Below are 54,532 nucleotides of genomic sequence, written 5' to 3'. Positions count from 1 at the left end.
CGGCGCCGGGCTGGCCGCCGCGCGATGAGCCCCAGCAGCAGCAACAGCCGCAGGCCCCGCAGGGTCAGGGCAATGCGTGGGGTCAGCCGGAGCAGCCGCGGTACGCGGGCGATGGGTTCCAGCCGTGGGGCGAGCCGACCGCGCCGCCGCAGCAGCAGCCTGCGCCCGGCGCCGATCCGGAGAACAACGACTGGGAAGGGCCGAACGGCCGCCGCTGACGGCGGGCCAACTACGCTCGACCGTCGGATGCCGGATTATCACCGGCGTCGACATGTGGAGGTGCGGAGAAGTTGTCGGCCAACAAGAAGGTCGCTGAACCAGTAGGGAACGGGTCGATCGCCGACGGCGAGCTCGGCTCGACGAGCCCGAAGGACCTGACGGCGCTGGCGACCGGTCGCCCGTTCGACCAGGACCGAGCCGAGCGCGCGATCAGGGAACTGCTGCTCGCGGTCGGCGAGGACCCGGACCGTCCAGGTCTGCAGGACACCCCCGCCCGGGTGGCCCGCGCGTACCGGGAGATGTTCGCCGGGCTCTACACAGAGCCCGACGAGGTGCTGGCGACGACCTTCGACGAGGGTCATCAGGAACTCGTGCTGGTCCGCGACATCCCGATGTACTCCACCTGCGAGCACCACCTGGTGTCGTTCCACGGCGTCGCGCACGTCGGGTACATCCCCGGCACGCACGGCCGGGTGACCGGTCTGTCCAAGCTGGCCCGCGTCGTCGACCTCTACGCCAAGCGCCCCCAGGTGCAGGAGCGGCTGACCAGCCAGATCGCCGACGCGGTGATGCGCAGGCTGGAACCGCGCGGCGCGATCGTGGTGATCGAGGCCGAGCATCTGTGCATGGCGATGCGCGGCATCCGCAAGCCCGGCGCGAGCACCACCACCTCGGCGGTGCGCGGCCTGTTGCAGACCAATGCCGCCTCGCGAGCCGAGGCGCTGGACCTGATCCTGCGCAAATGAGCGAGCCCCTCGTGACCACGCGCAATGGCCGCTCGTGTGTGGTCATGGGTGTGGTGAACGTGACCGGGGATTCGTTCTCCGACGGTGGTCGCTATCTCGACCCCGAGCTGGCGATCGCGCACGGTATCGCGCTCTATTCGGCGGGCGCCGACATCGTCGATGTGGGCGGTGAGTCGACCAGGCCGGGTGCGGACCGGGTGGATCCGGCCACCGAGGCGGCCCGGGTCGCACCGGTGATCCGCGGACTGGTCGACGCCGGCGTGCCGACCAGTGTCGACACCATGCGCGCCGAGGTCGCCGAGGCGGCGCTGGCGGCCGGGGTCTCGGTGATCAACGATGTCTCCGGTGGCCGCGCCGACCCGAACATGGTGAAGGTCGTCGCGGAGTCCGGTGTGCCGTGGATCCTCATGCACTGGCGGGCGGGCGCCGACTATCGGCACACCGGCCCGGCCGACCATTACGACGACGTCGTCGCCGAGGTGCGCGCGGAACTCGCCGCGCAGGTCGACCTGGCCGTCGCCGCCGGTGTCGCCCCGGAACGGCTGATTCTCGATCCCGGCCTCGGCTTCGCCAAGAACGCCGAGCACAACTGGGAACTGCTCGGCGCGCTGCCGGAACTGGTCGCTGGTGGACTGCCGATCCTGATCGGCGCCTCCCGTAAACGTTTCCTCGGCGCATTGCTGGCCGACGAGTCCGGCCCGCGTCCGCCGGACGGCAGGGAGACAGCCACCGCGGCGGTCTCCGCCATCGCCGCCAGCCAAGGTGCGTGGGGTGTCCGGGTGCACGACGTGCGTGCCTCGCTGGACGCGATCGCCGTTGTCGACGCGTGGCGGCACGCCGCCGCCGCCCGAGGAGTCACCCGATGAGCTTGCCGCTGCTGCCCACGCCCGCAGACAGGCCCGCGACCTCGCGGATCGAACTGCGCGGGCTGCGCGTGTTCGGCAGGCACGGCGTGTTCGACTTCGAGCGCCGGGACGGCCAGGAGTTCGTCGTCGACCTGACGGTGTGGGTCGATTTCGCCGCGGCCGCCGCCTCCGACGACCTGGCCGACACCGTCGACTACGGTGCGCTCGCCGAGCGCGCGGTGCGCATCGTGGCCGGTCCGCCGCGCGATCTGATCGAGACGGTGGTCTGCGAGATCGCCGACGACGTGATGACCGACCCGCGGATCGAAGCGGTCGAGGCGGTCGTGCACAAGCCGTCGGCGCCGATCCCGCACACCTTCGCCGATGTCCGCGTGGTGGCCACCCGCTACCGCACGGTGGAACCGGGGCCGCACTGATGACCCGCGCGGTCCTGTCGATCGGCTCGAACCTGGGCGACCGGTTCGCGCATCTGCGCAGCGTGGTCGACGCGCTGGGGGAGCGGCTGCTCGCGGTCTCACCGGTCTACACGACTGCCCCGTGGGGCGGTGTCGACCAGGACGACTACCTCAATGCCGTTGTCGTAGCCGAGGATCCGGCCTTCGACGACTACGCCTGGCTGCGCTTCGGTCAGGAGCTGGAGCAGGCGGCGGGCCGGGTCCGCGAGGTGCGGTGGGGTGCGCGCACCCTCGACGTGGACGTGGTGACGTGCACCGACGCCACCGGCACCGCCGTTGCCCGCGATAGCGATCCCGCGCTGATCCTGCCCCATCCCCAGGCGCACAACCGGGCCTTCGTCCTGGTCCCGTGGCTCGACGTCGAACCGTCGGCGCGACTGCGGGTCGACGGCGCCGAGGTGCCGATCGCGGAGTTGCTCGCCGGTCTCGACCCGGCCGAGCGCACCGGAGTGGTGCGCACCGACCTCGTGTTGCGGGACGAGAGCGCGCGCCCGTGCTGAAGCCGACCCGGGTGCTCGATCTCGCGCTGAACGTGGTGGTCGCCGCGGCGATCGCCTGGGTCGCCACCCGCTTCGCGTATTCGACCTTCCCGCCGATCTCGGTGGCGGCGGGCGCTTCGCTGCTGCCGGTCGCCGCGATCGAGGCGGCGCTCGGCTATGTCATCAAGGCCAAGATCGCCGACGAGAAGATCGGCGACGGCCCGAAGGAACTGCATCCGATCAATGTGGCGCGCGCGGTCGCCCTGGCGAAGGCCTCGCTGCAGGTCGGTTCGCTGGCGGCCGGTGTGTGGCTGGGATTCCTGCTGTGGGTATTCCCACAGCGCGGCACCGTGACGGCGGCCGCGGCGGATTCGCCGGGCGCCGTGGTCGGCCTGCTGGCGGGTTCCGCCCTGGTTGCTGCGGCTTTGTGGCTGGAGTACTGCTGCCGCGCGCCGGAGGAACCGCCGGAAGAACCCGCTACCACCTAGCAATTTGCGAATGGAATCACCGCGAAGTTTGGTGGGCCGACCAGCATATTCCGGCTACCCTGGCCCACATGGTTTCACCCTCCCGTAGCACTCCGCCCCGTCGACGGCGGGACGACGCGGGAAAGCTCTTCATCGGCGTCCTCATCCTGCTCGGTCTGACGGCCAGTGTTTTCCTGATCTTCAGCGAGAACGTCCAATATGTTCGAGTCGGCCTGGTAGCAGCCCTGTGGGCGGCCGTGATCGGCGCGCTCGCGGCCACCCGATATCGCAAGGACGCCGCGGTCGACAAGGCCAAGGTTCGCGATCTGCAGACGGTGTACGAGTTGCAGCTCGAGCGTGAGATCAACGCGCGGCGCGAGTACGAGATGGGCATCGAGGCACGGGTGCGCGCCGAAGTCGGCGCCGATGCCTCGGAGATCGCCGCCCTGCGTGCCGAACTCACCCTGCTGCGCCAGAACCTGCAGGTCCTGTTCGACGGCGCGCTCCCCGAGGAGCAGCTGGCCCTGCAGGCCGACGCGGTCCGGATCGACGCGCTGCCCGCCGCCGGATTCGACGCGTTCGACGACGCCGATCACGATTTCGCCGATAGCCCGGTGGATGCCAACGCCGCCTGGTTCGGCCCCTGGCAGCAACCCCCCAGCGCGCTGAAACCGGTCTTCATGCAACCGGTCTCGGCCAATTTCGCCGACCCCTACGACGACCCGGTCACCGCCGAAACGTCCGCGGTCCAGCTCGACGACTACGCCGAAACCCAGCAGGCCGAAGCCGCCGCCGCGCAACCCGCCGAGCCGGCCCCGGCCAACGGGAAGACCCCGCCGCCCCGCCTGTCGGCCCCGAACACCAGGAAGATCGACGACCTGGGCGCGACGGTCACCCCCGCCACCGACGGCGCACCCGCCTCCACCGGCGGCGCGCCTGTCCAGACCGTCACACCGGAGCCCGTCGGCAACGGCACCGCCGAGTCATCCGCTGACGTCACCCCAGAACCCGTGCCCACCGGCACCGCCACTCCGGCCGAGCCCACCACCGGCCCGACCGTCGGCACCAGCTCCCGCCGCCGTCGCCGCGCCGAGGAGGAGGGCTCGCCCCGCCTGTCGGTAGCCGACATCATGGCCAACCTCCAGTCGGAGTCCGGCTCGCGCAACTGATCGGTCCGACCGGATCGTGACGGTGATCACTGATTTGGCGAAGAACATCGGTAACTCGCCGGGTACGAACGACGGCGACCCCGTCCCCGTACCGGTGGCCGCCGACGCCACCCGGCCCCGCACTCGAATCTGGCCGAAGTCCCGGGGAGGCGGAACAGAGTCGTAGATCACGCGATGGGGCCGTGGCGGTTCGCGCGCACTGCCCGATATCCTCGATCGGTAACGTCCGGTACCCGCACTGCGGGACTGGAACGCAAATCGAGAGGACAATGTTGACCTCGAGAAGTGTCAATTCCGATGGCGCGAACGTGGGTGTCGACCCTGCGCCCGCACGACTGACGGTGGGAATCGTCTCGGCGGGACGGGTGGGTTCAGCCCTCGGTATCGCGCTCGAGCGAGCCGGTCACGTGGTGTTCGGTGTCGCCGCGATCTCCGATGCCTCGGTGCACCGGGCGCGCACGCGGCTGCCCGATTCGCAGATCCTGCCGGTGGAGCAGATCGCCCAGCGCAGTGAGCTGTTGCTGCTCGCGGTCCCCGATGCCGAGCTGGCCGGCCTGGTCCGTGGCCTGGCGAGCGCCGGTGTCGTTCGTCCCGGCACGATCGTGGTGCACACCTCCGGCGCCAACGGCGTCGGCGTGCTCGCGCCGCTGACCGAGCAGGGCGCGCTCGGCCTGGCCATCCACCCCGCGATGACCTTCACCGGTCACGACGAGGACATCGACCGTCTCGCCAATGCCTGCTTCGGCGTCACCGCCGCCGACGAGGTCGGGTACGCGATCGGTCAGGCGCTGGTGATCGAGATGGGCGGCGAACCGGTCCGGGTGTCCGAGGACCAGCGCACGCTGTATCACGCTGCCCTCGCCCACGGCGCGAATCACCTGGTCACCGTCATCGTCGACGCGGTCACCGCGCTGCGTGCCGCCATGGCGGGGCCCGGCCTGCTCGGTCAGCCGGTGGTCGACGACCAGCCGAACGGCCTGCCCGAACGTCTGCTCGCCCCGCTCGTCTCGGCCGCGCTCGACAACGCCCTGCGCCGCGGCGGCGCCGCGCTGACCGGCCCGGTGGCCCGCGGTGACGTCGACGCGGTCGCCGCGCATCTGACCGCACTGGAGTCGCTGGACCAGCGACTGGCCGCGGCCTACCGCGCGATGTCGCTGCGCACCGCCGAACTCGCCCAGACCAATCCGGCCCTGCTGGACCTGCTCGCCAAGGAAGGCCACTGATGGAACCCAGAGAAGTGCACCACCACCAGGGCGGCCCGCGGGCGACCGGCGCATACAAGCCCGGTGTGCTGACCGTCCACCACGATCCCGAGGTACTCGACACGGTGACCAAGGCGCTGCGCGGCGCCGGTCGCACGGTCGGTTTCGTGCCGACGATGGGCGCGCTGCACGAGGGCCATCTGCAGCTGATCCGCCAGGCCAGGCTGACCAACCAGGTCGTGGTCGTCTCGATCTTCGTCAACCCGCTGCAGTTCGGCGCAGGCGAGGACCTCGACGCCTACCCGCGCACCCTGGACGCCGATCTCGAACTGCTCCGGCACGAGGGCGTCGACCTGGTGTTCGCGCCGACCGTCTCCGACATGTACCCCGACGGCCCGCGCACCACCGTGCTGCCCGGCCCGCTCGGCGCCGAGCTCGAGGGCGGCAGCAGGCCGACGCATTTCGCCGGCATGCTCACCGTCGTCGTGAAGCTGCTCAATATCGCGCACGCCTCCGAGGCGTACTTCGGTGAGAAGGACTACCAGCAGCTCACGCTGATCCGGCAGATGGTCCGCGACCTGAACATGGACGTGAAGATCGTCGCCTATCCGACCGTCCGCGAGCCCGACGGTCTGGCTCTGTCCTCGCGCAACCGCTATCTCGACGCCGCCCAGCGGGAATCGGCGCTCGGCCTGTCGGCCGCGCTGGCCGCGGGCAGGCACGCCGCCGGTCTCGGCCCCGAGGCCGTCGTGCAGGCGGCGCGCGACGTGCTCGACGCGGTCGACGGCGTCGAGGTCGACTACCTCGAACTGCGTGACAGCAACCTGGGCCCCGCACCCACCGCAGGCAATGCCCGGCTCCTCGTCGCGGCCAAGGTCGGCGATACCCGCCTGATCGACAATGCCCCGATTGTCCTCGGCGCCCAGCTCGACGGGCACCCCGACGCGAACTCCCTGCCTGCCTCGCAGGCGCACTGAGAAAGGCGACGACGATGTTGCGCACCATGATGAAGTCGAAGATCCACCGTGCCACGGTGACCCATGCCGACCTGCACTATGTGGGTTCGGTGACCGTCGACCAGGATCTGCTCGACGCCGCCGATCTGCTCGAGGGCGAGCAGGTCTGCATCGTCGACATCGACAACGGCGCCCGCCTCGAGACCTACGTGATCGCGGGTGAGCGCGGTTCGGGCGTGATCGGGATCAACGGCGCCGCAGCCCATCTCGTGCACCCCGGTGACCTGGTCATTCTCATCGCCTACGGCCAGATGGACGAGCAGGAACTGCGCGACTACGACCCCAAGGTGGTCTTCGTCGACGACCGCAACCGCCCCGTGGAGCTCGGTTCGGATCCGGCGCACGCGCCCGAGGGTTCCGGCCTGACCTCCCCGCGCTCCCTGTCGTTCGCCTGAGCGCGGCGGGGGGACTGCGATGCTGCTGACGATCGACGTCCGCAACACCGGAATCGAACTCGGCTTGTTCTCCGGTAGCGGCGAGCACGCGAAACTGGTGCGGCACTGGCGCATCCACACCAATCCGCTGCTCACCGCCGACGAGTTCGCCATGCAGGTGCGTGGCCTGGTCGGCGACGAGATCGACCAGGTGGTCGGCGTCTCGGCGCTGTCGACGGTGCCGCCGGTGCTGCGCGAGCTGCGCACGATGCTCGCGCGCTACTGGGCGCACGTGCCGCACGTGCTGGTGGAACCCGGTGTGCGGACCGGTATCCCGCTGCTCGTGGACAACCCGAAGGAAGTCGGCGCCGACCGCATCGTCAACTGTCTGGCCGCGTTCCGTCACTTCGGCGGTCCCGCGATCGTGGTCGATTTCGGCACCGCGATCTGCGTCGACCTGGTCTCGGCCAAGGGTGAGTTCCTCGGCGGCGTGATCGCGCCCGGCGTGGAGATCTCCACCGAGGCGCTGGTCGAACGCAGCGCGCTGCGCCGCGTGGAGCTCACCCGCCCGCGGTCGGTGCTGGGCAAGAACAGCATGGAGTGCATGCAGTCCGGGGCGGTGTTCGGTTTCGCGGGCCTGGTCGACGGGCTGATCGATCGCCTTCGCGACGAGTTCGACGCGTTCTCCGGCACCGATGTCACCGTCGTCGCCACGGGTGCGGGCGCGCCGCTGATCGTGCCGGAATCGGAGACCATCGATCAGCACGAGCCGCATCTGACGCTGACCGGCCTGCGCCACGTCTACGAACGCAACAAGAAGTGACTGTGGTGCAGGTCATTTTCGCCGTAGCGCGCGTCAACTGCTAAACTCACGCTCGTGTCCTTCCGTGTGAGCACCCAGGAGTGTTGTCGAGGCTGACCTGCCTCGACCGTTCGAGGCTGACGTTTTCCCCTCGACCGATTCACACCTCCTGGAGATTCGCTCATGCGTTCTTCTGTCCTTTCCCTTTCGTCCGCGCGCGACGGCTATTCGGCGACACCCCCGCTCGACCGGGCGGTGGCTTCGGCATTGCCGACCCGATTGCGGCCCGCTGACCTGCTGCGACTCACCGACGAAGGCGCCGAAGACGTTCTCGCCGGCCGCTACGACCACCTGCTGCCCGCCGACGGCATCTGGCCGGCCGAAGAGCGCTGGGCGGCCCGGCTGGTCGCCGACGACGAGGTCGATGTCTGGCTGATCAGCTGGACGCCCGGAAAGTCCACCGAATTGCACGATCACGCCGGTTCTCTCGGCGCCCTCACCGTGCTCAGCGGCGCGCTCTCGGAATTCCGCTGGAATGGTTCGGAGTTGCGCAGGCGCACGCTCGCCGCGGGCGATCAGGCCTCGTTCCCGATCGGCTGGGTCCACGATGTGGTGCGCGCCCCCGCTGCCGCCGAATCCGTCGGCCCGCTCGATCCCACCCTGAGCGTGCACGCCTATTCCCCGCCGTTGTCGGCGATGTCCTATTACGAGGTGACCGGCCACGGCACCTTGCGGCGAACCAAAACCGTCCTCACCGACCAGCCCGAAGGTGACCTGTGATGAGTCGTTTGACGATTGATCAGATGCTCGAGAACGCCCGCGCCGACCTACGCAGGCTCTACGTCTACGACCTGCCCTCGGCATTGGCCAGGGGCGCGATTCTGGTCGACATCCGCCCGGCCGCGCAGCGTGTTCATGAGGGTTCACTGCCCGGCGCGCTGGTCATCGAACGCAATGTCCTGGAATGGCGCCTCGATCCGACGTCGTCGGCCCGTTTGGCACTGGCCGCCGACCACGACGTGGAATGGATCATCTTCTGCTCGGAGGGCTACACCTCGAGTTTGGCCGCGGCCTCGTTGCAGCAGCTCGGTTTGCACCGGGCGACCGACCTGATCGGCGGGTATCAGGCACTGAAGTCCGCGGGGTTGTTGACTGTTGCGGTGGGGGCGCCGCACTTTGCCCGCGAGGTGAATTCGCTGGCCTCGTTGTAGCGGCGCCCTGGCTGGTCGCTGGGACGCCTGACCGGCGGCCAGGTCGCCGCTCGACGCGGTCGCGGGTGCGGGGTGAGTTGGGTTGTCTGCGTGCGGATTCGGGGACTGCCGTGGCGGGGGTTTGTTTCGATGATGTGACGTGGATTGCATTCGGCCGAGGAATGGCCGGTGCGATGTCCGGTTACCGTCGAGTCGTCTGTGGGCGGGCCGCAAAAGCATTTCCAGCGCACGCTACTGTTATCGGATGTGAGCACCCCTAACCCCGCCGCAACCGGCCGCGCCGTCAGTTCCGCCGTGGACAGTGATGTCCCCGAGCAGATGCGGATTCGCCGGGACAAGCGGGAGCGGCTGCTCGCCGAGGGTGGTGAGGCCTACCCGGTGGTGGTGCCACGCACCCACACACTGGCCGAAATCCGGGCCGCCTACCCGGATCTGGAGCCCGACACCCAGACCGGTCTGCAGGCAGGCATCGCGGGCCGCGTCATCTTCGTCCGCAATACCGGCAAGCTGTGTTTCGCCACCCTGCAGGAGGGCGACGGCACCAAGCTGCAGGCGATGATCAGCCTCAACGGCGTCGGCGCCGACGCGCTGGCCGCCTGGAAGTCCGATGTCGACCTCGGTGACTTCGTGTACGTGCACGGCGAGGTCATTTCCTCGCGCACCGGTGAATTGAGCGTCATGGCCGATTCCTGGTCGATGGCGGCCAAGTCGCTGCGGCCGCTGCCGGTGGCGCACAAGGAGATGAACGAGGAGTCGCGCGTCCGGCAGCGCTATGTCGACCTGATCGTGCGCCCCGAGGCCAGGGAAATGGCCCGTACCCGGGTGAACGTGGTCCGCGCGCTGCGCACCGCGCTGGAGCGCCGCGGCTTCCTCGAGGTCGAGACCCCGATGCTGCAGACCATCCACGGCGGCGCCGCCGCGCGCCCCTTCAAGACCCATTCCAACGCGCTGGACATGGAGTTGTTCCTGCGTATCGCGCCGGAGCTGTTCCTGAAGCGCTGCGTGGTCGGTGGCCTGGAGAAGGTCTTCGAGATCAACCGGAACTTCCGCAACGAAGGCGCCGACTCGACCCATTCGCCCGAGTTCGCGATGCTGGAAACCTACGAGGCTTACGGCACCTACGACGACTCGGCGAGGATGACCCGGGAATTGATCCAGGAAGTCGCGCAGGAGGCATTCGGTACCCTCCTGGTGACGCTCGCCGACGGCACCGAATATGATCTCGGCGGCGAGTGGACGACGGTCGAGATGTATCCGTCGCTGTCGGAGTCCATCGGTGTCGAGGTGACTCCGGAAACCAGTGTCGAGGAATTGCTGGCGCTGGCCGATCGAGTCGGTCTGGAAATTCCTGCGGGCAAGGGCTACGGACACGGCAAACTTGTCGAAGAACTATGGGAACATGCGTATGGTGACAAGCTCTACGCGCCGACTTTCGTCCGTGACTTCCCGGTGGAGACCTCGCCGCTGACCCGTCAGCATCGCAGCAAGTCCGGTGTCACGGAGAAGTGGGACCTGTATGTTCGCGGCTTCGAGTTGGCAACAGGCTATTCGGAGTTGGTCGACCCGGTGATCCAGCGGGAACGGTTCGTCGATCAGGCGAGGCTGGCCGCCGCGGGTGACGACGAGGCCATGCTGCTCGACGAAGACTTCCTCGCCGCGATGGAACACGGCATGCCGCCGACTACCGGAACCGGTATGGGAATCGATCGCTTGTTGATGGCACTCACCGGTTTGGGAATCCGGGAAACGATCCTGTTCCCGATTGTTCGTCCGGCTAGTCGCTGACCAGTCAATTTGCGGGGCGAAGGCCTCGTGTTGGAATTTTCGTAAATCGAGGTATTCTTGCCTCGGGTATTCGGCCTGGAGGCAGGCTTGACGATTTCGAGAGGACGTTCATCTCATGGCAAAGAAGGTCACCGTTAGCCTGATCGACGATGTCGACGGTGAGTCCATCGCGGACGAAACCATCGAGTTCGCTATCGATGGGGTGTCGTACGAGATCGATCTGTCGGACGCTAACGCTGCGCGCCTGCGCGAAGGCTTGGACGAGTGGGTCGCCAACGCCCGTCGCGTGAGTGGCCGTCGCCGGGTGAAGGCGGCAGGCGCCCCCGCGCCGCAGGGCAAGAGCCGCGTTTCCATGGACCGGGAACAGAGCGCCGCAATTCGTGAATGGGCCCGCCGCAAGGGCCACAAGGTCTCCGCGCGTGGCCGCATCTCGGCCGACATCACCGAGGCGTACAACAAGGAAGTCGGCAAGGCCTGAAGGTCGACGGCGGTCCGGGGTTGCTGACGCGTAACCCCGGACCGCCTCTCGTTGCCGGTGTCCACCCAGGTCGGGGCATGCGGCGGCTATCTCTCGAGAGATAGACTGATGTTCGTGCGCAAGGTTTTTCATGTCGGCAGACGCCGACCATCCGACCTGATCCGGCGAGAACATGGGTAACTCATCGGGTACGGGCGAACTGGTCACGCTCTCACTGCCGCCCGCCGACGTTTCGGTCCACGCGCACAAGTCTGGCCTGAATCACGGAGAGGCGGGACCGCGCAGTGACCGGGATGGCTAGTTCATTTTTGCGGTATACCGATGACACCGGGCGACAGCACGAGCTGCCGCTCGACCCCGCGCAGCAGCGTTTCACCATCGGCCGCAATGTGCAGGCCGACCTGGTTCTCGGCTGGGACGCCGAGGTCTCACGGCTACACGCCGCGGTCGAACACCTCGGCGCGCACTGGACCATCGTCGACGACGGCCTCTCGCGCAACGGCACCTTCGTCAACGGTGAGCGGCTGATCGGCAGGCGCAGGCTCAGCCCCGGCGACCGCATCCGCGTCGGCACCACGCTGGTCCACTTCTTCGATTTCGGCGGCGTCGTCGACGATGCGACGCACACGGCCTCCGGTTCCATTCCCACCATGCGCTCGCTCACCGAGACCCAGCGAGCGGTGCTGGTCGCGTTGTGCCGCCCGTACAAGCACGGCACCGGCTTCGCCACGCCCGCCTCGAATCAGCAGATCGCCGAGGAATTGTTCCTCTCCATCGACGCGATCAAGACTCATCTGCGCGCCCTTTTCGCGAAGTTCGGGGTGGAGAACCTGCCGCAGAACCAGAAGCGCACCCGGCTGGCCGCGCTGGCCATGCAGAGCGGGATGATCTCCGACCACGACCTGTAGGCGATGCTCGCGCAGGTGCGTGAGCGTCTGAACCATGTCGGAAACACGCGTTACACGGTTGACTGAGTCGTATCACCGGAGCACAAGGGATCGAGCTCCGGAAGACGAGTCAGGAGACATCACATGTTCGCAGTTCGGATGGCCGCGATGGTTATGGCCGTTCTCAGCACCGGGCTGATCGCCGGCGTGTTCTACGCCTACGCGATCTCGGTGATGCCCGCACTGGCGCAGACCGGCGATCGCACGTTGATCGATGTCATGCAGAAGATCAACGTGGTGATCATCAACCCGTGGTTCATGCTCGGCTTCCTCGGCACGGTCGGGTTCACCGCGCTGGCGACGGTGCTGAGTCTGGGCAAGGAACACCGCACGACGCTGATCTGGCTCGGAATCGCCTTGGCGCTCAACGTGATCGCCTTCGCCGTCACCGGGGCGCTGAACGTGCCGCTCAACGACGCACTCGACGCGGCGGGCGACCCGGCGGCCATCGTCGACGCCGCCGCGGTGCGCGCCGACTACGAGGCGGCCTGGGTGCGCTGGAACATCCTGCGGGCGGTGCTGCACACGGCGGCGTTCCTGGTGCTGTGCGGCGCGCTGTTCGCGGCCGGTGTGCAGCAGGGCAAGTCGAGTGCCTCGGCCCCGGGCGTGGTTGCCGGACAGCAGGTTTCGCAGACGGTGGCGGCGCCCATGGCGGGCGGGTTCGCCGCGGCGCCGTTCCAGCGCTGATGGCGATCTGCCAATAGGGCCACGCGATCACTGGAACGTGTTCCATGATGAGTGGAACACGTTCTAGTGAGGAGTCGTTTCATGCGACGTAGTTCGAGATCGTTGCTGGTACTGGCCGCTGCCGCCCTGCTGACCTGGGCGACCGCAGGCACCGCCGCCGCCCGGCCGTACCCGGTCGACTACAACTTCTTCGGCGGGATCGCGCCGGAGCTGACCAACCCTGGCGGCTCGCTCCCCGGCGCTGACGATCCGGGCTGTGTCCCATCGGCCGAGCATCCGAATCCGGTGGTACTGCTGCACGGCACCGGCGGTGGCGCGCAGACGAATTGGGGCGTGTACGCCCCCCTGCTGGCCAACGAGGGCTACTGCGTCTACGCGCTCACCTACGGCGCCTACGGCCTGCCGTGGCCGGTCTCGGCGATCGGCGGCATGCGACCCATCCAGCAGAGCGCCGCCGAGGTGTCGGCCTTCGTCGACCGGGTGCTCGCGCGCACCGGCGCCGCGCGGGTCGACTTCGTCGCGCACTCCCAGGGCAATATCGTCGGCAACTACTACATCAAGCGCCTCGGTGGCGCGGCCAAGGTCGACAAGCTGGTCGGGATCGCCCCGCCGTGGCTCGGCACCAACGCGCTGGGCGCGGGCGACATCGCCGCCTACAGCCGGGCCCTCGGCGCCGGCCCCGCCTTCGACGCGGTCGCCACGTCGCTGTGCCAGGCCTGCGGGCAGATGCTCACCGGCGACGACTTCATCGACGCCCTCAACGCCGACGGTGTGTACAGCCCCCAGGTCACCTACACCAATATCGTCTCCGCGATCGACGAACTGGTCGTCCCGCACACCTCGGGGCTGGTCCCCGGACCGAACGCCACCTCGATCGTCGTCCAGGACGGCTGCGCCCAGGACTACTCCGAGCACATGGCCATCGCGGGCAGCCCGCGCGCCGCAGGTCATGTCCTCAATGCCCTGGATCCGGCCCGTCAGGCCCCGGTTCCGTGCGAGTTTGTGCCGCCGTTCACCGGGTAGTGCCGTCATCGGTTCGACATATTTCGCTGTAGGCAAAACTCGGAGGGAAACGAATGCCGCGACGTGCGCGTTATGAGTGAATGACCATGTTGCCGCCGGTCATCAATAGGGTGGACCGGCGGCGGCGGGATCCCCTGCCAACTAGAGTGGATGGCGGGGGCCGCAACCCCCGGGCTTCATGGCAGGCTGACGGCGACAGTTGTCGGTCCGACGCCCTAGGTTGTACCGAGCACACTGCGGCGTCTGTTGCCAGAATGTCGGAGCAGGAGAGTGAGGGAGCGATGTTCGAGAGGTTCACCGACCGCGCGAGGCGTGTCGTTGTCCTGGCCCAAGAAGAGGCCCGGATGCTCAACCACAACTACATCGGCACCGAGCACATCCTGCTTGGGTTGATCCACGAGGGCGAGGGCGTGGCGGCGAAGTCGCTGGAGTCCCTTGGCATCTCGCTGGAGGGTGTGCGCAGCCAGGTCGAGGAGATCATCGGTCAGGGCCAGCAGGCGCCGTCCGGTCACATCCCCTTCACCCCGCGCGCCAAGAAGGTGCTGGAGCTGAGCCTGCGCGAAGCGCTGCAGCTCGGCCACAACTACATCGGTACCGAGCACATTCTGCTCGGACTCATCCGCGAGGGTGAGGGCGTCGCCGCCCAGGTTCTGGTCAAGCTCGGTGCCGACCTGAACCGCGTCCGTCAGCAGGTCATCCAGCTGCTGTCCGGGTACCAGGGCAAGGAGCCCGTCGAGGGCTCCGGCTCGCGCGGTGAGGCGGGCACTCCGTCCACTTCGCTGGTGCTCGACCAGTTCGGCCGCAACCTCACTCAGGCCGCGCTCGAGGGCAAACTCGACCCCGTCATCGGCCGCTCGAAGGAAATCGAGCGCGTGATGCAGGTGCTGAGCCGCCGCACCAAGAACAACCCGGTCCTGATCGGTGAGCCCGGTGTCGGTAAGACCGCCGTCGTCGAGGGCCTGGCGCAGGCCATCGTCAACGGCGAGGTCCCCGAGACCCTCAAGGACAAGCAGCTCTACACCCTCGACCTGGGTTCCCTGGTCGCGGGCAGCCGCTACCGCGGTGACTTCGAAGAGCGCCTGAAGAAGGTGCTCAAGGAGATCAACACCCGCGGCGACATCATCCTGTTCATCGACGAGCTGCACACGCTCGTCGGCGCGGGTGCTGCCGAAGGCGCCATCGACGCGGCCTCGATCCTGAAGCCGAAGCTGGCCCGTGGCGAGCTGCAGACCATCGGCGCGACCACCCTCGACGAGTACCGCAAGTACATCGAGAAGGACGCCGCCCTGGAACGCCGCTTCCAGCCGGTGCAGGTCGGCGAGCCGACCGTCGAGCACACCATCAACATCCTCAAGGGCCTGCGCGACCGCTACGAGGCGCACCACCGGGTGTCCATCACCGACGGTGCCCTGGTGGCCGCCGCGACGCTGGCCGATCGCTACATCAACGACCGGTTCCTGCCGGACAAGGCGATCGACCTCATCGACGAGGCGGGCGCGCGCATGCGCATCCGCCGGATGACCGCTCCGCCGGACCTGCGCGAGTTCGACGACAAGATCGCCGACGCGCGCCGCGAGAAGGAAAGCGCGATCGACGCGCAGGACTTCGAGAAGGCCGCGCGCCTGCGGGACAAGGAGAAGCAGCTCGTCGCCAAGCGCGCCGAGCGGGAGAAGCAGTGGCGTTCCGGTGACCTGGACGTCGTGGCCGAGGTCGACGACGAGCAGATCGCGGAGGTGCTGGCCAACTGGACCGGCATCCCCGTCTTCAAGCTCACCGAAGAGGAGACCACCCGTCTGCTCCGCATGGAGGACGAGCTGCACAAGCGGATCATCGGCCAGGAGGATGCCGTCAAGGCCGTCTCCAAGGCGATCCGCCGCACTCGCGCCGGCCTGAAGGACCCCAAGCGCCCCTCGGGCTCGTTCATCTTCGCCGGCCCGTCCGGTGTCGGTAAGACCGAGCTGTCCAAGGCGCTGGCGAACTTCCTGTTCGGCGACGACGACGCGCTCATCCAGATCGACATGGGCGAGTTCCACGACCGCTTCACCGCATCACGCCTGTTCGGTGCCCCTCCCGGGTACGTGGGCTACGAAGAGGGCGGCCAGCTCACCGAGAAGGTGCGCCGCAAGCCGTTCTCGGTGGTGCTGTTCGACGAGATCGAGAAGGCGCACCAGGAGATCTACAACACCCTCCTGCAGGTGCTCGAGGACGGCCGTCTCACCGACGGTCAGGGTCGTACGGTCGACTTCAAGAACACCGTGCTGATCTTCACCTCGAACCTGGGCACCTCCGACATCTCGAAGGCCGTCGGCCTGGGCTTCACCCAGTCCAACGCCGAGGGCTCGAACTACGAGCGGATGAAGCTCAAGGTCAACGACGAGCTGAAGAAGCACTTCCGCCCCGAGTTCCTCAACCGCATCGACGACGTGATCGTCTTCCACCAGCTCACCAGCGAGCAGATCGTGATGATGGTGGACCTGATGATCGCCCGCGTCGCCAAGCAGCTGAAGAACAAGGACATGGCGATCGAGCTGACCGACCAGGCCAAGAGCCTGCTCGCCAAGCGCGGTTTCGACCCGGTCCTGGGTGCGCGTCCGCTGCGCCGCACGATCCAGCGCGAGATCGAGGACCAGCTGTCGGAGAAGATCCTCTTCGGCGAGATCGGCGCCGGCCAGACCATCGTGGTCGACGTCGAGGGCTGGAACGGCGAGGGCCTGGGCGAGGACGCCAAGTTCACCTTCACCGGCAAGGCGAAGCTGACCAAGTCGCCCGCGGGCGACAAGCCCGAGGTCGTCCTGACCGGCGCTGCCGAGGGCACCGCGCCCGAGGCCGCCGCCTCCAGCGAGTAAACAGCTGAACGAGAAGCCCGCCCCGACATCACGTCGGGGCGGGCTTTTTCGTCTGCCGGGTCAGCCGAAATACTGGACGAACCCGGACCGGCGTTGCGCGGCGTACTGGAACACCCGGACCAGTCCGGCGTAGTGGTAGCCGAGATAGTTGCACCCGTCCTCGCCGTCGCGGACCCAGATGCGCGGGTACACGTCGGCCTCGTCCATCCGCGCCGGGTCGTAGTGGGCGGCGAGCTTGTCGAACGGGGTGTCGCGCAGGATGCCCGCGGTATGTGACACGTCGTCCGGACTCCACGCGAAGTGGTTCTCACTGCCGAGCGGACGGCCGGTGAAGAACAGATCGACCCCGGTTTCCGCCTGTTCCAGCAGGAACTTCAAGCCCGCCCACGCCTTGTCCAGGTACCCACTCGGCTCGCTGTCGGGCGTTTCCAGATCCGCGAGGAAATCGTCGGGCCACTCCGTTTCCGCCGTCAGCCGCTCCAGATCCGCGGCGCTCACCCTGGTGAACGACATGGTCACCCCCACGTCGACTCCCTTCGCCCACTGTTTCGGCCGAAGCTATCAGCGACGACCGACACAGGTTTGTCGACGCGAATCCCGGTGGGCCCCGGGGCTTTTCGTCAGACCAGATTGGTAGGTCTACCCGTGTGTTCGGGTGGGTAAAGTGCACGGACGGCGAGCGGCCGGTGCTGCTGATCGGCGCCACCAGAAACTCCAAGGAGAAGTTCGCGGTGTGCGAGCGCGCCGACGCCACCCGTATCCTGCGCGCTTCGTCACCGACCCTGCGCCCCCAGCCGTTCGAGGCCCCCTTCTTCACCTACACCGCCAACAGCCAGCAGTACCTCAACAGCGACGGCATGAAGATCGACCTGTCCAAGGCCACGGTCACAGTGACCGACGACCCACAGAACCCCCGCTACATAGTCGGTTTCGTCGTCGAGGCCTACTGGAGTGCCATCTACTGACGCCCGAGCATCCCGGCTTCTTCTCGCGCCGGGCGGAGTACGAACGCCCAGGCACCGCTACTGCCAGCCCGGGCGGACCAATCCTGATTCGTAGGCGAGGACGACTAGTTGGGTGCGGTCGCGGGCGTCGAGTTTGGTGAGGATGCGGCTGACGTGGGTGCGGGCGGTGGCGGGGCTCAGGTAGAGGCGGGCGCCGATTTCGGCGTTGGTGAGGCCTTCGGCGACGAGGGTCATCACCTCGCGTTCGCGGTCGGTGAGTTCGGCGAGGGCGGCGGGTGGGGGTTGTTTGGCGTGGGTGGCGAACTCGGCGAGGAGGCGGCGGGTGACGCCGGGGGAGAGGAGGGCGTCGCCCGCGGCAACCACGCGGACGGCGCGGAGCAGGTCGGCGGGTTCGGTGTGTTTGACCAGGAAACCGGCCGCGCCCGCGCGGATCGCCTCGAAGACGTATTCGTCGAGCTCGAAGGTGGTGAGGACGACGACGCGGACCTCGGCGAGCCCGGCCTCGTCGGCGATCATGCGGGTCGCGGCGAGGCCGTCGAGGATGGGCATGCGGATGTCCATCAGCACCACATCGGGGACGAGCGCGCGGGTCATCCGGACGGCCTGCTCGCCGTTCTCGGCCTCGCCGACGACCTCGATGTCGTCCTGGGCGTCGAGCAGCGCGACGAACCCGCCACGCACCAGCGCCTGATCGTCGGCGACCAGCACGCGCGTCTTGCGTGCGCCGACCTGGCCGGGCTCGCTCATACGGAGGCCCCCTTCCCGTCGGCGGCGGAGCCTGCCGCCGGCGCGGATTGCTGGGCGGCGCGCGGTTCGGCCGAGGTGGCCGCTGGCCGGGCCGGCAATCTGGCCGCCACCCGGAATCCGCCGGAAGGCCGCGGCCCGGCCGTGAGGGCCCCGCCGAGCGCGTGCGCGCGTTCCCGCATGCCGATGATTCCGTTGCCACCCGCACCGGTGCGGACAGCGGTACTGGTCGGCCGCGTGTTGTCGATGGTGATGTCGACCGATTCGGGCGTGTAGCGCAGGGTGATCGTCGCCGTCGCGCCGGGCGCGTGCCGCACCACATTGGTCAGCGATTCCTGGATGATCCTGGCCGCGGCCACGTCGATCACGCTGGGCAGCTTCTTGGGCGTGCCGATGATCTTGGTGTCGACATCGAGCCCGGTCGCCCTGGTGCGCTCGAGCAGGGTGTCGAGATCATCGAGCGAGGGCGCCGGCGCGCGGGGCGCGGGCCGTGGCGGCGCGACAGGAGCGACGGGCGGGGGCGAATCGGGTGCGGGCTCGGCGTAGTCCTCGACAGGAGCCACGGCCGCACCGCTGCGAATGGCGTGCAGCAGCGTATGCACCTCGGCCAGCGCCTCTTTGGACGTCGTCTTGATCGTGGCGAGCGCGGCCGCCGCCTGCTGCGGTTTCCGATCGAAGAGCTCCAGCGCCACCGAGGACTGCACATTGATCAGCGAAAGACTGTGCGCGAGAACATCGTGCAGCTCACGAGCGATGGCGAGCCGCTCCTCGCTGGCCGCCCTGGCCTGCTGCGACTGTTCGTCGCGGTGCGCCGCCTCGGCGCGCTGCCTGCGCGCGACCACCACCGCCCGCCGCTGCCGGACACCCTCGGCGATCGCGACGAGCACACCCATCCAGGCCAGCAGACCGAAGATCTGCCACGCATCGGTGTCGCGCCCGAGCAGCGCGGGCAACGGCCACACCATCGTCAGATAACCGACCACGACCACCGGGTATGTGCGCCACCGTGATCCGTTGACGGCCGCGGTCAGGAACGCGATGATCAGCGACAGGAAGATCGGCCCGTATCCGTAGTCGCGCAGCACATACGACACCGCGGCGAGCAGGGCGACCAGCAGCACCGGTTCGGGCAGCACGCGCCGGAAGCCGAGCGCGATCGGCCCGGCGAGCAGCAACAGATACGCGAACGCGTCGAGCGAGCGCACCCCGCTCTGCTGCGTATTCGCGCCGGAACTAGCGGCGAGCTGGATCACCGCGACCACCACTGCCAGGCCCCAGTCCTGAACGACCGAGCCACGCTCCCATTTCGCAGACGCTCCCACCTCTGTCACCCTATTGCGTAGGCCCGCCCTCCGCGTCGGCCTGCGCGCGTAATTCCGGTGCGAGCCATCCTGAGGCGCCACAGTGGCCGGTCAGCGGGCCCGCCGAGGCGAATATTCAGCGGCGTGACGACAGCGCGGGTAGTCCGTGCGGCGTAGCCACGAAGCCGCTCCGCGACGGATGCCCCGGCACCGCATCGGCGCGGATCCTGATTCCCATGAACGATTCGATCGTGGTCACCGACGAGCTGACCAAGCGCTATGGCGAGCACATCGCGGTGGACGCGGTGAGCATGCGAGTCGCCGCAGGCGAGATCTACGGCTTCCTCGGCCCGAACGGCGCGGGCAAGACCACCACCTTGCGCATGCTGGCCGGCCTGATCCGCCCCAGCGCGGGCACCGCGCGGGTGCGCGGCCGCGTGCCGGGCGATCCGGCGGTGCTGCGCCGCATCGGCGTCCTCATCGAGGGCCCCGGCTTCTACCCCTATCTCTCGGGCCGCGACAACCTGCGCGTACTGGCCCGCTACCGCGGTCTCGGCACCGTCGACGTGGAGAAGGCGCTGGAACGGGTGGGCCTGGCCGACCGGGCGGGCGACCGCTTCCGCACCTATTCGCTGGGGATGAAGCAGCGCCTCGGCGTCGGCGCGGCCCTGCTCGGCGACCCCGACCTGCTGATTCTCGACGAGCCGACCAACGGCCTCGACCCGGCGGGCCTGGCCGAAATGCGCACGCTCATCGTCGATCTCGCGGCCGACGGGCACACGGTGCTGCTGTCGAGTCACCAGCTCGCCGAGGTGCAGGAGATCTGTTATCGGGTCGGCGTGATCTCCGGTGGCAGGCTGCTCGCCGAATCGACCGTCGCCGAATTGCGCGGCACCGCAACGCTCATGGTGCGCGCCGATCCTGTCGACATCGCCCTCGACGCGGTCCGTGCCGTCGCTCCCGCACGGGCGAACGCGGACGGGATCAGGGTCGACACGAATGCCGTGATGGCGCCGGCGGTGGCGCGCGCGGTGGTGTCGGCGGGCGCCGATCTGCTCGAACTGCGCGTCGACGAGAAATCCCTGGAAGAAGTGTTCTTCGAGATGACGGCTGTGGAGGTCGCGAAATGACCGGTGTGACAAGAGATCTGTGGACGAGCATGCGCGCGGAGTCGGTGCGGCTCGGACGCTGGCCCGCGTTCTGGATCGTGCTCGGGGTCTGGGTCCTGCTGAATCTGACCTTCGCCTACCTGTTCAACTACCTCGCCTACACCTCCGGCGAGAGCGGCGCCATGTCGGACGGCCTGCCCCGCGACGTCCTGCTCGGCCAGCTGCTGCCCGCCGCGGTCCCGGAGGTCTTCACCCAGGGCATGGCGATGTTCGGCGGTGCGCTGATGCTCATCCTGGGTGCGCTCGCGGTCGGCAGTGGTTACGGCTGGGGCACCTGGAAAACCGTGTTCACCCAGGGGCCGAGCCGTCCGGCGGCGGTCGGCGGCCTGCTCGTGAGCCTGGTGGTCGTGGTGGTGGCCCTGGTCTGCGTGGCGTTCGCCGTCGACCTGGGCGTCTCCTCGCTCATCGCGATGAGTGCGGGTCAGCCGCTCACCCTGCCGTCCCTGGAACGATCCGTCCTCGGAATCATCTCCGGCACAGCGATTCTGAGCATGTGGACCTTGGCGGGCGCGCTGATCGGCGCCATCGCCCGCGGCCCGGCCCTCGCGGTCGGCCTCGGTCTGGTCTGGGTGCTCGTCGTGGAGAACCTGTTGCGTGGGGTGGCAGCCATCTTCGGTCCGATCGAGACGTTCACCGACCTGCTGCCCGGCACCGCCGCCGGATCCCTGGCGGGCGCGATGCGCACCGTCGGCGGCCCGGCCACCCCCGGCGTCCTCGACATCCTCACCCGCGGCGAGTCCCTCGCCCTGCTCACCGCTTACGTACTGGCCTTCGCGGGCGGCACCATCTGGCTGATGACCCGCCGCGACCTCACCTGATCCTCGGGTTCACCCGGCCGGGGGCGAGTCGAGCAGGCGGTGGGCGAGCACCGCCAGCCCGTCGATGATCTGGCCGGGTGCGAGCCCGCGTTCGCGTTGCTGCAGATAGACCTCGGCGGCCACCGGTGCGAGGACGGTATCGACCAGGGAATCCGGTTGGGCGACAGCAGCTTCGACGAGCAGCGCACGCACGTGGGCGGACCAGAATCCGTAAGCGCCGGTGGCGAAACGAGCGCCGCCGGTCTCGGCGCCTAGTACCAGATGCGCATGGGCCGTGAGCAATTCGACCATCGCGGCATAGAAGGCGGCGAGCCGGTCGGCGGGCGGTGCGCCGGGGCCCAGTGGTGGTTCCCCGCGCAGCAACTGTTCCTGGAGCGCGCGTTCGTGTTCGTCGAGCAGGGCGACGGCGATGGCGGTGCGGTCGGGGTAGCGGCGGTAGAGGGTGCCGCGGCCGACGCCCGCCGCCTTGGCGATGTCGTCCATGGTGACCGTGCGCGGATCGCGGGTGGCGAACAGTTCGGCGGCCGCCGCCAGCACCTTGACCCGGTTGCGGGCCGCGTCGGTGCGCTCGGCGGGCTGCGGTGCGTCCAGCGCCATGCCGGTGAGCAGGTCGGATCGGGGCTCCATGGTCTCGACTGTAGTCCAGAAACGAATATGTGGACAAGATGTCCACTTACGCTCTATGGTCGAGGCACGGCAAGCGGACATGATGTCCATTTATGGAAGGCTCGACCATGACACACCTGCTGCACCTCGACGCCAGCGCTCGCACCCGGTCGCTCAGCCGCCGGCTCGGCGCGGAATTCGTCCAGGCCTGGCGCGCCGAGGCGCCCGACGGTGAGTACACCTATCGCGACCTGACCGCCCAGCCCACACCGTTCATCGGCGAGGGCTGGACCGACCTGTGCGACGCGGTCCTGGCGGCAGGCAGCACCGACCTCGATCAGCTCCCCGAACTGGCCGTGACCCCCGCGGCGAAGACCGCGTGGAAGATCGTCGAACCACTGCTGGCGCAGGTACTCGCCGCCGACGTGATCCTCATCGGCACCCCGATGTACAACTACTCGATCCCCGCCGCGCTCAAGGCCTGGCTCGACCAGATCACCTTCCCGCGGATGTCGCTGGGGCACCGCAGGTTCGTCGTGCTCGGCGCCCGTGGCGGCGCCTACTCGCCCGGTGCGCCGAAGGCCGCCTACGACTACCAGGAGCGCTACCTGCGCGACTTCTTCGCCGGCCATTTCGCCGTTACCGACACCGTGTTCGTCAACGCCGAACTCGCCAACGCCGTGCAGGATCCGAACCTGGCCCACCTGCGCGACGCGCACGATGCCTCGCTCGCCGCCGCGCTGACCGAAGTTCGCCTGCTCGCGAAGGATTACGTGAAATGAGCTGGGTAGTACTCGGCCTGGCAGGCCTCGTCGAGATCATCTGGTCGCAGACCATCAAACCGACCGAGAACTTCACCAAACTCGGTCCGACCCTGCTCTGCATCGCCCTCGGCTCGCTCGCGGTGTATCTGCTCTCGCGGGCCATGCACACCCTCCCGGTCGGCACCGCCTACGCGGTGTTCACCGGGATCGGCGCGCTCGGCGCGATCAGTCTCGGCGTGCTGGTGCACAAGGATCCGCTCAGCGCGGGCCGCATGCTGGCACTGGCGCTGATCCTCGGTGGCATCGTGCTCGCGCGTGTCACCAATCCCGAGTGACGCTGTCGCACACCCGATGCGGCGATCAGCCGGTCCGGGCCGGTAAGGTCGGCTGATGGACCAGCCAGTTCGCCCCCCGGACCTGTCTGCGCGACCGCACGAGCTCACGGTCGAGCGCGTGATGAAAGCCTCGCCCAGCCTGCTCTACGCGGCCTGGACCCAGGGCCTCGACCTGTGGCTCGCCGTCCCCGGATCGGTCCTCATGCGCCCCGCCGTGAACGAGCCGCTCTACTTCGACACCGGCTCGGCCGACAAACGCAACCCGCACTACGGCCGCATCCTGCTGCTGGAACAGAACCGGCGGATCGAATTCACCTGGGTCACCGCCGCCACCGACGGCGTGGAGACCGTGGTCGCCGCCGAATTCCTCAAGCAGCCCCGCGGTATCCGCTTGCGTCTGCGACACTCCGGCTTCCCCACCGCCGCCATCCGTGACCTGCACCAGCAGGTCTGGCCGGAGATGCTGGAACGGCTGGACGAGGTCACCGGCACCGTCGCCTGAGGCGCCGAACTCGGGCCGGGATCCGAGTAGGTTCGTCACCGGACGCAATATCCACCGAATCGAAAGGATTGTCATGCCGACTCGTAGCGCACGCACCCTCTGGGCAGGCGGACTGCAGGACGGTACCGGGCAGGTCGAACTGGTCAGCTCCGGTGTGGGCAAGTTCGATGTGACCTTCCCGCGGCGCGCGGCCGAAGTCGCCGAGGGCACCAGCCCGGAGGAGTTGATCGCGGCGGCGCATTCGTCGTGCTACTCGATGGCGCTCTCGGCCGAGATCGCCAATGCAGGCGGCACCCCGGAAAGCCTGGATGTCACCGCCGACGTCACCCTCGCGGCGGACCCGGCAGGTGGCTTCCAGATCAGCAAGATCAAGCTGACCGTGCGCGCCGTCGCGGCCGGGCTCGACGCCGAGGGCTTCTACACCGCGGCCACCGCCGCCAAGAACGGCTGCCCGGTCAGCAAGGCGCTGGCCGGTGTCGCCGAGGTCGAACTGGACGCCGAACTGATCTGATCCGTCCGGCATTTTCGTGCAGTTCGGCCGGATTGCACGAAAATGCCGGGTCCGCCTCAGCGCTGGGTGAACCATCGGTGCGCGGCCGGGGTGTACATCGCCGGAATGGCGATCACCACCGCCAGGATGTGCACGGTCCGGCAACCCGCCAGCACGGCCGAACTGGGGGACAGGCCGGTGAACAGCGCGGCGAAGTCGTCGGTCGACAGCACGACCGCCAGCGGTTCGATGATCAGCGAGAGCAGGCCGACCACGCCGATGCCGACGGTCAGCAGCGCGCGGGCCACCCGGCTGCCGTTCACCATGTACAGCGCGACGGCCCCGACGACCAGGTAGATGGCGAGGCGGGGGAGCAATCCCGCTGCGGTGGCGCCGAATTCACCGCCGCCACGGATCGCGCGCAGCAGTCCTTCGGCGGCGCCCGCGGCGAGTGCGGTGACGAGACCGCCGAACGCGACGGTCACCGCGCGGGGCCGGGGTGCGGAAACGGAAAAGGCAGTGCCGGTCATGACACCGACACTGCCTTTCGCCGATACTCGCGAGGATCACCCTGCGGTAGCGACCCGCTCCACTACTGGAGTGCTACGGCGCGAAGCGAATTCGGTGAGCGCGGCGAACGCCAGCCCCAAAGCCACCCACAGCGTGGTGGTTTCGGCGAGCGAGGCCACCCGGAAGCGCCACAGCAGCGTCGCGGGGAAATCGTCGGCCACTTCGTTCACGCCGGGCAGCAGCACGTAACCGACGGTCGTGACCAGCACGAACGCGGCCACCCCTGCGATCAACCGGAGCGAATCCAGCTGTCCGGCCAGCACCTTGTACGCCGCGATCGCGGCCGCGACGGCCAGCAGGCCGAGCACGACGGCGGCGACCCACAGCCAGGTGCGGTCGTTGATGGTCTCCGGATCACCCACGGCGGGCGGGTTGGCCGGGTACTTGAAGAACGGCACCGCGACGATCGCCGCCCACGCGAATCCCGCGGCGTACAGCGACAGCTGCTGCCCCGGCAGACTCGTGAACCGGCGGGCGTAATTCAGCGCCGACGCGAACAGCGCGCCGAACGCCATCCCGGCCAGGCCGAGCGCGAGGAACTGTCCCGCCTTCTGCCCGGACCGGCTGACCAGCGGTTCGTCTTCCTCGCCGTGGGAATGACCCGCGGGCTCCGCCGCGTCGTGCCCGTGCTCGGCCGGTGCCGCGGCGGCCTCTTCGATGGCGATCGCGGCGTCCACCTGCGGTTCGCCGATGAAGTAGCCCACTGTGGCGGCCAGCAGGCCGGCGATCAGGCCGGCCAGCAGGCCGCGCAACAGCAGGGTCTTGAGTGATCCGGTTAATGGCACGGGACACCCAGCAGGTGGCGTCCGTCATGCATCAGCTCGTGCAGGTACATCCCGCTACGCGAGACGGCCCCCTGGTCGAACCCGACCAGGTACAGGGTGAGCAGTGCAAGCAGAACGACACCGGCCGTGACGAGCACGGTTGCCAGGGTGTCGAGGCCGGTAGCCCGGCTGGGTGAATGCGCGATGGCCATTCGGGTCCTCCTCAGGGATACGCGTCCCACGGTCGAAGTGTGATGCGAAGGTGCCGGTGTCTGGCTCTCCGGCACCGGAAACCCGGTACATGGATACAGTGGCGCGACCGCTCCGGATTCACACCGGAATTACCGCGCACCCTCGCGTGCTGTCTCTCGAACTGTGACAGTCACCAACCGTCCGCGTCAATACGCGCGTGCGCATGTCCAGCGGAAACGCCGTTGTCAGGCCTTGGCGGGCACGTCCAGGACGACCTCGAACTCGAGCAGCGAGGCACCGGTCGATACCGGCTTGGGACGCTCGCCCTCACCACCGTGTCCGGCATGCGCGGCGCGGGCCGGACCGTCGCGCCACGCGGCGAACGATTCCTCCGAATCCCATTGCGTCACCACGAAATACCGGTTGTCACCGGCCACCGGGCGCAGCAACTGGAAGCCGAGGAAACCGGGGGAGTTCTCCACCGCGTGCGCGCGGGCGGCGAAGCGCTTCTCCAGCTCGGGGCCCGCGCCTTCAGGGATCTCGATCGCATTGATCTTCACAACAGCCATAGCGCCGACAATACGACCGCGCGGGAAACATCCCGCTCTGGGGCACAATCGGCAGGGTGTTGTACGACGAAGGCGGGACCGGCGTCCCGATCCTGCTGCTGCACGGGCTGATGGGCAGCGCGCGCACCTGGACAGATCAGCTCCCGTGGCTGCGCGAATTCGGCCATGTCTACACCGTCGATTCCGCAGGTCACGGCCGGGTGCCGCCCGCCGAGCTCAGCACCGAGGCGTTCGTCGCCGATCTCGCCGAGCTCACCGCCGGGATCGCCGAGCCGATGGTGATCGTCGGGCATTCGATGGGTGCGATCCACGGCTGGGTCTTCGCCGCCACCTACCCCGAACGGGTGCGCGCGATCGTCGTCGAGGACATCGCGCCCGATTTCACCGGCCGCACCGCCGCGCACTGGGCCGAGCTGATCCACTCCTGGCCGCAGCCCTTCGCCGACGACCAGGCGGTGCTCGACTACTTCGGGCCGGTCGCGGGCGCGTACTTCCTGCGCGCCTTCACCGCCGCGCCCGACGGCTACCGGCTGCACGGTGAGGTCGACACCTTCCGGGCGATCTCCGAGGAGTGGGGCACCCGCGACTTCTGGGCCGAATGGAAATCGCTGCGGGTGCCCGCGCTGCTCATCGAAGGCGAGCACACCATCACCCCGCCCGGTCAGATGCGGACGATGGCCGACGTGCACCCCGGTGCGGAGTATGTGTGGATCGCGGGGGCCGGGCACCTGGTGCATGACGAACAACCTGGGGCCTATCGCGAGCACGTCGGCCGCTTCCTGCGTCACGTCACGGGCACGGCGACGTCGACCGATCCCCGCGGGTAGGAAGTCGCCGCGCACTGCGATGCTTCGAGGCAGGCTCGCCCGTGCCGAATCCTGGTCGCACGACGATGTCAGCGCAAGCTCGGCGCCGATCCGGTCGCTGCGCCGCCGCCTTCGCCGGCCAGTGCGAACAATCCGTCCTCGGTCTGCTCGATCAACCCGTCGACCAGCAGTGAGTCCAGGGCGCGCGCACGCTGGCCCGGATCGCGCGTCCACGCCAGGTCCAGGCGTACCTGTTCCACGGGCCCGGACGCATCGCGCAGCACGTCGAGCAGGCGCCCACGCGCCTGACGGTCGGTGCCCTCGTACCTCTGCACCTTGCGGGCCACTTCGGCGGCCGGCTTGCCCGCGTCGACCCACGCGCAGGCGGGCAATGGGCAGCGGGCGCAGTCGGGATTGCGGGCCGTGCACACCAGCGCCCCCAACTCCATCAGTGCCGCCGAGAACTTCGCGGCACGCGGCACCGGCGTGGGGAGCAGGGCCTCGGTCTCGGCGAGATCGCGCGAGGACGGATTTCCCGGCTCGCGTCCGTGTACCGCACGCGCGACCACCCGACGAACATTGGTGTCCACCACCGGAACTCGCTGACCGTAGGCGAAGCAGGCTACGGCGCGGGCGGTGTAGGCGCCGATGCCGGGCAGGCTCAGCAGCACATCGACATCGGCGGGAACCACGTCGCCGTGCTCGGCGGCCAGCACCCGCGCGCACTCGTGCAACCGCAACGCCCGCCGCGGGTACCCGAGCTTGCCCCACGCCCGCAGCACCTCCGCCTGCGAGGACGCCGCCATCGCCGAGGGCACCGGCCAGCGCGCCACCCACTCCCGCCAGATCGGCTCGACACGCACGACGGGGGTCTGCTGGAGCATGATCTCGCTCATCAGGATGTGCCACGCGGTGGCTTCCGGCCTGCGCCACGGCAGATCACGCGCGGTGTCGGTGAACCAGTCCACCAGGGCTTCGGCGTCGATACTCACTGCTCCCGTTCCCACTCCGCCAGGCTGTATTTGCCGACGCGTAACGCGCCGGACTCGCTGGTAACCAAGGGCGTGTGCACAATGGTCGGTATGCCTGGTTCCAATCCGATAAGCGCCTGGAAGTCGCTGCGCGAAGGCAATGAGCGCTTCGTCAACGGCACCCTGCTGCATCCTAGCCAGGGCGCCGCCGATCGAGCCAAGCTCGTCAGCGGCCAGCATCCGCACGCGATCCTGTTCGGCTGCGGCGACTCCCGGGTGGCCGCCGAACTGATCTTCGACCAGGGCCTCGGCGACATGTTCGTCGTCCGGACCGCGGGTCACGTGGTGGACAGCTCGGTGCTCGGCTCGATCGAATACGGCGTCGAGGTGCTCAATGTGCCGCTGATCGTGGTCCTCGGCCACGACAGCTGCGGCGCGGTGAAGGCCACCATCGACGCGCTCGACGGCGGCGAGGTGCCCGGCGGGTTCATCCGCAGCGTCGTCGAACGGGTCACCCCGTCGATCCTGGTCGGCCGCCGTGAAGGACTCACCTCGATCGACGAGTTCGAGGCGCGCCACGTCGAGGAGACCAGCAGGCTGCTCATGCAGCGGTCGATGATCATCTCGCAGCGCGTGGCCACCGGTCAGCTCGCGATCGCGAGCGTCACCTACAAGCTCGAGGACGGTCGCGTGCACCTGCGCCGGGCCGTCGGGAACATCGGCGAGGTGGTCTGAACCGGGATATCGACCCGGTTCGACCGCCGACACGCCGCGATCATCGAGCGCGGGCCCGCGCGGTGCGCTTACCGTTGAGGCGTGCTGGAACCGAATGGACCGCTGCCTCCGGAGATCTACTGGCGTCGCCGTGCACTCGCCATCGGCGTCATCGTCGTCGCGCTCGCGATCGTGATCTGGCTCGTCACCATGGTCGCGCGGAGCGGGGACTCATCCGGGAAAACCGACGCGGCTACGACGACCACCTCCGAGTCGAGCAGCAGCAGCAGTTCCGCCGAGCCGACCTCGACGACGGCGAGCAGTAGCTCGGCGACCACCACGACCAGTGAGCCGGCGACCAGTTCGGCGGCGGCTCAGCCTGCGGCTCAGCCGTGTGGCGATCAGTCGCTGGCGCTGAAGGTGACGGTCGGGCAGCCGACGTATCGGGTGGGGGATCAGCCCGCGTTCGGGACCGTCATCACGAATATCTCGTCGGCGCCCTGTTCACGGGATCTGGGGCCGGGTCCGCAGTTCCTGGTGTACACGCTGGACGGGCAGCGGCGGCTGTGGGCCAGCAACGACTGCAATCCGGACGGGCCGCCCGATCTGAAGACGCTGAAGGCAGGCGAACAGCTGTCCTACAAGGGGGCCTGGTTCGGGACCACCTCGCAGCCCAATTGCGCCGGGGATCGGTTACAGGTGCCCGCGGGCGCCTACATGGTGGTTGCTCAGCTCGGCGCCATTCGCAGCGCGGCCGAGCCGTTCAATCTGGCGGAGTAATTGGAGCGCTGGCGCGCTCGAGCCGGCGGGACGGCCGCCGACGGCCGACTGCGTCGGCCTGCCCCTCCTCGAGGTCGGGGCGTGCGGGGCTGGTTGGGAAGGGCCGGCATTGTGCTGGTGCGCTGTAAGTCACATGTTCAAGTTGGGGCAATTTGCAAGCTTCGCAGGATCGATGCGCACGTCAATGGTTGTTGGCACGAGAATGCGGAATTTCGGTGAAATCGGCGGTTTGCCGGGGTTATTCCACGGGGACCGGGTCGCGGGGTGCGCGGGATTTGCGGAGTTCGGCCAGGCGCAGGGCCGAACGGAGGTCGCCGACCTCGTGGATGCGCATCGAACCGATCTTGGTTTTCTCCGAACCGGGCGGGACGAGCGCGGTGGTGAAGCCGAGGCGCTCGGCCTCGGCGAGCCGCCGGGTCAGGCCGGTGACCTTGCGTACCTCGCCGGCCAGACCCACCTCGCCGAGGATCACCCAGCCCGCAGGCAGGGCGATATCGGCTTCGGCGGAGGCGATGGCCAGGGCGATGGCGAGATCGGCGGTCGGCTCGACCAGGCGCATGCCGCCGACGGTCGCGGCGTAGACGTCGTGCTTACCCAGGAACACCCGGCCGCGGCTCTGTAGCACGGCGAGCACCATGGCTACCCGGTTGTAGTCCAGGCCGCTCACGGCACGGCGGGGCTGGGGGATCTCGGTCTTGACGGTCAGGCCCTGCACCTCGGCGACCAGCGGGCGTTTACCGTCCATCGCCACGGTGACCGCGGTGCCGGGAACGGTGTCGGTGCGGTGGTGCAGGAACAGCCCGGACGGGTCGTCGACGCAGGCGATGCCGTCCTCGTGCAGTTCGAAGCAGCCCACCTCGTCGGCACTGCCGAAGCGGTTCTTGATGCCGCGGATCATGCGCAGCGTGGAGTTCTTGTCGCCCTCGAACTGCAGCACCACGTCGACGAGATGCTCGAGCGTGCGCGGGCCCGCGACATTGCCGTCCTTGGTGACATGGCCGACCAGCAGTACGGCGATACCGCTGGCCTTGGCCAGTGAGGTCAGCGCCGCGGTCACCGCGCGGACCTGGGTGACGCCGCCGATCACGCCGTCCACCTCGGGCGCGAGCATCGTCTGCACCGAGTCGACCACCAGCAGCGTCGGCCGCACCTGCTCCACGTGCCCGAGCACGATCGACAGGTCCGATTCGGCGGCCAGGTACACCCGGTCGTGCACGGCGCCGGTACGGTCGGCCCGCAGGCGCACCTGTCCCGCGGATTCCTCGGCCGTCACGTACAGCGAGGTCTCGCTGCGCTGGGCGGCCCACCGGTGGGCGACCTCGAGCAACAGGGTCGACTTGCCGACGCCCGGCTCACCCGAGAGCAGCACCACCGAACCCGGCACGACACCGCCACCGAGCACCCGATCCAGCTCGCTGACCCCGGTCGACCGCGCCTGGGTGACCTTGGCGTCGATCTGCGACAGTGGGGCCGCCGCCGTGGTCGGCAGCATCGCGCGCCGCCCCGGTGCCGCGGCGGACGCGGACACCGCGGTCTCGTTCACCGTCCCCCAGGCACCGCAATCAGGGCATTTTCCCACCCATTTGGACACCTCGTGCGAGCACGCGGTGCACCGGAAGACAGCTTTGGTCTTGGCCACACGCGCACCCTACGGATCGGCTCCGACAAAAAGAAAAGCCGCCGCGAGCACCGCGACGGCTTTCCTGCTGTACCGAAATCAGTGGCCGCCGCTGCCCTCGGGGGCGGGGCCGGACTTCTCGTTCTCGATGCGCTCGACCGAGGCGGCGTCGACCGGGACCGACACCTGCACGGTGCCCGCGTCCTTGAAGTTGAAGGTGACGTTGTAGGTCAGACCCGGACCGATCTCCTTGGACAGGCCGGTGATCTCGATCGTGCCGGGCTTGGCCTCGGGATCGATGGACGGCTTGTCGCCCGCCGGAGCCGCCGTGGTGGTCGGAGCACCCGTGGTGGTCGGGGCCGCCGTGGTGGTCGGCGCCGCGTGGTGGTCGTCCGACTGGGCGGCGGCCACCTTGACCGGGCCCGCGACGACGGTCTGCTGCGGCTTCAGCACGAACTTGGCGTCGCCTGCCGGGCCGGTGAGCTTGACCTGACCGAGGTCGGTGGTCACGCTGGTCAGCTCGTCGGTGACGGTTTCGCTGTTGTTGATGATCGACAGCGCGATCACCGCCTTGCCACCCTTGTCGTGCTCGGCGGACGCCTCGGGGTACACGATGTGCACGTTACGCAGGGAGATCGCGCCCACGTCGGCGTGGTTGCCGTTGATGGCGGCGGCCTGCGACGCCGTCTGGGCGTGCTGGCCGGCGCTGCAGCCGGTCAGGGCGATGCCCGCGGCAGCGGCGAGCGCGGCAACCGTCACCATGCGACGTCGCGCCGACGGGGCGGTCACAGCTTTCAGGGCAGTCACGGTTTGTCCTCCATGTCGACCGGGCTCACTCCGTCCACACAGGGATCGGAGGGTAGTAACTAGGCAGCGTAGTAGTTCGCTCCGCGCGCGTGGCGTCCGGGCTCGCGACGCGCGGGCGCGGAAGTAACAGTTCGGTGTCCGGTGTAGGGTTGCCCGATCGATGCCGCGCACGTGGCGCGCGATGGCGGCTCGCTGTGCTGGTGGTTAACCCGTTCTGGCGCAACGCAATGCACAACAATTCCGTGTTGTCAACCCCTACGATGGCCTCGTTGTGGCCCTGACCTGCACAGTTGATCGCGCCGTTATCGAGTCGCATGTTAAACTGTGAACATCGAAAGGGGCACGGGACACATGATTTTTAAGGTCGGAGACACCGTCGTTTACCCCCACCACGGAGCGGCGCTGATCGAAGCAATCGAGACCCGCACCATCAAGGGTGTGCAGAAAGAGTATCTGGTCCTGAAGGTCGCGCAAGGCGACCTGACCGTTCGGGTTCCCGCAGAGAACGCCGAATATGTCGGCGTCCGTGACGTCGTCGGCCAGGAGGGTCTCGACCGCGTCTTCCAGGTGCTGCGCGCGCCACACACGGAGGAGCCGACCAACTGGTCCCGCCGTTACAAGGCCAACCTCGAGAAGCTCGCCTCCGGCGATGTGAACAAGGTGGCCGAGGTCGTACGTGACCTGTGGCGTCGTGAGCAGGATCGCGGCCTGTCCGCCGGTGAGAAGCGGATGCTGGCCAAGGCTCGTCAGATCCTCGTCGGTGAGCTCGCGCTCGCCGAGGGCACCGACGACGGCAAAGCCGAATCGCTGCTCGACGAGGTCCTCGCCGCGGCTTCCTAGAGTGCGACCTGTCGTAGCACTGGTCCCTGCCGCCGGTCGTGGCGTGCGCTTGGGTGAATCCACCCCGAAGGCGTTCGTCCCGGTCGGCGGCACACCTATGGTCCGGTTGGCCGTCGACGGGCTGATCGCGTCCGGTGCGGTGCACCGGGTTGTCGTGGTCGTGCCCGCCGACCTGGTCGATGCCGCGTCCGCTCTGCTGTCCACCACCTCACTGACCGGCGGTTCGATGCCCCCTGTGCCGGTGCAGGTCGTCGTTGGCGGCGCCGAGCGCACCGATTCGGTGCGCGCCGGGATCGCGGCCGCGCCCGATGCCGCGTTCTATCTCGTGCACGATGCCGCTCGCGCGCTCACTCCACCGGAGTTGATCGCGCGGGTGGCCGCCGAGCTGCAGGCGGGCAGTCCCGCCGTCGTCCCCGCCCTGCCCGTCGTCGACACCGTGAAGGCGGTCGACGACACGGGCGTGGTGACCGGCACCCCCGATCGCGCCTACCTGCGCGCCATCCAGACTCCGCAGGGCTTCGCCGCCGATCTGCTGCGCCGTGCCTATGCCACCGAGGTCGGCGCGACCGACGACGCGGGCCTGGTCGAACGCCTCGGCGTCGCCGTGCACACCGTGCCGGGCGAGCCACTGGCCTTCAAGATCACCACCCCGCTCGACCTGCGACTTGCCGAAGCGCTCCGCGCCGACGGTGCCCAGCGGGTGCCGGGTCCCGGCGCCGCCGACCGATCCGAGCAGGCGGTCGCCCGATGAGAGTGGGTATCGGCAGCGACGTGCACCCCATCGAGCCGGGTCGGCCCTGCTGGATGGCAGGCCTGCTGTTCCCCGACGCCGATGGTTGCGCAGGCCACTCCGACGGTGACGTCGCCGCGCACGCCCTCTGCGACGCGCTGCTGTCGGCCGCCGGCCTCGGCGATGTCGGTGCCGTCTTCGGCGTCGGCCGTCCCGAATGGGCCGGTGTCACCGGCGCCGCCATGCTCACCGAGGTCCGCAGGCTGCTCGCCGAGGAAGGCTTCGAAGTCGTCAACGCCGCGGTGCAGGTCATCGGCAATCGGCCGAAGATCGGCCCACGCCGCGCCGAGGCACAGAAGGTGCTCGGCGAATTGCTCGACGCACCCGTTTCGGTGTCCGGCACGACCACCGACGGGCTCGGCCTGACCGGCCGTGGTGAGGGCGTCGCCGCCATCGCCACCTGTCTGCTGGCGGAGTGTCCGCAGCCCTGACGGGCCGGAATTCTCCGCCGTACCCACGCCGCTTCGCACGCTCGGCGAATCGTTGCGAGCCACGAACCGGCCGGTCATCCTGACGCACATCCCACCGACTAGGATCGAATGCCGTGACCTTGCGCCTTTTTGACACCGACACGCGGACCCTGCGGGAATTCACCCCGCTGGTCCCCGGCCGTGCCTCGGTGTATCTGTGTGGGGCCACCGTGCAGGGTCAGCCCCATATCGGGCACGTGCGCAGCGGCGTCGCCTTCGACGTGCTGCGCCGCTGGCTGCTCGCGCACGACTACGACGTGTGGTTCATTCGCAATGTCACCGATATCGACGACAAGATCCTGAACAAGGCGGCCGAGGCGGGCAGGCCGTGGTGGGAGTGGGCCGCCACGCACGAGCGCGCCTTCGACTCCGCCTACGAGATGCTCGGCGTGCTGCCGCCCTCGGCCGAGCCGCGCGCCACCGGCCACGTCACCCAGATGGTCGGGCTGATGGAGCGGTTGATCGAGCGTGGGCACGCCTACGCCGCCGACGGCGACGTCTACTTCGACGTGCTGAGCTGGCCCAGCTACGGCGAGCTGTCCGGCCACAAACTCGACGACGTGCACCAGGGCGAGACCCCGACCCGCGGCAAACGCGACCCCCGCGACTTCACGCTGTGGAAGGCGGCCAAGCCGGGCGAGCCGAGCTGGCCGTCGCCGTGGGGCCCCGGGCGCCCCGGCTGGCACCTGGAATGCTCCGCGATGGCCGAGTTCTATCTCGGCCCCGAATTCGATATCCACTGCGGTGGAATGGATTTGATTTTCCCGCACCACGAGAACGAGATCGCTCAGTCCAAGGCGGCAGGCGACGGATTCGCGCGTTACTGGCTGCACAACGGCTGGGTGACGATGGGCGGGGAGAAGATGTCGAAGTCGCTCGGCAATGTGCTGGCGGTGCCGAATGTGCTCAGCCGGGTCCGTCCGGTCGAATTGCGTTTCTACTTGGGCAGCGCGCATTACCGCTCGATGCTCGAATATTCCGACAAAGCGCTCGACGACGCGGTCGCCTCGTATCAGCGCATCGAAGCATTCGTCCATCGCGTGCTCGACCGGGTCGGCGAGGTCCCGATCGGTAAATGGACCGACGGATTCGCCGCCGCGCTCGACGACGATCTGGCGATTCCGAAGGCGCTCGCCGAAATCCACCATGTGGTGCACGAGGGCAATCGCGCGCTGGAGGCGGGTGCGGTCGATACCGCGGCCGAGCTGGCGGGCCAGGTGCGCGGGATGCTGGGCATCCTCGGCGTCGACCCGCTCGACGCGCACTGGTACACCCCCGCCGACAACTCGGCGGCGCTCGACGCGCTCGATGTGCTGGTCCGCTCCGAGCTGGATCGCCGGGCGAGCGCGCGAGCGGAGAAGAACTGGGCAGAAGCCGATGCCGCACGGGATCGGCTCGTCGCAGCGGGTATCGAGGTCACCGATACCCCGCAGGGGCCGGAATGGTCGCTGGGCGCATCAAGCGGAAAGGCGAACTGATGGCAGGCAATTCACAGCGACGCGGAGCGATCAGGAAGGGCGGCACCAAGAAGGGTGCCGTCGTCGGCTCCGGCGGCAAGCGCCGTCGCGGTCTGGAGGGCAGGGGCGCGACCCCGCCCGCCACGGAGCGCACCAAGCATCCCGCCGCCAAGCGCGCCGCGGCCGCCGCGAAAGCCAAAGCGGCGCAGTCGCGTCCGTCCGGCAAGTCCGGTGTGCCGCGGGTCGGCCGCAAGTCCGACGACGGTCCCGAGCTGGTGCTCGGCCGTAACCCGGTGCTCGAGTGCCTGCGCGCCGAGGTGCCCGCGACCGCGCTCTACGTGGCGGTCGGCACCGAGAACGACGACCGGCTCTCCGAGAGCGTGCAGCGCGCCGCCGACTTGGGCATCTCGATCCTGGAGGTGCCGCGCACCGATCTGGATCGGTTGAGCGCCAACGGTTTGCACCAGGGCGTCGCCCTGCAGGTGCCGCCGTACCGCTACGCGCACCCCGACGACCTGATGGACCGGGTGAAGACCTCCGGCGAGCCCGGCCTGCTCGTCGCCCTGGACAACATCTCCGATCCGCGTAACCTCGGCGCCGTCATCCGTTCGGTGGCCGCGTTCGGCGGTCAGGGCGTGGTGATTCCGCAGCGTCGCAGTGCCAGCGTCACCGCGGTGGCGTGGCGCACCAGCGCGGGCGCCGCGGCCCGGCTGCCCGTCGCCAGGGCGACCAACCTGACCCGCACGCTCAAGGACTGGGCCGCGCAGGGCTTCCAGATCGTCGGCCTCGACGCGGGTGGCGACACCCCCCTCGACGAATTCGACGGCAGCATGCCGACGGTCGTCGTCGTCGGCTCCGAGGGCAAGGGCCTGTCGCGCCTGGTCCGGGAGAACTGCGACTCGATCCTGAGCATCCCGATGGCCGGTCCGGTCGAGTCGCTCAACGCCTCGGTCGCCGCCGGTGTGGTCCTCGCCGACATCGCCCGACAGCGCCGTCTGGGCTGAGTCAGCGCGGTTTCCGGGCAAATCGGCTCTGTCGCCGTAGAATTCGGTGCGTGGCGATACCCAACCAGCCGATCGGTGAGACGGTCGAGCACCCGCAGGCGAACCTGATCCTCGTGCTCGGGCTGCTCAGCCCGTTCTGCTGCGGGATCTTCGGGCCGGTCGCGTGGGTGCTCGGCAAGCGGGCGCTCAACGAGATCGACGCGTCCTACGGCGCGCTGTCCGGGCGCTCCCAGGTGACGATCGGGTACATCGCGGGCATCCTCGGCACCATCCTCATGGTGCTGTTCGCGTTGCTGTACCTGGCGGGATCCTGCAACGGTAATTTCTGAGCGTCAGTCCAGGCTGGGACGTTCCTCGGAGGCGTCCCAGGCCGGCCACTCGGTACTGACGCGGCCCGTCCACTTCGGCGGACGTCGTTCCTTGAACGCGGCCATCGCCTCGCCACCGTCGATGCTTTTGGCGACGTGGGTGTTGAGCTCGGTTTCGAGCTGCCCGACGACGGCGGGCGTCATGCCGAGGCTCTCCCAGATCAGCCGCTTGGTCAGCGCGACGGGCAGCGGCGCGGGCCCGTTGGCGATGTCGTGGGCGACCGACAGCGCGGTCGGCAGCACCTCGCCCGCGGGCAGGCTGGCATTGGCCAGGCCCATCGACTTGGCCTCGTCGCCGTCGAAGGTGCGCCCGGTGAGCATGATGTCGGCGGCATTGGCCAGCCCGGCCAGCCGCGGCACCGTCCAGTGCGCGTAGCCGTCGGCGAGCACGCCCCGGCGCACCTGGCTGAGCCCGTATACGGCGTCGTCGGCGAAGTACCGCAGATCGCACTGCAGCGCCAGCGCCAGTCCGATCCCGACCGCGTGGCCGTTGACGGCGGCGATCACCGGCTTGCGGACCTGCCACGGCGGCGGGTCGAGGGTGGCGCTCACCTCGCCGGCGCGGGCGGACAGATCGGCGCCCGCGCAGAAGGCGGGCGCGGTGCCGGTGATGACGACGGCCCGGATCGCGTCCTCGATGTCGCAGCGGTGCAGCGCGGCGCTCAGCTCGGCCGCCATCGTCGGGGTGACGGCGTTCTGCTGCGCGGGACGGTTGAGCGTGAGCACGGCGACGCCGGCAGAGACATCGACGAGCAGTTCCGAACTCATGGGATCGAATGGTAGTGGATTCACTCGCGGAGCAAGTGCCGCCCGATGGCGTATTTGTGGACTTCGGTCGGACCGTCGTAGAGGCGGAACGCGCGCATGTCCCGGAACAGCATCTCCACGACCGTCTCGTCGCTGATCCCGATCCCGCCGAGCACCTGTACACAGCGATCGGTGACCTTGAACAGCTCCTCGGACACGTAGGACTTGGCCATCGACGACTCATGCCTGGCCTGCTGTCCCTGATCCATCAGCCAGCAGCTGTGCCAGATCGTCAGCCTGCACTGATGCAGCGCCACCTCGTTATCGGCGAGCATGAACGACACGCCCTCGTGTTCGCCGATCGGCTTGCCGAAGGCGGTGCGGGTGCGCGCGTAGTCGAGCGCGATGCTCTGGGCGCGTTCGGCCGCGCCGAGCCAGCGCATGCAGTGGGTGAGCCGGGCGGGCGCGAGCCGCAGCTGGGCGTAGCGCAGGGCCTGGCCGGTGCGGCCGAGCACCGCCGACGGCGGCAGCGTGAGGTTCTCGAACCGCACCACCGCGTGCCCGCCGACATAGTTGCGGTCCATCGTGTTCATGATCCGCTCGATGACGATGCCCTCGGTGTCGCCGTCGGTGAGGAACAGTGTCGGCCCGGCGGGCAGGTGCGGGTTCTCGGCCAGGCGCGCCATGATGATCCAGGTCTTGGCGCCGTCGGCGCCGGTGATCAGCCACTTGCGCCCGTTGACGACGAAGTTCTCCCCGTCGAACACCGCCTCGGTGCTCAGCTGACCGGGATCGGACCCCGCGCCGCCGGGTTCGGTCATCGCGAACACCGAGCGCTGCTCACCCCGGATCACCGGCATCAGATACCGGTCGACCTGGTCCGGGTCGGCGATCTTGCCGAGCAGGAACATATTGCCCTCGTCGGGTGCGGCGCAGTTCATCGCGACCGGGCCCAGCGTCGACCAGCCCGCGGCCTCGTAGACGAGCGCCTGCTCGACATGGGAGAGCCCGAGCCCGCCGTATTCGACCGGCGCCTGCACCGTGAGCAGCTTCTCCGCGCGCGCCAGCTCGACGAGTTCGGCCCGTAGTTCATCGGTCGGCCCGTGCGCGGTGAGGCGCGGATCGCGTTCGAACGGCACGATCTGCTCGGCGACGAAGGCGCGAACCCGATCCCGCAACGCGGCCAGATCATCCGGAACACTGAAGTCGATCATGCTGTGTATTTTGCGCGCCTGTGCGCGCGGGCCGCGGCCCTTTGGGCCTTCCTACGCTCAGTCGGCGCTGACGGCCTGGATCAGCGCACGCCGGCCAGCTGCCGGTTGCGGTGCCCGATCAGGCGGCACACCAGGTAGATGGTGAAGGAGATGGCGGTGACGAAGGTGGACACCGGCACACCAGGCGCCAGCGACAGCAGCAGTCCGCCCACCGCGGCCACCTCGGCGAAGATCACCGAGAGGACCGTCGCACGCAGCGGGCTCGCGGTGATCTGCGCGGCGGCCGCGGCCGGGGTGATGAGCAGCGCCAGCACCAGCAGCGCACCGACGATCTGCACGCCGAACGCGGCGGTGATGCCGAGCAGTACGGCGAACACCACCGACAGCGCCCGCACCGGCACGCCACGCGCGATCGCGACCTCGGGATCGGAGCTGGCGAACAGCAGCGGCCGGTAGACCACGGCCAGCACGGCGAGCACGGCCGCGGTGCAGGTGAGCAGCAGCGCCAGCCCGTCGTAGCCGACACTGGCGACCTGCCCGGTCAGCAGCGAGAATTTCGACCCGGCCCGGTCGGGCGCGAGCCACAGGAACAGCACCGACAGGCCGAGCCCGAACGAGAGCACCACCGCGATCACCGAATCACGCTCGCGCGCACGGGAACCCAGCCAGCCGAACAGCACGGCGGCGACCACCGAACCGGCGATCGCGCCGATCCCGACCCCGACGCCGGCCAGCAGCGCCGCCGACGCGCCGGTCAGCGAGAGCTCGCTGGTGCCGTGCACGGCGAACGACATCTGCCTGCTGACGATCAGCGGCCCGATGAGTCCGGCGAGCAGGCCGAGCAGCGCGCTCGCCAGCAGCGCCTGCTGCACGAAGTCGTAGGTGAGCAGGTCGGCGGTGGTGCCGATGTCGAACATCTGGTGCAGGACCTTGGTGAGCTTGTCCATCAGGCGGTACCGCCGAGAGCGTCCATGTCGTCGCCGGTTCCGACGACGACCAGCCGGTCGCGCACCCGCAGGACCTCGACCTCGGTGCCGTAGAGCTCCGAGAGCGTCGCCGAGGTCATCACCTCGTCGGGTGCGCCGATCCGGAATTCGCCGTCGACGAGGTACAGCACCCGGTCCACCAGCGGCAGGATCGGGTTGATCTCGTGGGTGACGAACAGGACCGCCGTGTCGTGCTCGCGGCGGCGCTTGTCGACGAGTTCGGCGACCAGCCGCTGATTGGCCAGGTCCAGGCTGAGCAGCGGCTCGTCGCACAGCAGCACCGACGGATCGCCGACGAGTGCCTGCGCGACCCGCAGCCGCTGCTGTTCACCACCGGAGAGCGTGTCGAGCGGGGCATGTGCGAAACGCTGCGCGCCGACCGCGGCGACGGCGGCTTCGACCTTGCGCGCCCGTTCGCCGCGCCCACGCCAGCCCAGCCCCCAGCGATGCCCGTCGACGCCGAGCCCGACCAGGTCGACCCCGCGCAACTGCACCCCGGCGTCGATGGTCTTCTGCTGCGGGACATAGCCGATGCCGGGATTGCCGATGTCGGCCTGCTTGCCCGCGATCTCCGCGGTGCCCGCTGTCAGGCCGAGCTTGCCGAGCAGCACCCGCAGCAGCGAGGTCTTGCCGGAACCGTTGGGACCGAGGACCGCGATGAATTCCCCCGGCGCCACGTCGAGATCGAGGTCGCGCCAGAGGGTGCGCGCGCCGAAGGACAGGGTGGCCCCGCGCAGGCGGATGGCCGCAGCGGCGGACGCCGCCGGTGCCGTGACGGTAAGCGCTGCTTCCTCGGTCGTCGACATGGCCGGCCTCAGCGCAATGCCGCGGCGAGCGCCTTGGCGTTCGCGGTCTGCCACTGGACGTAATCCATACCGGCAGGCAAGGTCTCGGTGACCTCGACGACCGCGATGCCCGCGGTCTGCGCGGTGGCGCGCAGGTCCTGGGTGATCTTGTCCTCGGTCTGGCTGTTGTAGATCAGCGCCTTGACCTGCTTGCCGGTGATCAGGTCGCGGGTGGCGGCGACGGCGGCCGGGGCCGGGTCGGTCTCCTGCTCGATCGCTTCCTGGAACTCGTGCGGGGTCTTGTCCTGCGCGGTCGCGGCCACCAGCAGGTAGTGCGCGAGCGGCTCGGACTGGGCGACCGGCGCGTTCGGATGCTGGGTGGCGATGGTGCCGGTGATGGTGCTGACGCCGATCAGCTGGTTCTTGAAGGTGGTCGCCCGCTCGGTATAGGCGGCGGCATTGGCGCTGTCGATCTCGCCGAGCTGGGCGGCGATCCGGTCGGCGACGGCGGCGACGGTGCTGATGTCGTACCAGACGTGCTCGTTCTCGTCGCTCTTGTCGGCCCGCTGCTCGAACGCCTCGACGGTCCGCTTGCCCTTACCGGAGATCGCCTTCTCGATGAACTCGTCATAGTGCCCGCCGTTGAACACGACCAGATCCGCGTCGCTGATCTTGGCGGTATCGGTCGCCGAGGTCTCGAACGAGTGCGGGTCGGCCGCGGGATCGCTGATGATCGAGGTGACCTGCACATCGGGCCCGGCAACCGCGGTCGCGATGGAGCCCCACACATTCGTGGACGCCACGATCGACAGGCCATCGGAGCCCTTCGAGCCGTCGCCGCAGGCGGTGAGCACGACCGCGGCCGCAACTCCCGCCGTGAGACCGGCACACACGCGGGCGAATCGACTGTTCACGCAGTACTCCTGGCCGTGCTCGATCAGGCAGCCTGTGCCCTAGATCATAATGGAAACCGTTACCGTTTTAGATTAGCAGTATGCCTGCTGATCAGCGAACTAGGCTGCGATCCGTCCGATTGATATACTGAATCGAGAGTTTGATATCAACTCGTGGAGGCTGTTCGATGGCTCGCACTGTGATCGACCTGGACGATGAGGCTCTGCAAGAGGCAGCTCACTATCTGGGAACCACGACTAAACGCGAGACCGTCAACGCGGCTCTGCGTGAGATCGTCGATCGGCGGCGGCGGGCGGCCGCGATCGCGCGCATGCGCGAGATGGTCGCGGCAGGGGAGATCGATTTCGATCGAGAAGGTCGTCGTCACGGCTCTATAGCGTGACCGAGCGCTACCTGGCGGACACCAGTGCCCTGGTTCGGTTCTTCAGTGGACAGATCGGGGCGGAGTGGGATCAAGCCGTCAGTTCCGGGTTGGTCGGGATCTGCGAACCCGTCCGGCAGGAGTATCTGTGCGCAGTTGGTGGTCGACCGGCCTACTACGAGGCAGCCGGCCTGCTCCATGAGATCTTTCCGTTCTACGCGATGCCGGACTCGTGCTGGACCGAGTCGGCCGCCCTGCAGGAGCGACTCGCGGAGGCCAGTCGGCACCAAAGCGCTGGGCCGGTCGATCTCCTCGTCGCCGTCACCGCGACCCATCACAAGCTCACTGTGCTCCACGCTGACGCCGACTACGACACCATCGCCACCCTGACCGGCCAACCGGCTCGGCGCATCGACAGATCCACGGGCTGATCGTAGTCCGCCTCGTCGGCGATGCTGTGCCGATCCACGCCTGCTGCTTTCGCGCGCTTGTCGGTAGACCATTGCGCCGCTGCGCAATTCGGCCCCAGTTGCGGTCCGATGCGAGGTCGTCCAGATAGATCCGCCCGCGATACCATCGGGGACTGTGAGCACCCCGGGGGGAGAGAACGGGGCCATGTCAGTGGTCCCCGCCAGTGTCCGTGACGTCGGCAACTACGTCTACGGGCTCGCTGACACCTTGCGTCAAGCACTCGACGCCGCCAGCAGTGAAGTCGAGTCCTGTGGTGGCGGGAGTTGGGCAGGCGCCGCAGCAAGCACGTTCGCGACCGGATGGTCCGAGACCAGAGAAGGCGGCCTGCTGATCATGACCGCTCTCACCACGATGGCCGAGAAGCTCGGCGTCACGGCCGAGACCTACACCCAGCGCGACGAGTCCAACTCGGAGCTGCTCCGAAACTTCAGCCTGAATCTCTAGGAGTCGCCGTGGCAGCCGAATTCAAGGATGCGCTGGCAGCGCTCCGTGGCGGAGCCGAGCAGATCCGCACGGTTGCAATGGCTCTCGCATCCGCGGTCCAGGCGCACCGCGACAATCTCGTCGATGCGAGGAACCATCTCGCCTCAGCTGCGGCAGGTGCCTTCCCCGATCATTCCGATGCTCAGGTATCGGCAACATCGGACAACATCTCGGTCACTGCGGACTTGAGCGCGGACGACATCGCCGAGGCCGAGGGTCTCCTCGACGCTGCGGCGCGCGGCACCGCATTGTTCACCGCCCTCGGGTCGGTCGGCGTCGGGAACCGTGGATTTGTCGACGCGAATGCGCTGAACAGTCTTGCGACGCTGAAAGCTCTGAACGAACTGCCGCTGCTTGTGGAGACGGGCAACCAGGATTCCAATACCGCCCTCATTGACGACCTGGAAAATATGGCCACCTGGAACACTCCGCCGCTGACATTGACTGCTGTCGACCTGAGTGCGTTGGATGCGTACGGCCCACAGATGAAGACCTGGGCAATGCTTGCGGTGCAGTACGGCAACGAGGCAGGAGTTGACCCCCGGCTGGTACTTGCGATGGCGCTGCAGGAGGGTGCACCCCTGCGGTCAGGACTCGGCAGTACTTTTTATGATGACCTGTCGGGCGGTCCGTCTACTTATCATCCGAGAGAAGGCGGCATCGGCTCAGGAACACTGTATGACGAGTTTCGAAAGGATACCACCGACATCAGGGAATGGTGGTTTGAGCGTCCAGAGGGCGTCGGAAACTCGATCGGTCTGACAAACATGAAGGAAATCCAGTTCGATCAAACAAAGGCAAAATACCCAGATCAGTTCCAAGGTCAGAATTGGTCGGATCTTGTCGGGAACAATGACCTGGCGATGAAAGCTACTGCGTACAACTTGAAATTGCTGACTGATGATTCGGCATCGCATGCGACTCCTGATGTCCGGGCGAGTCAGCCCTTGAATCAATTCCTCGGATCCAGCTACAACGCTCTCGGTGTGGTGGACCGGTCGCTATCGGTCGCTGCAGGCGGCGACACATTCACCCCCGGCGAGCGGGAGCATGGGGAAAGCACCGCGAAGCCTGGCGGAACTTTCGCGTTGGTGGATACCATCTTGCGTGGTACGGGGGCTTACCGATGATTACTGCGTTTGTCCTCTTGGTTGCCCCGTTGTGCTGGCTATTGGTGGCGCGCACGCCCCGAATCCGTCTCCGCATCGGCGTGATTCTGGCGTTGCTCGCAGTGGCGAAGCTCGCAGTCCTCGAGGAATGGCTTTTGCCTGACTTGCAGTTGACAACCTTTTCTCTACTTGTCGTGTTCGACGTGGTAGCCCTGATAGCTGGATTCATGGCCGATGCGAGGGCAGGAAGACGGCTGTCCCCCGCTGTCGTCATAAGCTTGATCCTGGGCTATGCCTACTGCTTCATTATCTTGGCGGGGACTTTCATGTTTGTCGTGGCTATGGCCGGGGAGCATGCAAGGATGCCGCCCAGCGATATTCTGCCGCCATTGCCACCGGGTCTCACGATAGTGGCTGACAATGACCAGGGCTGCCGCAGCGGGACCTCCTCGACGTATTGTAATCGTGAGTTCCAAATCGGGAGCACGGGCGGGGCATCTGCCCGTGAGGTAGCCGACATGATGGTCCGCCATCTCCAGGACGCGGGCAATTGGCAACTGTCCTATTCCGAGTATTCAAAATGGTGGACCGGTACTCGCCGCGAAGGCTGGGGATTCGACCGCAGCACCATGCACGTGTGGGTCGAGGTTCGGGACGGCAAAACTCGGGTTGCGTTCGGAGACGAAGCGGCCAACTGAGCGTCGAACTGCCGGTCGGTAGCGGGCCGGGCTCGGAGGAGCCCGGCCCGCTACGTCGGTGGCTACACCAGAACGTCCGCCGGCTGGCTCAACAGCTGTGCGCAGCGCAGCAGGCCCAGGTGGCTGTAGGCCTGGGGGTGGTTGCCCAGTGAGCGTTCGGCGACGGGGTCGTACTCCTCGCTCAGCAGGCCGGTCGGCCCCGCGGCCGCGACCAGCTGGGCGAACAGTGCCTCGGCGTCCGAGCGCCTGCCGATGAGCAGGTAGGCCTCGACCAGCCAGGCGGCACACAGGTGGAATCCGCCTTCGCCGCCGGGCAGGCCGTCGTCGTGGTGGTAGCGGTAGACCGTCGAGCCGCTGCGCAATTCGGCCTCGGTCGCGATGACCGTCGCGGCGAAACGCGGGTCGGCCGGATCGATCAGCCCGCTCAGCCCGATGTGCAGCGTCGCGGCGTCGAGATCGGTGCCGTCGTAGGCGGCGGTGTAGGACTGCACGTCGTCGTTCCAGCCCTTCGCCTTCACCTCCTCGGCGATGGTGTCGCGCAGCAGCGCCCACTCGGGGTCGGCCGGGCGGTCGAAGCGCTCGGCCAGGGTCAGCGCGCGATCGATCGTCAGCCAGCCCATCACCTTCGAGTACACGTGGTGGCGCGGGTTGCCGCGGATCTCCCAGATGCCGTGATCGGGTTCGGTCCAGCGCCGCTTCACCGCCGACACCATCGCGTGCACCAGCTCCCAATCGGGGTCGGGCAGCGCCCTGGCCGGCTCGATGATGCCCTGGCGTTCCCGCTCGTGCGCCATCGAGGTGATCAGGTCGACGATCGGCCCGAACACGTCGAGCTGCACCTGCATGTTCGCCGCGTTGCCCACGCGCACCGGCCGCGAACCGGCGTAGCCGGGCAGCAGGTCGATGACGGCTTCCGGCGGCAGTGTCTCGCCGTAGATCGTGTACAGCGGGTGCAGCCGCTCCGGGCCGGGCAGGGTGTCGAGGACCCGGTGCGTCCAGCCGAGGAATTCCTCGGCCTCGGTCAGCGAGCCCAGCGTCACCAGCGCCTGCGCGGTCAGCGACGCGTCACGCAGCCAGCAGTACCGGTAGTCCCAGTTGCGCACGCCGCCGATGTCCTCGGGCAGCGAGGTCGTCGCCGCGGCCAGGATGGAGCCGGACGGGCGGTGCACGAGCCCGCGCAGGGTCAGCGCGGAGCGCTTCATCAGATCCGGCTTGAGCGGCGGCAGCTGCAGCCCGGCCGCCCACTGCGACCAGTACTGCTCGGCCAGCTGACGGCGCTGGTGTTCCGGCGTCATCGACGGCGCGAGGTCGGCGGTGCCGCAGCGCAATTCGAGCACAACGGGCGCGCCGGACGGGTCGACCACCGCGCGGGCCTGCTCGTTGGTGCCGTCGGAGAGGATCTCCCACTGCACACCGGGCGAGCGCAGCACCATCGGATCGTTGGTGCCGCTGACCCGCAGCCCGCTCGGCACGGATTCGATGCGCACCGGCACCTGGCCGAATTCCGGCCGCGGCGCGAAGGTGACGACGGCCTTCGCGTCACCGGTGATCACACGGGTCAGATCGGTGCGGTCGGGGGCGACGTCGTGCGGCAGGTAGTCGGTCACTTGCAAACTGGCCCAGCGGGTTTGGACGGTCATCGTGCCGTCCACGTAGCGCTGCGACAGCGGCAGCCCGGCTCGCTCCGGCGCCACGGTGAAATGTCCGGCGTTGGCGCCACCGAGCAGGTGCGCGAACACCGCCGCCGAATCCGGCTCGGGATGGCAGAACCAGGTGACCGTCGCGTCCGGGGTGAGCAGCGCGACCGAGCGCGGGCTGGCCAGCATGGACAGCCGTTCGATCCGCGGCGCACTGGCACCCGCCAGCCAGGTCCGGCGTTCCTCCACCAGGAAGGCCAGCGCCCGTGCCACATCCTCGGTCGAACCGACCCGCAGCTTGGCCAGGCTCTCGCCTTCGCCGACCTTGATCCCGACATCGGGGCCGGACAGCACCCGGAAGGCCTTCTCGTCGGTGACGTCGTCGCCGAAGAACACCGCGGCCGACGCGCTCTCCTGGTGCCGGATGGTGTCGAGCGCGGTGCCCTTGTCGGTGGGGATCACCGCGAGCTCGATCACCGCCTTGCCTTCGGTCACCTGCACGCCCACCCAGCAGGCCGGGCCCTGGCGCACGGAATTCAGTGCGCGCCTGCCGATCTCGGGGCTGGCATTGCGCACGTGCAGCGCGGCGCTGGCCGGTTTCATCTCGACGGCCACGCCGGGGTTCTCGGCGGCGATCTGGGTGAACGCGGAGTTGATCTCCGTCAGCAGTTGCTTGGCGTCGTTGTCGATCGCGTGCACGAAGCCCACGTCGAACTCCGAGCCGTGGCTGCCGATCAGCTGCACCTCGACCGGCAGGCGCGACAGCGCGGCCAGATCACGTAGTGCCCGACCGGAAATCACCGCGGCGGTGGTGTTGGCCAACCCCGCCAGCGCGCGTAAGGCGCTGACCGATTCCCGTTGGGGAAACGCTTTGGCGGGGTCGGACACGATCGGGGCAATCGTCCCGTCGTAGTCCGAGGCAACCAAGAGCCGTGGCACGCGTGCAACCGACGCCAGTGCACGGCGGACATCCAAAGGCAGATCCTGTGCGCTCACGCATCCAACCTAGTGATGGGAGGAGTTGATCAGGGGGCGCGAAAAACAATACTGCGTCAATTTTGGCGCGCGGGCGGCGCGGCGGGTTGTGCGTTCGAGTGTCGGCCGGTGGCTCGCGACCGCGTCGCTAATTCCGGGCCTTTCGCCCATCGGGGCAGACCCCGTTCGCCGAGCTCATGGGGCCCGCGGGCCGGTCGGAGACGCCCGCGGGGCTGGTAGATGCATGGTTTCGCATATGCGACGTCGGCTATGCATCTTCCAAGGGGAAGACGCACAGCCGACGCGTGTCAACAGCTGTGGGGGATTTGTCGTCTATCCGCGATCGCCCAGCAACAGGTCGACGGTGAGCTCGAGTCGTTCCGTGACGTCGGTCGCCGACGCGCGCCGGGTGAGCCAGGCGACCAGGTTCGACAGCCACACATCGGAGATGACCCTGGCGATGGCGAGCTGGCGCTCGTCGGGCTCGCCATCGCTCATCGCGCGGGCGAAGACCCGGTCCATCACCTTGCCGACGCGATCGACCTCGGCCGCGGCGGAGGCGTCGGCGAACATGAACGCGCGCGTCATGGCCTCGGTGAGCAGCGGGTCGCGCTGCATCATCCGGGTGATCTGGGTCAGCAGGCCGTGCATGCGCTCGGACGGGCCGTCGCCGGGTAGTGGCCTGCGCTTGCCCTCGAACTGCTCGAATTCCCTGGCCAGCGCCGAGACGAGCAGGTGCACCTTGGACGGGAAGTAGCGGTACAGGGTGCCGACGGCGACGTCGGCCCGCTCGGCGACCGCGCGCATCTGGACGGCGTCGTAGCCGCCCTTGGAGGCCAGCGACAGGGTGGCGTCGAGGATCCGCTTGCGGCGCTCCCGCTGAGCGTTGGAGCTCAGTTCGTCCTCGGACAGTGTCGTCACGGTGGGCGTGGGGGCCGGACTGTCCATCGTGGAAACCCTTTCACTGCGTGCGCCTGAAATGTCGGACCAGTGTAGGTCTCTTGACTTACACCCGGCCCGGATATTAGAACATGTTCTAGGAGTGGGAGCCACGCCGGAAGGGCGGTTTTTCTTGTGACCATCGCCACCACTGACGAGCATAAAGCCGCCGCGGAGTCGCTGCGCGGCTGGGCGAGTTCGGTCGCGCCGATTGCAACAATGCGGGCCGGCGGTGCCGGAAGCTGGCACCAGTACTGGCCCGCGCTGACCGAGTTCGGCCTCTTCGAGGTCGCGCTCGACGAGGAGCACGGCGGACTGGGCGGCACCGTGGCCGACCTGGCCGTGCTGCTGGAACAGACCGCCGATGACCTGGTCGGCGGTCCGGTGCTGGCCACCGCCCTAGCCGGGTTGATCACCCAGGGCGCGGTGACCGGCGGTGCGCCGTGCGGTGTCGCCGTGCCGGGCGAGCAGCCGACCGCGACCGCGGTGGGTTCGGACACCGGCGGCTGGACCGTCACCGGAGCCTGGGAGTACGTCTACGGCGCCGACAAGGACACCCAGGTCCTGGTGCCTGCGAGCACACCGGAGGGCACGCGCTGGCTGCTGCTCTCGGCCGCGGCGGTGACGAGCACGCCGCTGCCGAACGCCGACCACACGGTGCCGCTGGCCCGGGTGGAAGCCGCCGGGGTCGCGGTCGAGGCATCGTCGAGCTTCGCGCCCGACGCCGATGTCACCGACCTGTTCGTCGCACTCGCGGTGGCCGAACTGGCGGGCATCGCGGGCTGGTGCCTGCGCACCGCGGTCGACTACGCCAAGGTCCGTGAGCAGTTCGGCAAGCCGATCGGCAGTTTCCAGGCGATCAAGCACATCTGCGCCTGGATGCTGTGCCGCACCGAGCTGATCCGCGCGGTCGCCGCCGACGCGGCCGCCGCCATCGACGAGGGTGGCGATGAACTGCCGATCGCCGCCGCCGTCGCCGCGGCCGCCGCGCTCGACGCCGCGGTCGACACCGCCAAGGACGCCATCCAGGTGCTCGGCGGCATCGGCTTCACCTGGGAACACGACGCGCACTTCTACCTGCGCCGGGCCAGTTCGCTGCGCCAGCTGCTCGGTGGTTCGGCCCGCTGGCGGGCCAGGGTCGCCGAGCTCACCAGGGCCGGGCAGCGCCGCACCACCGGCGCCGAGCGCGTGCTCGGTGACGCCGCGGGCGACTCCGCGCTGACCGCCGAGATCGCCGCCATCGCCGCGCTGGCGCCCGAGGAGCAGCAGCGCGCGCTGGTCGAGGGCGGCTTCGTCATGCCGCACTGGCCGAAACCGTATGGGCGCGAAGCCGATCCGATGACCTGCCTGCAGATCGCCGAACAGCTGCGCCGCGCCGACCTGGAGACCCCCGATCTGGCGGTCGCGGGCTGGGCGGTGCCGACGCTGCTGCGCTACGGAACGCCCGCGCAGATCGACCAGTTCGTCTGGCCGACCCTGCACGGCGAGGTGATCTGGTGCCAGCTGTTCAGCGAACCGGGCGCGGGCTCGGATCTCGCAGCCCTGCGCACCACGGCCGAGAAGGTCGACGGCGGCTGGGTGCTGCGTGGTCAGAAGGTGTGGACGTCCCTGGGGACGATCGCGAACTGGGGAATCTGTCTGGCCCGTACCGATTCCGCCGCGGCCAAGCACCGCGGGATCAGCTACTTCCTGGTCGACATGCGCGCCGCAGGCGTGCAGGTACGCCCGCTGGTCACGATCACCGGTGAAGAACGCTTCAGCGAGGTCTTCCTCGACGACGTCTTCGTGCCCGACGACTGCCTGGTCGGCGCGCTGAACAACGGCTGGAAGATCGCGCGCACCACCCTGTCCGCGGAGCGGGTCGCCATGGGCGGCGGCGGTATCGGCGGCGCGCTGGAGGCGCTGCTGGACAGTTTCCCGGTCGGCGGATGGGGAACTGAACTCCGTGAGGACCGCTTCGGCTCTCTGATCACCTCATCGATCGCAGGCTCATTGCTGGAGCAGCGGATCGCGGTGGCGACCATGGCCGGAGTCGACGCGGGCGCCCAAGCCAGCGTCCGCAAACTCGTCGGTGTCCGGCACCGGCAGGACCTGGCGGAGTACGCCCTGGAGCTTTCCGGCCGAGAAGGCTCCCTGGAAAACGAAGCCCTGAAAGAATTCTTGCTCACACGCTGTCTCTCCATCGCGGGCGGTACCGAGCAGATCCTGTTGACCGTGGCCGCCGAACGGATTCTCGGCCTGCCGCGCGATGCGGACAGTTAGCTCGATGAGGGAGGACGCCGTGGACTTCACCCGCGACGAAAGCGCCGACGCCGTAGCCGAGGTGGTCGTGAGCCTGCTCGAACGAGAGCAGGCGAGAGATATGGAATTGTGGCCGAGTCTGATCGACTCCGGCCTGCTCGCGGTCGCCGTGCCCGAGCAGTTCGGTGGCGACGGCATGGGCCTGCTGGAGGTGTCGGCTCTGCTCATGGAGCTGGCCACCGACGCGGTGGCGGTGCCCGCGTTGCCGACCTTCGGGTTCGGCGTGCTGCCGCTGCTGCCCTCGCTGTCCGAGGAGCTCGCCGGGCGCGTGGTCGCCGAGGTCGGCAAGGGCACCGTGCTCACCGCCGCGCTCAGCGAGCCGGGTGCGCCGTTCACCACCGCGCCGAGCACCAAGGCGGTCCGTGACGGTGACACCGTACGGATCACCGGCCGCAAGGTCGGCGTGATCTACGCCGAGCAGGCGCGCTGGATCCTGGTGCCCACCGACGCGGGTGTCGCACTGGTGGATTCGGTCGCGCCGGGGCTCGAGATCGTTCCGGTCGCCGGTTCGGCGGGCATCCCGGAGGGGACGCTGGTTCTCGACGAGGTCGAGATCCCGGCCGATCAGCTGCTGCCCGCCGATGTGCTGCCCCGGCTGCACCGGCACGCGCTGGCCACCATCGGCGCGGTCGCCGACGGCCTGCTCAAGGGCGCGCTCACGCTGACCGCCGAACACGTGCGCACGCGCGAGCAGTTCGGCAGGCCGCTGGCCGAATTCCAGGCGGTGGCCCAGCAGATCGCCGATCTGTACGTGGTCTCGCGGACGCTGCATGTGGCCGCGGAATCGGCGTGCTGGGCGCTGGCCCAGGACGACGCGTCGCCCGAGCATCAGCACCGGATCGACGAGGACCTCGAGGTGCTCGCCTACTGGGCGGCGGCCGAAGTTCCGCGCGCCATGCAGAAATGTCACCACTTGCACGGTGGACTTGGCGTGGATATCACCCACCCGATGCACCGCTACTACTCACAGGCCAAAGACCTCGCCCGTCTGCTCGGCGGCGCGGGCCTGCGCCTCGACCTTCTGGGAGCAAGATGTTCATCGATCTGACCGCCGAGCAGCGGCGGTTGCGCGAAGAATTGCGTTCCTATTTCGCCGATCTGGTCACGCCGGAGGAGGCGGCCGCGATGGCCGTCGACCGGCACGGCGACGCCTACCGCGAGGTGGTGCGCCGGATGGGCCGCGACGGCTGGCTCGGTGTCGGCTGGCCGAAGGAGTTCGGCGGCCAGGGCTTCGGCCCGATGGAACAGCAGATCTTCTTCAACGAGGCGGTGCGCGCCGATGTGCCGCTGCCGCTGGTGACGCTGCTGACCGTCGGCCCGACGCTGCAGAAGTACGGCACCGACGCGCAGAAGCAGAAGTTCCTGCCCGGAATCCTGTCCGGTGACATCCATTTCGCGATCGGCTACTCCGAACCCGAGGCGGGCACCGACCTCGCCGCGCTGCGCACCACCGCGGTGCGCGACGACAACGGCGACTGGATCGTCAACGGCCAGAAGATCTTCACAACCGGCGCGCACGAGGCCGACTACGTCTGGACGGCCTGCCGGACCGGCTCGGTGGAATCGCGGCACCGCGGTATCACGATCCTGATCGTCGACACCAAGGACCCGGGCTACTCCTGGACCCCGATCATCACCTGCGACGGCGCCCACCACACCAACGCCACCTACTTCGACGACGTGCGGGTGCCGGCGGAGATGCTGGTCGGCGAGGAGAACCGCGGCTGGCGCCTGATCACCACCCAGCTCAACCACGAGCGGGTCAGCCTGGGTCCATCGGGCAAGATCGAGCAGCTCTACGACCGCCTGCACGACTGGTCGGCGCAGCACCAGCTGCTCGGCGAGCCGGAGGTGCGGCGCGCGCTGGGCCGGGTGCGAACCATGGTGCGGCTCAACGAGTTGCTGAACTGGCAGGTCGCCGCCGCCGACCCGGCCGCGGCGCAGAACACCGTGATCGCCGACGCCTCGGCCACCAAGATCTTCTCCACCGAGTCGCTCCAGGAAGCGGGCCGGATAGTCGAGGAGATCATCGGCCGCTACGGCGATCCCGCCGAGCCCGGCACCGCCGAACTGCTCGGCTGGCTGGACCGGCGCACCAAGCAGAACCTCGTCGTCACCTTCGGCGGCGGCGTCAACGAGATCATGCGCGAACTGGTCGCCTCCGCCGGCCTGGAACTGCCGCGCGTCCCCCGATGAGCAAGGAGCAGGGCGTGCAGGAAGCACTGTCGAAACTGGCCGCGGCAGGCGAGTCCGCGCCGCGGGCCGGGCGCGACCCGGTGAACCAGCCGATGATCCACAACTGGGTCGAGGCGATCGGCGACACCAACCCGATCTACGTCGACGAGGCCGCCGCCAAGGCCGCCGGTCACCCCGGCATCGTCGCCCCGCCCGCCATGGCCCAGGTGTGGACGATGAACGGTCTGCACGGCGTGCGCACCGCCGACGACCCGCTCGGCCTGGCCACGCAGCTGCTCGACGACGCGGGCTTCACCTCCGTCGTCGGCACCAACTGTGAGCAGACCTACCACCGCTACCTGCGGCCGGGGGAGGAGGTGACCGTCTCCAGCCGGCTCTCGGAGTTCAAGGGCCCCAAGCGCACCGGGCTCGGCGACGGCTGGTTCCTCACCTTCACCACCACCTGGTCGGTCGGTGACGAGGTGGTCACCGAAATGCTGTTCCGCATCCTGAAGTTCGTGCCCGCCGCGAAGGAGGCGCCCGCGCCCGAGGCGTCCGACATCGCGGTCGCGCCCGCCGAGCGGGTCGGCCCGGTCATCTCCAGGGACACCGAATTCTTCTGGGCCGGTACCGAAATCGGTGAGCTGCGCATCCAGCGCCTGCCCGACGGTTCGCTGCGGCATCCACCGATCCCCGCCCTGTGGCAGGACAAGGCCGAGACCACCGATTACGTCGTCGCCGCGGGCACCGGCACGGTGTTCAGCTTCGTCGTGCACCACGCGCCGAAGGTGCCCGGCCGTGAGCTGCCGTTCGTCGTCGCCCTCGTCGAGCTCGACGAAGGGGTGCGCATGCTCGGTGAGCTGCGCGGCATCGATCCGGCCGAGGTCGCCGTGGGCGTGCCCGTCCGGGTCGCCTTCGAAAAGTTAGCCGACGGAACCGTTCTGCCCTACTGGGAGGCCGCGCAGTGACCGCCACGACCGAACCCACCGCCGTCGCGGTGGGCGACCCGCTACCCGAGCTGGTGATCCACGCCGATCCCACCTTCGTGATCAGCACGGCCCTGGCCACCAGGGACTTCCAGGACGTGCACCACGACCGCGACAAGGCGGTCGAGCGTGGCTCCAGCGACATCTTCGTCAATATCCTCACCGACACCGGCCTGGTGCAGCGGTTCGTCACCGACTGGGCGGGACCGCGCGCCCTGGTGAAGTCCATCGCCCTGTGCCTCGGTGTGCCGCTGTATGCCGGTGACACGCTGACCCTTTCGGGCACCGTCACCGACGTGTCCGGCGCGCTGGTCACCCTCGATGTGCGCGGTCGCGACAGTCTCGGCGAGCACATCACGGCCACCGCGGTGATCGCCCTTCCCTCTCTGGAGAACTCATGACCGGCCTGTCCGGGCAAGCCGCCATCGTCGGCATCGGCGCCACCGATTTCTCGAAGGACTCCGGCCGCAGCGAGTTGCGTCTGGCCGCGGAGGCCGTCAGCGCGGCGCTGGCCGACGCGGGCCTCACCCCCGCCGATGTCGACGGCCTGACCACCTTCACCAT

Annotated in this window: 64 protein-coding genes (2 of these 64 only partly in view); 46 read left to right on the top strand and 18 right to left on the bottom strand. The window is 68.5% G+C overall.

Annotated features, from left to right (window positions below; all coding sequences use genetic code 11):
* The 19 genes from ftsH to ACFVAV_RS24710 all read left to right on the top strand — a co-directional run.
* Positions 1-218: the final stretch of an ATP-dependent zinc metalloprotease FtsH gene (ftsH, locus tag ACFVAV_RS24800; protein WP_379037586.1), read on the top strand. 2,140 nt of this gene lie to the left of the window's left edge; the window shows 218 of its 2,358 coding nt (coding positions 2,141-2,358); its start codon lies beyond the left edge, outside the window; the stop codon is at positions 216-218.
* 117 nt (positions 219-335) lie between these two features.
* Positions 336-965 (top strand): GTP cyclohydrolase I FolE, encoded by a 630-nt coding sequence (gene folE, locus ACFVAV_RS24795; RefSeq protein ID WP_379037598.1) that lies wholly within the window; start codon positions 336-338, stop codon positions 963-965.
* Positions 962-1,831 (top strand): dihydropteroate synthase, encoded by an 870-nt coding sequence (folP, locus tag ACFVAV_RS24790; RefSeq protein WP_379037585.1) that lies wholly within the window; start codon positions 962-964, stop codon positions 1,829-1,831. Before folE ends, folP begins: the two co-directional genes overlap by 4 nt.
* Positions 1,828-2,247, top strand: a complete 420-nt coding sequence (folB, locus tag ACFVAV_RS24785) for a dihydroneopterin aldolase (protein WP_379037584.1) — start codon at positions 1,828-1,830, stop codon at positions 2,245-2,247. Before folP ends, folB begins: the two co-directional genes overlap by 4 nt.
* On the top strand, positions 2,247-2,786 hold the full coding sequence (folK, locus tag ACFVAV_RS24780) for a 2-amino-4-hydroxy-6-hydroxymethyldihydropteridine diphosphokinase (protein ID WP_379037583.1): 540 nt from the start codon (positions 2,247-2,249) through the stop codon (positions 2,784-2,786). The genes folB and folK overlap by 1 nt, the downstream gene beginning before the upstream one ends.
* A complete protein-coding gene (locus tag ACFVAV_RS24775) occupies positions 2,780-3,253 on the top strand; it encodes a DUF3180 domain-containing protein (RefSeq protein WP_379037582.1) in 474 nt (157 codons plus the stop codon). The genes folK and ACFVAV_RS24775 overlap by 7 nt, the downstream gene beginning before the upstream one ends.
* Positions 3,254-3,321: 68 nt before the next feature.
* Entirely contained in the window at positions 3,322-4,401 is a 1,080-nt protein-coding gene (locus tag ACFVAV_RS24770) for a DUF6779 domain-containing protein (RefSeq protein WP_379037581.1), read from the top strand.
* A gap of 308 nt (positions 4,402-4,709) precedes the next feature.
* A complete protein-coding gene (locus tag ACFVAV_RS24765; RefSeq protein ID WP_379037580.1) occupies positions 4,710-5,624 on the top strand; it encodes a Rossmann-like and DUF2520 domain-containing protein in 915 nt (304 codons plus the stop codon).
* Positions 5,624-6,580, top strand: a complete 957-nt coding sequence (panC, locus tag ACFVAV_RS24760) for a pantoate--beta-alanine ligase (protein WP_379037577.1) — start codon at positions 5,624-5,626, stop codon at positions 6,578-6,580. Before ACFVAV_RS24765 ends, panC begins: the two co-directional genes overlap by 1 nt.
* Positions 6,581-6,594: 14 nt before the next feature.
* Positions 6,595-7,014 (top strand): aspartate 1-decarboxylase, encoded by a 420-nt coding sequence (gene panD, locus ACFVAV_RS24755; protein WP_110041391.1) that lies wholly within the window; start codon positions 6,595-6,597, stop codon positions 7,012-7,014.
* 19 nt (positions 7,015-7,033) lie between these two features.
* A complete protein-coding gene (locus tag ACFVAV_RS24750; RefSeq protein WP_379037576.1) occupies positions 7,034-7,816 on the top strand; it encodes a type III pantothenate kinase in 783 nt (260 codons plus the stop codon).
* A gap of 162 nt (positions 7,817-7,978) precedes the next feature.
* Positions 7,979-8,575 carry a cysteine dioxygenase gene (locus ACFVAV_RS24745; protein ID WP_379037575.1) on the top strand — a complete coding sequence of 199 codons (597 nt, stop codon included), beginning with the start codon at positions 7,979-7,981 and terminating at the stop codon, positions 8,573-8,575.
* Positions 8,575-9,006 carry a rhodanese-like domain-containing protein gene (locus ACFVAV_RS24740; protein WP_379037574.1) on the top strand — a complete coding sequence of 144 codons (432 nt, stop codon included), beginning with the start codon at positions 8,575-8,577 and terminating at the stop codon, positions 9,004-9,006. The genes ACFVAV_RS24745 and ACFVAV_RS24740 overlap by 1 nt, the downstream gene beginning before the upstream one ends.
* A 318-nt stretch (positions 9,007-9,324) precedes the next feature.
* Positions 9,325-10,791, top strand: coding sequence for a lysine--tRNA ligase (gene lysS, locus ACFVAV_RS24735; RefSeq protein WP_379037597.1), 1,467 nt, complete (start codon positions 9,325-9,327; stop codon positions 10,789-10,791).
* Between the two features lie 115 nt (positions 10,792-10,906).
* Entirely contained in the window at positions 10,907-11,269 is a 363-nt protein-coding gene (locus ACFVAV_RS24730; protein ID WP_379037572.1) for an Lsr2 family protein, read from the top strand.
* Positions 11,270-11,562: 293 nt separating this feature from the next.
* Entirely contained in the window at positions 11,563-12,177 is a 615-nt protein-coding gene (locus tag ACFVAV_RS24725) for an FHA domain-containing protein (protein WP_379037571.1), read from the top strand.
* Between the two features lie 123 nt (positions 12,178-12,300).
* Positions 12,301-12,903 (top strand): DUF1772 domain-containing protein, encoded by a 603-nt coding sequence (locus ACFVAV_RS24720; protein WP_379037570.1) that lies wholly within the window; start codon positions 12,301-12,303, stop codon positions 12,901-12,903.
* Positions 12,904-12,984: 81 nt separating this feature from the next.
* The gene (locus tag ACFVAV_RS24715) at positions 12,985-13,926 is read left to right on the top strand and encodes an esterase/lipase family protein (RefSeq protein ID WP_379037569.1); all 942 of its coding nucleotides are present in this window, start codon (positions 12,985-12,987) and stop codon (positions 13,924-13,926) included.
* A gap of 281 nt (positions 13,927-14,207) precedes the next feature.
* Positions 14,208-16,772, top strand: coding sequence for an ATP-dependent Clp protease ATP-binding subunit (locus tag ACFVAV_RS24710; RefSeq protein ID WP_379037568.1), 2,565 nt, complete (start codon positions 14,208-14,210; stop codon positions 16,770-16,772).
* 60 nt (positions 16,773-16,832) lie between these two features.
* On the opposite strand, the gene ACFVAV_RS24705 is transcribed toward ACFVAV_RS24710, so the two are convergent.
* Positions 16,833-17,297, bottom strand: coding sequence for a YfbM family protein (locus ACFVAV_RS24705; RefSeq protein WP_379037566.1), 465 nt, complete (start codon positions 17,295-17,297; stop codon positions 16,833-16,835).
* A 122-nt stretch (positions 17,298-17,419) separates the two neighbouring features.
* Between ACFVAV_RS24705 and ACFVAV_RS24700 the strand changes: the two genes are divergently transcribed.
* The gene (locus ACFVAV_RS24700; RefSeq protein ID WP_379037565.1) at positions 17,420-17,737 is read left to right on the top strand and encodes a hypothetical protein; all 318 of its coding nucleotides are present in this window, start codon (positions 17,420-17,422) and stop codon (positions 17,735-17,737) included.
* A 57-nt stretch (positions 17,738-17,794) separates the two neighbouring features.
* Here ACFVAV_RS24700 and ACFVAV_RS24695 read toward each other — a convergent pair whose 3' ends face one another.
* Both ACFVAV_RS24695 and ACFVAV_RS24690 read right to left on the bottom strand, forming a co-directional pair.
* Positions 17,795-18,484, bottom strand: a complete 690-nt coding sequence (locus ACFVAV_RS24695; RefSeq protein WP_379037563.1) for a response regulator — start codon at positions 18,482-18,484, stop codon at positions 17,795-17,797.
* Positions 18,481-19,803 carry a sensor histidine kinase gene (locus ACFVAV_RS24690; RefSeq protein WP_379037562.1) on the bottom strand — a complete coding sequence of 441 codons (1,323 nt, stop codon included), beginning with the start codon at positions 19,801-19,803 and terminating at the stop codon, positions 18,481-18,483. The genes ACFVAV_RS24695 and ACFVAV_RS24690 overlap by 4 nt, the downstream gene beginning before the upstream one ends.
* Before the next feature lie 215 nt (positions 19,804-20,018).
* On the opposite strand from ACFVAV_RS24690, the gene ACFVAV_RS24685 reads away from it, so the two are divergent.
* Both ACFVAV_RS24685 and ACFVAV_RS24680 read left to right on the top strand, forming a co-directional pair.
* Positions 20,019-20,912: an ABC transporter ATP-binding protein gene (locus ACFVAV_RS24685; protein WP_379037561.1), complete on the top strand. Its 894-nt coding sequence runs from the start codon at positions 20,019-20,021 to the stop codon at positions 20,910-20,912.
* The gene (locus tag ACFVAV_RS24680; protein WP_379037559.1) at positions 20,909-21,769 is read left to right on the top strand and encodes an ABC transporter permease; all 861 of its coding nucleotides are present in this window, start codon (positions 20,909-20,911) and stop codon (positions 21,767-21,769) included. Before ACFVAV_RS24685 ends, ACFVAV_RS24680 begins: the two co-directional genes overlap by 4 nt.
* A gap of 9 nt (positions 21,770-21,778) precedes the next feature.
* Here ACFVAV_RS24680 and ACFVAV_RS24675 read toward each other — a convergent pair whose 3' ends face one another.
* Complete coding sequence (locus ACFVAV_RS24675) at positions 21,779-22,396, bottom strand: TetR/AcrR family transcriptional regulator (protein WP_379037558.1); 618 nt, start codon at positions 22,394-22,396, stop codon at positions 21,779-21,781.
* Positions 22,397-22,503: 107 nt separating this feature from the next.
* On the opposite strand from ACFVAV_RS24675, the gene ACFVAV_RS24670 reads away from it, so the two are divergent.
* The 4 genes from ACFVAV_RS24670 to ACFVAV_RS24655 all read left to right on the top strand — a co-directional run bounded on the left by ACFVAV_RS24670 (position 22,504) and on the right by ACFVAV_RS24655 (position 24,487).
* On the top strand, positions 22,504-23,157 hold the full coding sequence (locus ACFVAV_RS24670; RefSeq protein WP_379037557.1) for an FMN-dependent NADH-azoreductase: 654 nt from the start codon (positions 22,504-22,506) through the stop codon (positions 23,155-23,157).
* A complete protein-coding gene (locus ACFVAV_RS24665) occupies positions 23,154-23,474 on the top strand; it encodes a multidrug efflux SMR transporter (RefSeq protein ID WP_189029701.1) in 321 nt (106 codons plus the stop codon). Before ACFVAV_RS24670 ends, ACFVAV_RS24665 begins: the two co-directional genes overlap by 4 nt.
* 55 nt (positions 23,475-23,529) lie before the next feature.
* A complete protein-coding gene (locus tag ACFVAV_RS24660; protein ID WP_379037555.1) occupies positions 23,530-23,976 on the top strand; it encodes an SRPBCC domain-containing protein in 447 nt (148 codons plus the stop codon).
* Positions 23,977-24,049: 73 nt separating this feature from the next.
* Positions 24,050-24,487 carry an OsmC family peroxiredoxin gene (locus tag ACFVAV_RS24655; RefSeq protein ID WP_379037553.1) on the top strand — a complete coding sequence of 146 codons (438 nt, stop codon included), beginning with the start codon at positions 24,050-24,052 and terminating at the stop codon, positions 24,485-24,487.
* Positions 24,488-24,543: 56 nt separating this feature from the next.
* Here the strand turns inward: ACFVAV_RS24655 and ACFVAV_RS24650 are convergent, their stop codons facing one another.
* The 4 genes from ACFVAV_RS24650 to ACFVAV_RS24635 form a co-directional block, all read right to left on the bottom strand.
* Positions 24,544-24,996: a hypothetical protein gene (locus ACFVAV_RS24650; protein ID WP_379037552.1), complete on the bottom strand. Its 453-nt coding sequence runs from the start codon at positions 24,994-24,996 to the stop codon at positions 24,544-24,546.
* 36 nt (positions 24,997-25,032) lie between these two features.
* Positions 25,033-25,821 (bottom strand): CbtA family protein, encoded by a 789-nt coding sequence (locus ACFVAV_RS24645; RefSeq protein WP_379037551.1) that lies wholly within the window; start codon positions 25,819-25,821, stop codon positions 25,033-25,035.
* A complete protein-coding gene (locus tag ACFVAV_RS24640; RefSeq protein ID WP_379037550.1) occupies positions 25,812-26,012 on the bottom strand; it encodes a CbtB-domain containing protein in 201 nt (66 codons plus the stop codon). Before ACFVAV_RS24640 ends, ACFVAV_RS24645 begins: the two co-directional genes overlap by 10 nt.
* Before the next feature lie 225 nt (positions 26,013-26,237).
* Positions 26,238-26,561 carry an antibiotic biosynthesis monooxygenase gene (locus tag ACFVAV_RS24635; RefSeq protein WP_189029711.1) on the bottom strand — a complete coding sequence of 108 codons (324 nt, stop codon included), beginning with the start codon at positions 26,559-26,561 and terminating at the stop codon, positions 26,238-26,240.
* Between the two features lie 56 nt (positions 26,562-26,617).
* Between ACFVAV_RS24635 and ACFVAV_RS24630 the strand changes: the two genes are divergently transcribed.
* Entirely contained in the window at positions 26,618-27,388 is a 771-nt protein-coding gene (locus ACFVAV_RS24630; protein WP_379037549.1) for an alpha/beta fold hydrolase, read from the top strand.
* A 68-nt stretch (positions 27,389-27,456) separates the two neighbouring features.
* On the opposite strand, the gene ACFVAV_RS24625 is transcribed toward ACFVAV_RS24630, so the two are convergent.
* Positions 27,457-28,359, bottom strand: coding sequence for an A/G-specific adenine glycosylase (locus tag ACFVAV_RS24625; RefSeq protein ID WP_379037548.1), 903 nt, complete (start codon positions 28,357-28,359; stop codon positions 27,457-27,459).
* Positions 28,360-28,449: 90 nt separating this feature from the next.
* On the opposite strand from ACFVAV_RS24625, the gene ACFVAV_RS24620 reads away from it, so the two are divergent.
* The gene (locus ACFVAV_RS24620) at positions 28,450-29,073 is read left to right on the top strand and encodes a carbonic anhydrase (RefSeq protein ID WP_379037547.1); all 624 of its coding nucleotides are present in this window, start codon (positions 28,450-28,452) and stop codon (positions 29,071-29,073) included.
* A gap of 81 nt (positions 29,074-29,154) precedes the next feature.
* Positions 29,155-29,832 carry a hypothetical protein gene (locus ACFVAV_RS24615; RefSeq protein ID WP_379037545.1) on the top strand — a complete coding sequence of 226 codons (678 nt, stop codon included), beginning with the start codon at positions 29,155-29,157 and terminating at the stop codon, positions 29,830-29,832.
* Positions 29,833-30,070: 238 nt separating this feature from the next.
* Here ACFVAV_RS24615 and radA read toward each other — a convergent pair whose 3' ends face one another.
* Both radA and ACFVAV_RS24605 read right to left on the bottom strand, forming a co-directional pair.
* Positions 30,071-31,471, bottom strand: a complete 1,401-nt coding sequence (radA, locus tag ACFVAV_RS24610; RefSeq protein WP_379037544.1) for a DNA repair protein RadA — start codon at positions 31,469-31,471, stop codon at positions 30,071-30,073.
* Between the two features lie 78 nt (positions 31,472-31,549).
* Entirely contained in the window at positions 31,550-32,257 is a 708-nt protein-coding gene (locus tag ACFVAV_RS24605) for a hypothetical protein (protein WP_379037543.1), read from the bottom strand.
* 351 nt (positions 32,258-32,608) lie between these two features.
* Between ACFVAV_RS24605 and carD the strand changes: the two genes are divergently transcribed.
* The 6 genes from carD to ACFVAV_RS24575 all read left to right on the top strand — a co-directional run bounded on the left by carD (position 32,609) and on the right by ACFVAV_RS24575 (position 37,147).
* Positions 32,609-33,097, top strand: coding sequence for an RNA polymerase-binding transcription factor CarD (gene carD / locus ACFVAV_RS24600; RefSeq protein ID WP_019044685.1), 489 nt, complete (start codon positions 32,609-32,611; stop codon positions 33,095-33,097).
* Between the two features lies 1 nt (position 33,098).
* A complete protein-coding gene (ispD, locus tag ACFVAV_RS24595) occupies positions 33,099-33,848 on the top strand; it encodes a 2-C-methyl-D-erythritol 4-phosphate cytidylyltransferase (RefSeq protein WP_379037542.1) in 750 nt (249 codons plus the stop codon).
* Entirely contained in the window at positions 33,845-34,318 is a 474-nt protein-coding gene (gene ispF, locus ACFVAV_RS24590; RefSeq protein ID WP_379037541.1) for a 2-C-methyl-D-erythritol 2,4-cyclodiphosphate synthase, read from the top strand. The genes ispD and ispF overlap by 4 nt, the downstream gene beginning before the upstream one ends.
* Before the next feature lie 113 nt (positions 34,319-34,431).
* Entirely contained in the window at positions 34,432-35,835 is a 1,404-nt protein-coding gene (gene cysS, locus ACFVAV_RS24585) for a cysteine--tRNA ligase (RefSeq protein ID WP_379037540.1), read from the top strand.
* Complete coding sequence (gene rlmB / locus ACFVAV_RS24580; protein WP_379037538.1) at positions 35,835-36,818, top strand: 23S rRNA (guanosine(2251)-2'-O)-methyltransferase RlmB; 984 nt, start codon at positions 35,835-35,837, stop codon at positions 36,816-36,818. The genes cysS and rlmB overlap by 1 nt, the downstream gene beginning before the upstream one ends.
* Before the next feature lie 50 nt (positions 36,819-36,868).
* Positions 36,869-37,147 carry a DUF4190 domain-containing protein gene (locus tag ACFVAV_RS24575; RefSeq protein WP_379037537.1) on the top strand — a complete coding sequence of 93 codons (279 nt, stop codon included), beginning with the start codon at positions 36,869-36,871 and terminating at the stop codon, positions 37,145-37,147.
* Positions 37,148-37,150: 3 nt separating this feature from the next.
* Here ACFVAV_RS24575 and ACFVAV_RS24570 read toward each other — a convergent pair whose 3' ends face one another.
* The 5 genes from ACFVAV_RS24570 to ACFVAV_RS24550 all read right to left on the bottom strand — a co-directional run bounded on the left by ACFVAV_RS24570 (position 37,151) and on the right by ACFVAV_RS24550 (position 41,832).
* The gene (locus tag ACFVAV_RS24570; RefSeq protein ID WP_379037536.1) at positions 37,151-37,954 is read right to left on the bottom strand and encodes an enoyl-CoA hydratase/isomerase family protein; all 804 of its coding nucleotides are present in this window, start codon (positions 37,952-37,954) and stop codon (positions 37,151-37,153) included.
* Positions 37,955-37,974: 20 nt separating this feature from the next.
* Positions 37,975-39,147, bottom strand: coding sequence for an acyl-CoA dehydrogenase family protein (locus tag ACFVAV_RS24565; RefSeq protein ID WP_379037535.1), 1,173 nt, complete (start codon positions 39,145-39,147; stop codon positions 37,975-37,977).
* Positions 39,148-39,227: 80 nt separating this feature from the next.
* The gene (locus ACFVAV_RS24560; protein WP_379037596.1) at positions 39,228-40,097 is read right to left on the bottom strand and encodes a metal ABC transporter permease; all 870 of its coding nucleotides are present in this window, start codon (positions 40,095-40,097) and stop codon (positions 39,228-39,230) included.
* Positions 40,094-40,939: a metal ABC transporter ATP-binding protein gene (locus ACFVAV_RS24555; protein WP_379037533.1), complete on the bottom strand. Its 846-nt coding sequence runs from the start codon at positions 40,937-40,939 to the stop codon at positions 40,094-40,096. Before ACFVAV_RS24555 ends, ACFVAV_RS24560 begins: the two co-directional genes overlap by 4 nt.
* An 8-nt stretch (positions 40,940-40,947) precedes the next feature.
* Positions 40,948-41,832, bottom strand: a complete 885-nt coding sequence (locus ACFVAV_RS24550; protein WP_379037532.1) for a metal ABC transporter solute-binding protein, Zn/Mn family — start codon at positions 41,830-41,832, stop codon at positions 40,948-40,950.
* A 179-nt stretch (positions 41,833-42,011) separates the two neighbouring features.
* Between ACFVAV_RS24550 and ACFVAV_RS24545 the strand changes: the two genes are divergently transcribed.
* The 5 genes from ACFVAV_RS24545 (at position 42,012) to ACFVAV_RS24525 (ending at position 44,955) form a co-directional block, all read left to right on the top strand.
* Positions 42,012-42,215: a type II toxin-antitoxin system VapB family antitoxin gene (locus tag ACFVAV_RS24545; protein ID WP_379037530.1), complete on the top strand. Its 204-nt coding sequence runs from the start codon at positions 42,012-42,014 to the stop codon at positions 42,213-42,215.
* On the top strand, positions 42,212-42,625 hold the full coding sequence (locus ACFVAV_RS24540; RefSeq protein ID WP_379037528.1) for a PIN domain nuclease: 414 nt from the start codon (positions 42,212-42,214) through the stop codon (positions 42,623-42,625). Before ACFVAV_RS24545 ends, ACFVAV_RS24540 begins: the two co-directional genes overlap by 4 nt.
* Positions 42,626-42,809: 184 nt before the next feature.
* Positions 42,810-43,109, top strand: coding sequence for a WXG100 family type VII secretion target (locus ACFVAV_RS24535; protein ID WP_379037527.1), 300 nt, complete (start codon positions 42,810-42,812; stop codon positions 43,107-43,109).
* Between the two features lie 8 nt (positions 43,110-43,117).
* Positions 43,118-44,278 (top strand): hypothetical protein, encoded by a 1,161-nt coding sequence (locus ACFVAV_RS24530; protein ID WP_379037526.1) that lies wholly within the window; start codon positions 43,118-43,120, stop codon positions 44,276-44,278.
* Entirely contained in the window at positions 44,275-44,955 is a 681-nt protein-coding gene (locus ACFVAV_RS24525) for a hypothetical protein (RefSeq protein WP_379037525.1), read from the top strand. Before ACFVAV_RS24530 ends, ACFVAV_RS24525 begins: the two co-directional genes overlap by 4 nt.
* A gap of 62 nt (positions 44,956-45,017) precedes the next feature.
* Here the strand turns inward: ACFVAV_RS24525 and otsB are convergent, their stop codons facing one another.
* Together otsB and kstR are read right to left on the bottom strand one after the other, a co-directional pair.
* Positions 45,018-47,588: a trehalose-phosphatase gene (otsB, locus tag ACFVAV_RS24520; RefSeq protein ID WP_379037524.1), complete on the bottom strand. Its 2,571-nt coding sequence runs from the start codon at positions 47,586-47,588 to the stop codon at positions 45,018-45,020.
* A 312-nt stretch (positions 47,589-47,900) separates the two neighbouring features.
* The gene (kstR, locus tag ACFVAV_RS24515; RefSeq protein ID WP_218720591.1) at positions 47,901-48,515 is read right to left on the bottom strand and encodes a cholesterol catabolism transcriptional regulator KstR; all 615 of its coding nucleotides are present in this window, start codon (positions 48,513-48,515) and stop codon (positions 47,901-47,903) included.
* Between the two features lie 126 nt (positions 48,516-48,641).
* Between kstR and ACFVAV_RS24510 the strand changes: the two genes are divergently transcribed.
* The 6 genes in view from ACFVAV_RS24510 to ACFVAV_RS24485 are tightly spaced (at most 4 nt apart) and all read left to right on the top strand, a layout consistent with a single transcriptional unit that may run on beyond the window.
* Positions 48,642-50,768 (top strand): acyl-CoA dehydrogenase family protein, encoded by a 2,127-nt coding sequence (locus ACFVAV_RS24510; protein ID WP_379037522.1) that lies wholly within the window; start codon positions 48,642-48,644, stop codon positions 50,766-50,768.
* 4 nt (positions 50,769-50,772) lie between these two features.
* Positions 50,773-51,855: an acyl-CoA dehydrogenase family protein gene (locus ACFVAV_RS24505; protein ID WP_379037521.1), complete on the top strand. Its 1,083-nt coding sequence runs from the start codon at positions 50,773-50,775 to the stop codon at positions 51,853-51,855.
* Complete coding sequence (locus ACFVAV_RS24500) at positions 51,840-53,003, top strand: acyl-CoA dehydrogenase family protein (protein ID WP_379037520.1); 1,164 nt, start codon at positions 51,840-51,842, stop codon at positions 53,001-53,003. Before ACFVAV_RS24505 ends, ACFVAV_RS24500 begins: the two co-directional genes overlap by 16 nt.
* Positions 53,000-53,950 carry a bifunctional MaoC family dehydratase N-terminal/OB-fold nucleic acid binding domain-containing protein gene (locus tag ACFVAV_RS24495; RefSeq protein WP_379037519.1) on the top strand — a complete coding sequence of 317 codons (951 nt, stop codon included), beginning with the start codon at positions 53,000-53,002 and terminating at the stop codon, positions 53,948-53,950. The genes ACFVAV_RS24500 and ACFVAV_RS24495 overlap by 4 nt, the downstream gene beginning before the upstream one ends.
* Entirely contained in the window at positions 53,947-54,369 is a 423-nt protein-coding gene (locus tag ACFVAV_RS24490) for a MaoC family dehydratase (protein ID WP_379037518.1), read from the top strand. Before ACFVAV_RS24495 ends, ACFVAV_RS24490 begins: the two co-directional genes overlap by 4 nt.
* Positions 54,366-54,532, top strand: the 5' end (the start) of a protein-coding gene (locus ACFVAV_RS24485) for a lipid-transfer protein (protein WP_379037517.1). 1,009 nt of this gene lie beyond the right edge of the window; the window shows 167 of its 1,176 coding nt (coding positions 1-167); it begins with the start codon at positions 54,366-54,368; the stop codon falls past the right edge of the window. The genes ACFVAV_RS24490 and ACFVAV_RS24485 overlap by 4 nt, the downstream gene beginning before the upstream one ends.

It is taken from the genome of Nocardia sp. NPDC057663 (assembly GCF_042799895.1).
Lineage (GTDB): Bacteria > Actinomycetota > Actinomycetes > Mycobacteriales > Mycobacteriaceae > Nocardia.
The sequence above is the reverse complement of the archived record's forward strand: the minus strand, read 5'-3'. Positions and strand labels throughout refer to the sequence as shown.

What these genes read in the sequence shown, in the direction of transcription:
- folP (WP_379037585.1), top strand. Translation starts at nt 962, where the DNA reads ATGAGCGAGCCCCTCGTGACCACGCGCAATGGCCGCTCGTGTGTGGTC.
- folB (WP_379037584.1), top strand. Translation starts at nt 1,828, where the DNA reads ATGAGCTTGCCGCTGCTGCCCACGCCCGCAGACAGGCCCGCGACCTCG.
- folK (WP_379037583.1), top strand. Translation starts at nt 2,247, where the DNA reads ATGACCCGCGCGGTCCTGTCGATCGGCTCGAACCTGGGCGACCGGTTC.
- ACFVAV_RS24770 (WP_379037581.1), top strand. Translation starts at nt 3,322, where the DNA reads ATGGTTTCACCCTCCCGTAGCACTCCGCCCCGTCGACGGCGGGACGAC.
- panC (WP_379037577.1), top strand. Translation starts at nt 5,624, where the DNA reads ATGGAACCCAGAGAAGTGCACCACCACCAGGGCGGCCCGCGGGCGACC.
- panD (WP_110041391.1), top strand. Translation starts at nt 6,595, where the DNA reads ATGTTGCGCACCATGATGAAGTCGAAGATCCACCGTGCCACGGTGACC.
- ACFVAV_RS24750 (WP_379037576.1), top strand. Translation starts at nt 7,034, where the DNA reads ATGCTGCTGACGATCGACGTCCGCAACACCGGAATCGAACTCGGCTTG.
- ACFVAV_RS24745 (WP_379037575.1), top strand. Translation starts at nt 7,979, where the DNA reads ATGCGTTCTTCTGTCCTTTCCCTTTCGTCCGCGCGCGACGGCTATTCG.
- ACFVAV_RS24740 (WP_379037574.1), top strand. Translation starts at nt 8,575, where the DNA reads ATGAGTCGTTTGACGATTGATCAGATGCTCGAGAACGCCCGCGCCGAC.
- lysS (WP_379037597.1), top strand. Translation starts at nt 9,325, where the DNA reads ATGCGGATTCGCCGGGACAAGCGGGAGCGGCTGCTCGCCGAGGGTGGT.
- ACFVAV_RS24730 (WP_379037572.1), top strand. Translation starts at nt 10,907, where the DNA reads ATGGCAAAGAAGGTCACCGTTAGCCTGATCGACGATGTCGACGGTGAG.
- ACFVAV_RS24725 (WP_379037571.1), top strand. Translation starts at nt 11,563, where the DNA reads ATGGCTAGTTCATTTTTGCGGTATACCGATGACACCGGGCGACAGCAC.
- ACFVAV_RS24720 (WP_379037570.1), top strand. Translation starts at nt 12,301, where the DNA reads ATGTTCGCAGTTCGGATGGCCGCGATGGTTATGGCCGTTCTCAGCACC.
- ACFVAV_RS24715 (WP_379037569.1), top strand. Translation starts at nt 12,985, where the DNA reads ATGCGACGTAGTTCGAGATCGTTGCTGGTACTGGCCGCTGCCGCCCTG.
- ACFVAV_RS24710 (WP_379037568.1), top strand. Translation starts at nt 14,208, where the DNA reads ATGTTCGAGAGGTTCACCGACCGCGCGAGGCGTGTCGTTGTCCTGGCC.
- ACFVAV_RS24695 (WP_379037563.1), bottom strand. Translation starts at nt 18,484, where the DNA reads ATGAGCGAGCCCGGCCAGGTCGGCGCACGCAAGACGCGCGTGCTGGTC.
- ACFVAV_RS24685 (WP_379037561.1), top strand. Translation starts at nt 20,019, where the DNA reads ATGAACGATTCGATCGTGGTCACCGACGAGCTGACCAAGCGCTATGGC.
- ACFVAV_RS24680 (WP_379037559.1), top strand. Translation starts at nt 20,909, where the DNA reads ATGACCGGTGTGACAAGAGATCTGTGGACGAGCATGCGCGCGGAGTCG.
- ACFVAV_RS24675 (WP_379037558.1), bottom strand. Translation starts at nt 22,396, where the DNA reads ATGGAGCCCCGATCCGACCTGCTCACCGGCATGGCGCTGGACGCACCG.
- ACFVAV_RS24670 (WP_379037557.1), top strand. Translation starts at nt 22,504, where the DNA reads ATGACACACCTGCTGCACCTCGACGCCAGCGCTCGCACCCGGTCGCTC.
- ACFVAV_RS24665 (WP_189029701.1), top strand. Translation starts at nt 23,154, where the DNA reads ATGAGCTGGGTAGTACTCGGCCTGGCAGGCCTCGTCGAGATCATCTGG.
- ACFVAV_RS24660 (WP_379037555.1), top strand. Translation starts at nt 23,530, where the DNA reads ATGGACCAGCCAGTTCGCCCCCCGGACCTGTCTGCGCGACCGCACGAG.
- ACFVAV_RS24655 (WP_379037553.1), top strand. Translation starts at nt 24,050, where the DNA reads ATGCCGACTCGTAGCGCACGCACCCTCTGGGCAGGCGGACTGCAGGAC.
- ACFVAV_RS24650 (WP_379037552.1), bottom strand. Translation starts at nt 24,996, where the DNA reads ATGACCGGCACTGCCTTTTCCGTTTCCGCACCCCGGCCCCGCGCGGTG.
- ACFVAV_RS24640 (WP_379037550.1), bottom strand. Translation starts at nt 26,012, where the DNA reads ATGGCCATCGCGCATTCACCCAGCCGGGCTACCGGCCTCGACACCCTG.
- ACFVAV_RS24635 (WP_189029711.1), bottom strand. Translation starts at nt 26,561, where the DNA reads ATGGCTGTTGTGAAGATCAATGCGATCGAGATCCCTGAAGGCGCGGGC.
- ACFVAV_RS24620 (WP_379037547.1), top strand. Translation starts at nt 28,450, where the DNA reads ATGCCTGGTTCCAATCCGATAAGCGCCTGGAAGTCGCTGCGCGAAGGC.
- carD (WP_019044685.1), top strand. Translation starts at nt 32,609, where the DNA reads ATGATTTTTAAGGTCGGAGACACCGTCGTTTACCCCCACCACGGAGCG.
- ispF (WP_379037541.1), top strand. Translation starts at nt 33,845, where the DNA reads ATGAGAGTGGGTATCGGCAGCGACGTGCACCCCATCGAGCCGGGTCGG.
- rlmB (WP_379037538.1), top strand. Translation starts at nt 35,835, where the DNA reads ATGGCAGGCAATTCACAGCGACGCGGAGCGATCAGGAAGGGCGGCACC.
- ACFVAV_RS24570 (WP_379037536.1), bottom strand. Translation starts at nt 37,954, where the DNA reads ATGAGTTCGGAACTGCTCGTCGATGTCTCTGCCGGCGTCGCCGTGCTC.
- ACFVAV_RS24565 (WP_379037535.1), bottom strand. Translation starts at nt 39,147, where the DNA reads ATGATCGACTTCAGTGTTCCGGATGATCTGGCCGCGTTGCGGGATCGG.
- ACFVAV_RS24555 (WP_379037533.1), bottom strand. Translation starts at nt 40,939, where the DNA reads ATGTCGACGACCGAGGAAGCAGCGCTTACCGTCACGGCACCGGCGGCG.
- ACFVAV_RS24535 (WP_379037527.1), top strand. Translation starts at nt 42,810, where the DNA reads ATGTCAGTGGTCCCCGCCAGTGTCCGTGACGTCGGCAACTACGTCTAC.
- ACFVAV_RS24525 (WP_379037525.1), top strand. Translation starts at nt 44,275, where the DNA reads ATGATTACTGCGTTTGTCCTCTTGGTTGCCCCGTTGTGCTGGCTATTG.
- kstR (WP_218720591.1), bottom strand. Translation starts at nt 48,515, where the DNA reads ATGGACAGTCCGGCCCCCACGCCCACCGTGACGACACTGTCCGAGGAC.
- ACFVAV_RS24505 (WP_379037521.1), top strand. Translation starts at nt 50,773, where the DNA reads ATGAGGGAGGACGCCGTGGACTTCACCCGCGACGAAAGCGCCGACGCC.
- ACFVAV_RS24500 (WP_379037520.1), top strand. Translation starts at nt 51,840, where the DNA reads ATGTTCATCGATCTGACCGCCGAGCAGCGGCGGTTGCGCGAAGAATTG.
- ACFVAV_RS24495 (WP_379037519.1), top strand. Translation starts at nt 53,000, where the DNA reads ATGAGCAAGGAGCAGGGCGTGCAGGAAGCACTGTCGAAACTGGCCGCG.